The sequence below is a fragment of the Streptomyces sp. WM6386 genome (assembly GCF_000972385.1).
Taxonomy (GTDB): Bacteria; Actinomycetota; Actinomycetes; order Streptomycetales; family Streptomycetaceae; genus Streptomyces.
The window spans coordinates 56,620-112,758 of record NZ_JXTE01000020.1 but is presented as its reverse complement, the minus strand read 5'-3'; the positions used below and the strand labels follow the sequence as shown (position 1 = coordinate 112,758).

The window sequence follows — 56,139 nt, the reverse complement described above, 5'->3', positions numbered from 1 at the left end:
GCCGCTCGGTGCGCAATGTCGTGCACGCCTCCATAGGCGGTACGAGTGCCCGCATCACGCTCTCCAACCTCTACGGCCAGTCGCCGCTGACCATCACCCACGCGTCGATCGCCGTCGCCGCGGGCAGCGACACGGCCGCCGCGACCGTGCAGACGATGCGGCGCCTGACCTTCGGCGGCAACACCACGGTCGTCGTCCCGGCCGGCGGCCAGGTCATGAGCGACGCGGTCCGCATCGCCATCGCGTACGGCAGTGACGTCCTGGTCACCACGTACTCCCCCACGCGGTCCGGGCCGGTCACCTACCACCCGCACGCCCGCCAGATCTCCTACGTCGCCGCCGGCGACCTCACCGAGGACGTGACGGGGGCGGCGTACACCGAACAGACCCCGTACTGGCGCTACCTGACCGCGCTGGACGTGCTGAGCAACGAGTCCGACGGCACGGTCGTCGTCCTCGGCGACTCGCTGACCGACGGCATCACCTCCACCGAGGGCGCCAACCACCGCTGGACCGACGTCCTTTCGGACCGGCTGCGCACCGCGATCGAGGCCGGCCGCGACCTGCCCCGCTACAGCGTCGTCAACCAGGGCATCAGCGGCAACCAGGTCCTCGCCAACGGCCTCGGCCGCCCCGCCGACAACCAGAGCGGTCTGGGCCGCTTCGGCCGGGACGTGCTCGGCCGGACGAACGTGAAGGTCGTCGTCATCGACCTCGGCGTCAACGACATCCTCCGCAACCCGAACCTCGCCGACCCCGACAAGATCCTCGACGGCCTGCGCACGATGGTCCGCCAGGCCCACGCCCGCGGCATCAAGGTCGTCGGCGCGACCCTGATGCCCTTCCAGGGCCACCGGGGATACACGGGTGCCAGGGAGGACGTCCGGCAGCGGATCAACGCCGCGATCCGCGACGGCAAGGTCTACGACGCGGTCGTGGACTTCGACGAGGCGCTCAGGGACCCGTACAACCCCAGGAGACTGCGGTCCGACTACGACTCGGGGGACCGTCTCCACCCGAGCGACAAGGGGTACGCGCGGATGGCGGAGACCTTCGACCTGGAGGACCTGAAGGGCTCGCCGCCGGCGGAGCTGTAGGGCAGGGCAGGGCTGGGCGTCAGCCTCGTACCGCCGGCCTGCCCGTCAGTCCTCGTACCGCCGCCGGTCCCGCCTCTCCCGGCGCAGCTCTCGGTGCTCTCGGTGCTCCTCCATCGCCTCGCGGACCTGATCCATGGCGTCACGGTGGACATCGTGCAGGTCGAGCGGATCATGGCGGGAAGAGCCCAGCTCCCGGCGCGCGTTCTTCCGCTCCAGCCGCTCCTGCCGCCGCTCCTCCTTCAGCCGCTGCCGCTCCGCCCTCGGCAGCTTCCGGTACACCTCGACGCCACCCATCAGCGCGAGCCCGGTGACGATCACCCGCGGGGCCTGCGGATCGTCCGGCTCGTCGTGCGCGCGCTCGTCGAAACCGCCCATGATCCCGAGCCCGCGCACGACGACCTCGACACCCGGCGGCACGATCACCTCGATACCGCCCATGATCGCCACGCAGTTGATCTCGACCTCGCGGTCCGCGAAGTTCGCCTCCCGCAGATCGATCTCGCCACCGCCCCAGAAGGCGAAGCCGGTGAACCGCTTCGGCACGGTCCAGCGCCCCTTGCGCTGGAACCCGGCCATGACCGCGACCCCCCACGTCGACGAGCCCTCGCCGCCCGTGATCCTCGACGCCCAACTCCCGTCCGCGACCGGCTCCTTGAGCAGGCTCACCGCCGGGCCCGACGCGGTCGGCAGATCCCGGGTGATCGGCGTCAGCTCACCGTAGGTCCGCGCCTTGAACGTCGCGTCCAGCCGCTCCTCGAACTCCTCCATGTCGAGCCGGCCCTCCGCGAGGGCGTCCCGCAGGATCTCGGCCACTCGCTCACGGTCGGCGTCGGCTGCGCGAAGGTCCGGGAGTTCGTCGTCCGTCATGCACAGAAGCCTACGAGTTCGAACGTCCCCGCACTATGCGGTCGCCCGCTCGGGCGGGGGTTTGGGGGTTTCCCCCAATGAATGCAGCATCTTGGCGATGACCGCTTCGATGTCCGGCTCCCGCACCGACAGATCCACCAGCGGATACTCCGCCGCGATCCGCGCCACCAACGGCGCCGCCGACTCCCCCGCCGGGAACGCCAGCCACTGCCGCGGCCCCTCCACCTTCACCACCCGGGCGGGCGCCGCCTCGATCGGCGGCAGCTCCCGCTCCAGGTCCACCACCAGGATCCGCTCGCTCTCCCCCGCCTCGTGCAGACCGGCGAGCGGGCCGTCGTACACCAGACGACCGTGGTCGATCACCATCACCCGTGAGCAGAGCTGCTCGATGTCCTGGAGATCATGCGTGGTCAGCAGGACGGTCGTGCCGTTCTCGGAGTTCAACTCCCGCAGAAAACCACGCACCTTGGCCTTGGAGATGACATCGAGGCCGATCGTCGGCTCGTCCAGGTACAGCACCTCGGGGTCGTGCAGCAGCGCCGCCGCGATGTCGCCGCGCATCCGCTGGCCCAGCGAGAGCTGGCGCACGGGTACGTCCAACAGATCGGCCAGTTCGAGGAGTTCGACACAGCGGTCGAGGTTCTCGCGGTACCGGGCGTCCGGGATCCGGTACATGCGGTGCATCAGCTTGTACGAGTCGATCAGCGGCAGATCCCACCACAGCGTCGTCCGCTGCCCGAACACCACCCCGATCCGGTGCGCGAGCCGCGACCGCTCCCGGGACGGGTCGATGCCCGCCACCCGCAGCCGGCCCCCGCTCGGCGTCAGGATGCCCGTCAGCATCTTGATCGTGGTCGACTTCCCGGCGCCGTTCGGCCCGATGTACCCGACCATCTCGCCCCGCGCCACCCGGAAGGAGATCGAGTCGACGGCCCGCACCTCACGCCGCTCCCGCTTCAGGAACCCGGTCTTCTTACGCACGTCGAAGACCTTCTCGACGCGGTCCAACTCGATGAAAGCCTCATCCACGACCTCGACCATGACCCCTCAGTTCCCTGTGCTCTGATACGTCCGCAACCCGGCCCGCCACGCCAGCCCCGCCAGCGCACAACACGCCACCGCCACCATCGGCGACAGGAACGCCACCCACTGGGGCAGCCCGAGCGGCAGCGGCACGCCCAGCACATACGTCGCCGGCAGCCAGTTGACGAAGGCCAGCGGGAACACGAACGTCACCCCGCGCACCAGCTCCGTCGCGAACACCGTCGGCGGGTACTGCAGCATCGTCGTACCGCCGTACGTGAACGCGTTCTGCACCTCGGAGGCGTCCTTCGCCACGAACTGGAAGGCCGCGCCCGCGACGAACACCGCACCGAAGATCCCGGCGCCGCTCAGGATCATCACCGGCATCAGCAGCAGCTTCAGCGGCGTCCAGTCGATGTCGACGGTGGCCAGCCCGTAGACCAGCACCATCACACCCTGGGTGATCCGGCCCAGGCGCCGCAGCCCGAACTGGTCCGCCGCCATCTGCGCGAGCACCGGCGCCGGACGCACCAGCAGCGTGTCCAGCGTGCCGTCACGCACCCGCCGGCCCAGCTTCTCCATCGAGCCGAGCAGCAGATCGGCGAGACCGAACGCGGTACTGGACAGCCCGTACAGGAAGGCGACTTGGGGCAGCGCATAACCGCCGAGCGCGTCGACACGGGAGAACATCAGCATGATCGCGACGAAGTCGAGCGCGGTCGCCGTGAAGTTCCCCAACGTGGTCATGAGGAAGGAGGCCCGGTAGGCCATCGTGGAGCGGATCCACATCGCGGAGATCATCCGATAGGCACGCAGCCCGTCGACAACCCTGCCGCTCCCGGCGACCCTGCCGCTCCCGGTCGCCCTCCCGCTCCCGACGCTCTCGGCCACCCTGCCGGTGTCAACCACCCTGCACCACCACCCGCCGCGTCGCCGCCCCCTGCACCATCCGCCCGGCCGCCAGCAGCACCACCGCCCACATCGCCTGGAAGGCATAGGTCCCCAGCGGATCGGCGTGCCCCATCAGCACATCCGCGGGCGCCTGGAGCAGCGACGACCACGGCAGGGCCCGTACGACCTCGCCGAGCGTGCCCGGGAAGACGTTCAGCGGCAGGATCATCCCCGAGCAGAACCACCCGACGAACATCACCATCTGCGCCACCCCGGTGCCGTCGAGCAGCCAGAACGCGCTCAACGCCACCAGATACCGGATCCCGAAACTGACCAGCATCGCCAGCAGCACCGCCCCGAAGAACGCCACCCACGAGGACACGTCCGTCGGCAGCGCGAGGTCGAAGACCAGTGCACCGAACACGAAGGGGATCACCCCGCGCCCCAGCAGCTCGAACCCCGCCCGGCCCAAGTCGGCGGCCAGCCACCACAGTTGGAGATCAGCCGGACGGTACAGATCGATCGCGATGTCACCCGTACGGATACGCTCCATGAACTCGCTCTCGACGCCCCCGCCACCGTTGGCGAGCGTCTTGAACAGCGACTGGCCGATCCACACATAGGTGACGGCCTGCGCCAGGTCGTACCCGCCCAGGTGCGGCTTCTCGTCCCACAGCGCGGTGTAGGTGTACACGAGAATCAACCCGAACACCGTGTTGGTGAACACCCCGGCCGCGGTGGCCGCCCGATAGGTCGCGTACCGTCTGAATCCGCCCGCCGCGACGGCCAGGTACAACCGTCCCGAACCCATCAGTCCCAGCCCTCCTCGGCCCGCCCGGACACCGAAGCGCAGGAGCCTAGCCCGCTGATGGTGACGCATGCCACCCATTTTCCGGGCGGACGCGCGCCGCTCATCGGGAACGGAACGCATGGTGCGACAGTCTTCATCCGGGGGCGCAGAAGACGTACGAGGGCGTACGGCGACGTACGACGTAAAAGCGTGAAACAGGAGTCCGTGCACGACATGAGCGACGAGCCGCAGCAGCCGAACCAGGGCTGGGCACCCAGAGAACCTCAGGCGGCTGAAGAGCCCGGCGGGAAGAAGCCGAAGCGGCCCAAGCGGACCGGATGGCGACGGATCATCCCCACCTGGCGCATGGTGCTCGGCACCTTCGTCGTCGGGATACTGCTGCTGATCGGCCTGTTCTTCCTCGGCTACTCGCTGGTGAAGATCCCGCCCGCCAACGCCCTCGCCACCAAGCAGTCCAACGTCTACCTCTACGCGGACGGCAGCCAACTCGCCCGCGACGGCGAGGTCAACCGCGAGAACGTCAGCCTCTCCCAGGTCTCCAAAGCCGCCCAGCACGCCGTACTCGCCGCCGAGGACCGCGACTTCTACTCCGAGTCGGCGATCGACCCCAAGGCGATGGTGCGCGCCGGCTGGAACACCGCCACCGGCAAGGGCACCCAGTCCGGCTCCACGATCACCCAGCAGTACGTGAAGAACTACTACCTGGCGCAGGAGCAGACCGTCACCCGCAAGGTGAAGGAGTTCTTCATCTCGATCAAGCTGGACCGGGAGAAGTCCAAGGCCGAGATCCTCGAGGGCTACCTCAACACCAGCTACTTCGGCCGCAATTCCTACGGCATCCAGGCCGCCGCCCAGGCCTATTACGGCAAGGACGCCACCGACCTCTCCGCGGCCGAGGGCGCCTATCTCGCCGCCCTGCTCAACGCGCCCAGCGAGTACGACGTCGTCGCCCACCCCCAGAACAAGTCGGCCGCAGTGGCCCGCTGGAACTACGTCCTCGACGGCATGGTCAAGGAGGGCTGGCTGGAGCAGTCCGAGCGCACCGGCCTGAAGTTCCCGATGCCGAAGGAGGCCACCGTCTCCACCGGCATGTCCGGGCAGCGCGGCTACCTCGTCAACGCCGTCAACGACTACCTGAGCGAAAACAAGATCCTCACCGCCGACGAGCTCGACGCCGGCGGATACCGCATCACCACCACCTTCCAGAAGAGCAAGCAGGACGCCTTCGTCGACGCCGTCAACGACAAGCTGATGGACAAGCTCGACAAGAAGAACCGCAAGGTCGACACCTACGTCCGAGCGGGCGGCGCAGCCGTCGACCCCAAGACCGGGCAGGTCGTCGCCATGTACGGCGGCATCGACTACGTCAAGCAGTACACGAACAACGCCACCCGCCGGGACTTCCAGGTCGGCTCGACCTTCAAGCCCTTCGTGTTCACCTCGGCCGTACAGAACGAGTCCACCACGCAGGACGGCCGCACCATCACCCCGAACACCCTCTACGACGGCACCAACAAGCGCCCCGTCCAGGGCTGGACCGGCGGCAGCTACGACCCGGCCAACGAGGACGACGTGTCGTACGGCGACATCACCGTGCGCACCGCCACCGACAAGTCGGTGAACTCGGTGTACGCACAGATGGCCGTGGACGTGGGCTCCGACAAGGTCAAGGACACCGCGGTCGCCCTCGGCATCCCCTCCAACACCCCCGACCTGAACGCCTCGCCCTCCATCGCGCTCGGCGTGAACACCGCCAGCGTCCTCGACATGGCCGAGTCGTACGCCACACTCGCCAACCACGGCAAGCACGGCACGTACACGTTGATCAAGACCATCACCAGGGACGGCAAGGACGTCGTGGAGCTGCCGGAGCACAAGAGCTCCCAGGTCGTCACCCGCCAGGCCGCCGACACCACGACGTCGATCCTCCAGAGCGTCGTGGAGAACGGCACCGCCACCGCCGCCCAGGCCGCGGGCCGCCCGGCGGCCGGCAAGACCGGCACGGCCGAGGAGGACCAGGCCGCCTGGTTCGCCGGCTACACCCCCGACCTCGCCACCGTCGTCGCGGTGATGGGCCAGGACCCGGTCACCGCCAAGCACAAGTCCCTCTACAACGTGATGGGCCTGCCGCGCATCAACGGCGGCGGGGCGCCCACCGAGATCTGGGCCCAGTTCACCGAGGCCGCCCTGAAGGGCAAGCCCGCCGGCGAGTTCGACCTCGAACTCCAGGAGGGCGCCGACGTGGTCGAGACGCCGACGCAGGAGCCGAGCTTCGTCCCCCCGGAGGACACCGAGGGCGAGGACAACGGCGGCACGACCGACGGTGGCCAGGACACCGGCGGTGAGACCGACGGCGGCACGACGGGTGACACCACGACGACCGGCGGCACGACGGGCGACACCACCACGGGCGGTACGACGGGAGACACGACCACCACGGGCGGGACGACCGGCGACACCACCACGACGGGCGGCACCACAGGGGACACGACCACGACGGGCGGCACCACGGGAGACACGACCACAGGCGGCACGACGACCGGCACGACAGGCGGCACGACGGCCGGCGGAGGCCCACCGACGACTCAGTGACCCGAGGTCGCCTTCAGCCCCACGACGGCGACGAGCAGCAGGCACACGAAGAAGATCCGGGCGGCGGTCGCCGGCTCCCCCAGCACCACCATGCCGAGCACCGCCGCCCCGGCGGCCCCGATTCCCACCCACACGCCATAGGCGGTACCGATGGGAAGGGTCTTGGCGGCGTGAGACAGCAGCACCATGCTCGCGACGATCCCGGCACCCGTGAGCAGACTGGGGACCAGCCGGGTGAAACCGTCGGTGTACTTCATGCCGATGGACCAGCCGACCTCGAGCAGACCGGCGACGACGAGCAGAACCCAGGCCATGACAGGCACCTCCGAGACGCGGATTTCTTCACGGGGTGCGTCGTCTTTGCCTTACAGCCCGGTACGGCGCGTCTCGTCGGGTCGTCCTTCAAAGGTAGCAAAAGGGCAGCGAAAAGGGGCCGGTGGCGATGGTCACCGGCCCCTTTCGGCTTCGATCTACAGGTACAGCCCGGTCGAGTCCTCGGACCCCTCGAACCGGTCCGCGGCCACCGCGTGCAGATCACGCTCGCGCATGAGCACATAGGCGACACCGCGCACCTCGACCTCGGCACGGTCCTCGGGGTCGTACAGAACCCGGTCCCCCGGCTCGACGGTCCGTACGTTCTGCCCGACCGCGACGACATCCGCCCACGCCAGCCGCCGGCCCACGGCCGCGGTGGCGGGGATGAGGATGCCGCCCCCGGAACGCCGCTCGCCCTCACCGGCGTCCTGCCGCACGAGTACACGGTCGTGCAGCATCCGGATGGGCAGCTTGTCGTGCGGGGTGTTGTCTCTGTTGGCGCTCACGGCTGAGAACCTACCTGCCTGAAGGGGTTACGTCCGCGCCCGGGTCGGCCCTTACGCCCTACGACGCCGGGTGCCCAGGGCGAGCAGCCCCACGAGTCCGACGGCGACGAGCGCGACGGGAACGATGCGCTCCAGGCGCGGGGCGCCGTCACCGTCGACGAACTGGGCCTTGGTATTGCTGACGGCTCGATTGACGCCGACGTAGGCCCGCCCGAGCGTGTGGTCGATGTTCGACACGACCTTGGCCTTGGCGTCGCCGACGATCGTCTTCGGGTGCACCCGCACCCCGATCTCGTCGAGCGTCTCGGCCAGGTTCTCGCGGCGGCGCTTGATGTCCGCCTCGATCTGCGCCGGGGATCTGGTGTCCGACGTGTCCGCCACCGTACGGCCTCCGAGGTGTCTGCTGATGCTGTTCTGGACAGTCTGTCAGTTCGCCGGGCAGCCGCACTGTCAGCACCCCCGGTTAGGCTGGTCCGATGAGCGAGCGACTCCAGCCCGGGGACGTGGCCCCCGCCTTCACCCTCCCCGACGCCGACGGCAATGACGTGTCCCTCTCGGACCACAAAGGCCGCAAGGTCATCGTCTACTTCTACCCCGCGGCCCTGACCCCCGGCTGCACGAAGCAGGCCTGCGACTTCACGGACAACCTGGAGGTGCTGGCCGGCGCGGGTTACGACGTCATCGGCATCTCCCCGGACAAGCCGGAGAAGCTGGCGAAGTTCCGCGAGAAGGAGTCCCTCAAGGTCACCTTGCTGGCGGACGAGGACAAGCAGACCCTGGACGCCTACGCCGCCTTCGGCGAGAAGAAGAACTACGGCAAGACCTACATGGGCGTCATCCGCTCCACGATCGTGGTGGACGAGGAGGGCAAGGTCGAACACGCCTTCTACAACGTCCGGGCGACGGGCCATGTGGCGAAGATCATCAAGGACCTGGGTATCTGACACCCCACTTCCGTAGACCGAGCGGCCCGCACCGGGATGACCTGGTGCGGGCCGGTTTTCTCGTCGGGCGTGACTGTCTGATTAGCGGTTCGTTACTCCGTACGAGCCACGAACGGGTGGCCGGGAACGGAGGGGAACGGTATGGGGGTCAGCGCGTATCCGAGGGAGCGGCTTGAGGAGGCGGCTCGGGGGGCTCGGACGTTGACGGAGGCGTGTGTGTGGTTGGGGGTGGACCCGAAGAGCTCAGCACGGCACTACATCCGGGAGCGGATGAAGAAGCTAGGAGTGGATGTCTCGCACTTCGAACGGGAGGGGGGCCGGTGGACGAGGGAGGTCCTCGAAGCTGCGGTTTCGGCTTCGACGAACATGTGCGAGGTTCTGCGTCGCCTCGGGGTTGAGGTCGTCGGAGGGCAGCACACTCACATCAGCCGCCGGATCAAGGCGTACGGCCTCGACACCTCGCACTTCCAGGTGCCGACCCAACGAGGCGAGGCGCTGCGCCGCCGAACGCCAGACGAGCTACTCGTCGAGCAGCCCGTGGAGAACGCCCGGCGTATCCAGAGTGATCGCCTCAGACGGGCGATGATGAGCGTAGGCGTAAGCGAGCGGTGCGCACTGTGCGGAATCGAAGCAATCTGGCGGGGGTATCCGCTGCCTCTCGAAGTCGACCACGTCGACGGCAACTGGCGTGACAATCGCATCGAGAACTTGCGACTCCTCTGCCCCAACTGCCACTCGATGACGGACAGTTACCGGGGGCGCGGCAAGGGCAGGGCTTCATGAGCAGCAGCGTGCAGTACACGCAGGAGCGGTTGAACGAAGCCGCCACAAGCTGTTCCAACGTCGACGAGGTCATCGACTTCTTCGGCACTCAGCCATATGCCACGCTACGGCGCTACCTCATCCGACGGTTCGCCCACTTCGGCATCGACATCTCGCACTTCAACCCCTACGGCAGGCGACAACGCCCCGCCCACGATGAGCTGCGTGCTGCGGTCGCCAGATCGGCATCCATTGCAGAGACGCTGCGACGCCTGGAACGCCCGGACAACGGCAGGCAGCGCGCATTCCTGCGTCAGTGGGTCGCCGAGGAGGGGCTCGACACTGCGCACTTCTTGGGACAGGCCCATCAGCGAGGGAAGCGTCGGCCTGACATCCTCAAGCGGCCGGAGGCTGTCCTGGTGCAGCACGACGGCAAACGCCGTACTAGGACCTATCTGCTACGCCGCGCTCTGGGCGAAGTCGGTGTACCCGAAGCATGCGCAGACTGCGGGGTCGGCCCCGAGTGGCTCGGTAAGCCCATGACACTTGAGGTCGATCACATCAACGGGGACTGGAGCGACGACCGGCGGGAGAACCTGCGGTTGCTCTGCCCTAACTGCCACGCGATCACCAGCACCTGGTGCCGAGGGGGGCAGAGACGGCATACTCTCTCGGTAGAGTAAGAACAGCTGGGCGCCCGTACGCCAACGGCTGAGCGGCGATTTTTAGGGAATCGTGTCTGTCGGTTCGAATCCGACCGGGCGTACATGAGATCGAGCCCCGCACCTGCAATTCAAAGGTGCGGGGCTCTTCCATAAGCTCAGCCCAACAGCTCCCGCACCACCGGCACCAACGCCCGGAACGCCTGCCCCCGATGGCTGATCGCGTTCTTCTCCTCCGCCGTCAGCTCGGCGCAGGTCCGCGACTCCCCCTCCGGCTGGAGGATCGGGTCGTAGCCGAAGCCGTTCGTGCCCACGGGAGCGTGCCGCAGTACGCCCCTCAGTCGGCCCTCGACCACCCTCTCCGTGCCGTCCGGCAATGCCAGGGCTGCCGCGCAGGCGAAGTGGGCGCCGCGGTGTTCGTCCGCGATGTCCGAGAGCTGGGCCAGGAGGAGGTTCAGGTTCGCGCGATCATCCCCATGGCTGCCCGCCCAGCGGGCCGAGAAGATGCCCGGGGCGCCGTTCAGTACGTCTACGCACAGGCCCGAGTCGTCGGCGATCGCCGGCAATCCCGTTGCCTGGGCCAGGGCGTGGGCCTTCAGTAGGGCGTTTTCCGCGAACGTCACCCCCGTCTCCTTGACGTCGGGTACGTCCGGGTACGCGTCCGCGCCGACCAGGTCGTGGGGCAGGCCTGCGTCGGCGAGGATGGCGCGGAGTTCGGTGATTTTTCCGGCGTTGCGTGTGGCGAGGATCAGGCGGGTCATGGGGTCCAGTATCCCGGCCTCAGCGACCGCTGACCTACGACGTGCAGACCTTCGTCAACTCGCCCGCCGCGTCCGTGATGGGGCTGAGGTCGGGCGTCTCGTCGCCGTTCTTCACCGCCGTACGGACGTTGTTGACGGCCTCGTTGAGGTTGTCGACGGCGGTGTTGACGTCGGCGTTGTCGGTCTTGTCGCCGATGTCGTCGAGGTTCTGGTCGATGGAGGCGAGGGCCTCGTCGATCTGGGTGGGGTCGTTGGACGCGTTCTCGACGGCCTGCTGGAGGTCGGTCACGCTGTCGGCGACGGCCTCGGCGGTCTGGACACAGTCCAGGGCCTTGTTGACCGCGTCGCAGCCGGTCGTGAGTCCCACCGTCAATCCAACGGCCGCCACTACTGCGGCGATGGCGGTACCTCGACGGCGTCGGCTCTCGGCCATGGTGATGGTCCTCCCTTGCTCAGCCCCAAGGGCCCCCGTGTACTGGCCGGGCGTACGGTGGTGTGCCGTACGCCCGTACCCGTAGTGACGCGAGCGCGGTCGGGCGGGTTGCCCGTTCTGCCCGCTTTTCTTGGCGCGACCTTTACTTTTCGAGGACGGTATCAAGCGCCTTGAGCTGGAGGACAGTGAGTTCCGTGCAGCCCGAAACCGCCAGGTCCAGAAGGGAGTTCAGCTCGTCGCGGGCGAAGGGCTCGGCCTCCGCGGTGCCCTGGACCTCGACGAAGCGGCCGTCGCCGGTGCAGACGACGTTCATGTCGGTCTCGGCGCGGACGTCTTCCTCGTAGCAGAGGTCCAGGAGCGGGACTCCGCCGACGATGCCTACGGAGACCGCTGAGACGGTTCCCGTCAGGGGCTGGCGGCCGGCTTTGATCAGCTTCTTGCCCTGGGCCCATGAGATCGCGTCCGCCAGTGCCACGTAGGCGCCGGTGATGGCGGCGGTGCGGGTACCGCCGTCGGCCTGAAGGACGTCGCAGTCGAGGACGATGGTGTTCTCGCCGAGCGCCTTGTAGTCGATGACCGCGCGCAGGGAGCGGCCGATGAGGCGGGAGATCTCGTGGGTGCGGCCGCCGATCTTGCCGCGGACGGATTCGCGGTCGCCGCGGGTGTTGGTGGCGCGGGGGAGCATGGAGTATTCGCCGGTCACCCAGCCCTCGCCGCTGCCTTTGCGCCAGCGGGGGACGCCTTCGGTGACGGAGGCGGTGCAGAAGACCTTCGTGTCGCCGAAGGAGACGAGGACGGAGCCCTCGGCGTGCTTGCTCCAGCCACGTTCGATGGTGACGGGGCGGAGCTGTTCGGGGGTGCGGCCGTCGATTCGAGACATGGCGCTGAGCCTAGCGGCACATACGGAAGGGGCTCCTCCCCCGGTGGGTGGAGCCCCTTTCGGGGTGGGCTCAGGGGTTCACATCATGTCTTCGATCTCGGCGGCGATGGGGTCGGCGTCGGTGCCGATGACGACCTGGATCGCGGTGCCCATCTTGACGACTCCATGGGCGCCGGCGGCCTTGAGGGCGGCTTCGTCGACGAGTGTTGCGTTGTGGACCTCGGTGCGGAGGCGGGTGATGCAGCCCTCGACCTCTTCGATGTTGTCGATGCCGCCGAGTCCGGCAACGATTTTCTCAGCTTTGGTGGCCATGTCGGTCTCCTCATGCACAGTTGGCCCAACTTCGCGAGCGATTGCGCTGTATGTACCGAAAGATGACGTCACAGCAACCAATCGTCCGTAACTGGTCTACACCACCTGACAGGCGGTCGCCAACTCATGAGTTCCGAGACCGAGATCTCTCCCGCACGCCGGCGGTGGCAGTCGGTGTTCCAGGGCCTGCAGAAGATGGGCCGCAGTCTTCAGCTCCCCATCGCCGTCCTGCCGGCCGCGGGCATCCTCAACCGGCTCGGACAGCCGGACGTGTTCGGGGACGACGGGCTGGGGTGGACGAACGTCGCCAAGGTGATGGCGGGTGCGGGCGGCGCGCTGCTCGACGGCCAGCTGGGGCTGCCGCTGCTGTTCTGCATCGGCGTGGCGATCGGGATGGCTAAGAAGTCGGACGGTTCGACGGCGCTGGCGGCGGTGACGGGCTTCCTCGTCTACTACTCGGTGCTGCGCCAGTTCCCGGAGGACTGTCCCGACGGGGCGAAGGCGGTGACCGGCATCGGTTGCCAGGCGTCGGCGGACGGCACGGTGGTGGCGTTCACGTTCCAGAATCCGGGTGTCTTCGGCGGCATCGTGATGGGTCTGCTGGCGGCGTTCTTCTGGGCGCGTTATCACCGTACGAAGCTGGTGGACTGGCTCGGCTTCTTCAACGGGCGCCGGCTTGTCCCGATCATCATGGCGTTCGTGGCGATCGTGTTCGCGGCGCTGTGTCTGTGGATCTGGCCGCCGATCGGTGACGGCCTTGAGAGCTTCAGTGACTGGCTGACCGACGCGGGCGCCTGGGGTGCGGGCATCTTCGGTATCGCGAACCGGGCTTTGCTGGTGATCGGGTTGCACCAGTTCCTCAACGTGCCCATCTGGTTCCAGTTCGGCACGTACACCAAGCCGGACGGCAGCGAGGTGCACGGTGACATCAGCATGTTCCTGGCGGGCGACCCGAACGCGGGTCAGTTCACGTCCGGGTTCTTCCCCATCATGATGTTCGCCCTTCCGGCCGCGGCCCTGGCGATCACGCACTGCGCCAAGCCGAGCCGCCGCAAGGAGGTCGGCGGTCTCATGCTGTCCGTCGCGCTGACCTCGTTCGTCACGGGGATCACCGAGCCGATCGAGTACTCGTTCCTCTTCATCGCGCCGCTGCTGTACGCGGTCCACGCGCTGCTGACGGGTGTGTCGATGGCGGTGACGTGGGGGCTCGGGGTGCACGACGGGTTCAGTTTCTCGGCCGGGTTGATCGACTACATCATCAACTGGAATCTGGCGACGAGACCGTGGGCGATCATTCCGATCGGCTTGTGCTTCGCGGTCGTCTATTACGTGATCTTCCGTTTCGCGATCACGAAGTTCGATCTGAAGACTCCGGGTAGGGAGCCGGAGGAAGAGGTCGAGGACGTCACCAAGGTCTGACCGTACGTAGCCCTCCGGTTGCGGAATTGACGGGTTCCTTATATCGGCCTCCATCGTGTACAACAGGTCTACACCACTGAGTGGTGTAGACCACCACCCGATGGAGGACGTATGAGCACCGCCACCGACACGGCGGCCCCCGCGAAGAAGCGGGGATCCGGTCTTTTCCAGGGCCTGCAGAAGGTCGGCCGCAGTTTGCAGCTGCCCATCGCGGTGTTGCCGGCGGCGGGCATCCTGCTCCGTCTCGGCCAGCCCGATGTCTTCGGCAAGGACGGTCTGGGCTGGGGCAAGGTGGCGGATGTGTTCGCCACCGCCGGCGACGCCGTGTTCGCCAACCTCCCCCTGCTGTTCTGCGTGGGCATCGCCATCGGCTTCGCCAAGAAGGCCGACGGCTCGACCGCACTCGCCGCGCTGGTGGGCTTCCTCGTCTACAAGAACGTCCTCACCGCGTTCCCGATCACCGACGCCAAGGTCACCAAGGGTGCCGACGTCGCCGCCACATACAACGACCCCAAGGTCTTCGGCGGCATCATCATGGGCCTGATAGCCGCCGTCACCTGGCAGCGCTTCCACCGCACCAAGCTCCCCGACTGGCTGGGCTTCTTCAACGGCCGCCGTCTGGTGCCGATCCTGATGGCTTTCATCGGCACCGCCGTCGGCGTCTTCTTCGGCCTGGTCTGGGAGCCCATCGGTGATGTGATCACCAACTTCGGCGAGTGGATGACCGGCCTCGGCGCCGTCGGCGCGGGCATCTTCGGCGCGATCAACCGCGCCCTTCTCCCCGTCGGCATGCACCAGTTCGTCAACACGGTGGCCTGGCAGGAGATCGGCTCCTTCAAGGACTCCACCGGTGCCGTCTGGCACGGCGACCTGCCCCGCTTCTTCCACGGCGACCCGACCGCCGGCCAGTTCATGACCGGCTTCTTCCCGATCATGATGTTCGCCCTCCCGGCGGCCGCCCTGGCGATCACGCACACCGCCCGTCCCGAGCGCCGCAAGGCCGTCGGCGGCATGATGCTCTCGCTCGCGCTGACCTCGTTCGTCACCGGCATCACCGAGCCGATCGAGTTCGCGTTCATGTTCATCGCGCCGGTGCTCTACGTCATCCACGCGGTCCTGACCGCCGTCTCCATGGCCGTCACCTGGGGCCTGGGCGTCCACCACGGCTTCAGTTTCTCGGCCGGCGCGATCGACTACTTCCTCAACTGGAACCTGGCCACCAAGCCCTGGATGATCATCCCGATCGGTCTGGTCTTCGCGGCGATCTACTACTTCACGTTCCGCTTCGCCATCATCAGGTTCAACATCGCCACCCCGGGCCGCGAGCCCGAGGAGGAGGTCGAGGACCTCACGAAGGCGTGAGTTCCGACCGCCGTACGGCATGACGAAGGCCCCGGGACCGGGAAGGTTCCGGGGCCTTCGTGTGCGTACGGGGACTCAGATGTCGTACGACACCCTCGGCGTCGCCAGCTCCACCGGGCCGTCGTAGACCGCGCGGGCGTCGGTGAGGTTGGCCTGCGGGTCGGTCCACGGGGGGATGTGGGTGAGGAGCAGGCGGCGGGCGCCTGCCCGGGCCGCCGTCTCACCCGCCTCGCGGCCGTTGAGATGCAGGTCGGGGATGTCTTCCTTGCCGTGCGTGAAGGCGGCCTCGCACAGGAACAGGTCGGTGTCCCGGGCGAGTTCGTCCAGCGCCGGGGTGATACCGGTGTCGCCGGAGTACGTGAGCGACTTGCCGCCGTGTTCGACGCGGATGCCGTACGCCTCGACCGGGTGCGCCACGCGCTCGGTGTGGACGGTGAAGGGGCCGACCTCGAAGGTGGACGGCTTGACCGTGTGGAAGTCGAAGACCTCGCTCATGGAGGAGGCGGTCGGGGTGTCCGCGTAGGCGGTGGTCAGCCGGTGTTCCGTGCCCTCGGGTCCGTAGACCGGGATCGGATCGCAGCGGCCGCCGTCATGGCGGTAGTAGCGTGCGACGAAGTACGCGCACATGTCGATGCAGTGGTCGGCGTGCAGATGGCTGAGGAAGATCGCGTCGAGGTCGTAGAGACCGCAGTGGCGCTGCAGCTCGCCAAGGGCACCGTTGCCCATGTCGAGAAGCAGCCGGAAGCCGTCGGCCTCTACGAGGTAGCTCGAGCAGGCCGATTCCGCGGACGGGAACGACCCCGAGCAGCCGACGACGGTGAGCTTCATAAAGCAGAAACCTCCGCTGGCGGTAATCCAGGAGATCCAGGAATCCAGAAGATCGGGAGAGGGGACTCGAGGGTCTTGCGGTCCGTCGAGCGTAAGGCGCAAAACCCCTTGTCGCTCCTCCGCCAAGGGCCGTTGTGGGCGAACTCACCTGTGCTGTCACCGGTTCGGCTGGACCAGGGGCGCGTAAGCCCGCGGCGGAGCCGCTTATTGGTACAGCGCAGAAGGCGCGCGATGCGGATCGCGCGCCGGTAACGTCGTCCGTATGGACACGTCCTGGTGGCTGGCGCTCGCGGCGGTGGTACTGCTCGCGCTGGTCGCCACGCTCGTGGACGGGTGGGGACGGGGGCGCAGACCGGAGGGTCGCAGGACGCGGCCGCCGGGGCGTCCCGGGCCGCGGACCGGCGCAGCGCGTCCGCAGCCCGCGGAGATCTGGTGGGCGAACGTGCCCTTCGAGGACGGGCCGGGGGCGAAGGACCGGCCGTGTCTGGTGCTCGCGGTGCGCGGCAGGCGCGCGGTCGTCGCGAAGATCACCAGCAAGTACCACGACGAGCGGGCCGGAGTGATCCCGTTGCCGCCGGGTTCGGTGGGCGATGCCCACGGCCGCGCGAGCTTCCTGGAGACGGACGAGTTGCGCGAGGTGCCGGTGTGGGACTTCCGGCGCAGGGTGGGGGTGGTGGACCCGGTCCTGTGGGACCAGGTCCGTCACCTGGCGACGTAAGGCCTCGAAGAGGGTGACGAGGGCTTACGCCCAGAGCTGGCCCTGCAGCGTCTCGATCGCTTCCTCCGTCGTCGCCGCCGTGTAGACCCCCGTCGACAGGTACTTCCAGCCGCCGTCCGCGACGACGAACACGATGTCCGCGCTCTCCCCCGCCTTCAGCGCCTTGTGGCCGACGCCGATCGCGGCGTGCAGGGCGGCGCCCGTGGAGACGCCCGCGAAGATGCCCTCCTGCTGGAGGAGTTCGCGGGTGCGGGTGACCGCGTCCGCGGAGCCGACCGAGAAGCGGGTCGTCAGGACCGAGGCGTCGTAGAGCTCGGGCACGAAGCCCTCGTCGAGGTTGCGCAGGCCGTACACGAGGTCGTCGTAGCGCGGCTCGGCGGCGACGATCTTGACGTCCGGCTTGTGTTCGCGCAGGTAGCGGCCGACGCCCATCAGGGTGCCGGTGGTGCCGAGGCCGGCCACGAAGTGGGTGATGGAGGGGAGGTCGGTGAGGATCTCCGGGCCGGTCGTGGCGTAGTGGGCGCCCGCGTTGTCCGGGTTGCCGTACTGGTAGAGCATCACCCAGTCGGGGTGCTCGGCGGACAGTTCCTTGGCGACGCGTACGGCCGTGTTGGAGCCGCCCGCGGCGGGCGACGGGATGATCTCCGCGCCCCACATGCCGAGCAGCTCCCGGCGCTCCTGCGAGGTGTTCTCGGGCATCACGCAGACCATGCGGTAGCCCTTGAGCTTGGCGGCCATGGCGAGGGAGATGCCCGTGTTGCCGCTGGTGGGCTCCAGGATGGTGCAGCCCGGGGTGAGGCGGCCGTCCTTCTCCGCCTGCTCGATCATGTGCAGGGCCGGGCGGTCCTTGACCGAGCCGGTGGGGTTGCGGTCCTCCAGCTTGGCCCAGATGCGGACGTCGTCGGACGGCGACAGCCGCGGCAGGCGCACCAGAGGGGTGTTGCCCACCGCGGCCAGCGGGGAGTCGTAGCGCATCGGGATCAGGCCATGCCGCCGGCGACGGCCGGCAGGATCGTGACGTTGTCGCCGTCCGACAGCTTCGTGGTGATGCCGTCGAGGAAGCGGACGTCCTCGTCGTTGAGGTAGACGTTGACGAAGCGGCGCAGCTCGCCGCCGTCCACGATGCGGGCGAGGATGCCCGTGTGCCGGGTCTCGAGGTCGGTGAAGAGCTCGGCGAGGGTGTCCCCGTTGCCCTCCACAGCCTTCTGGCCGTCGGTGTAGGTGCGGAGGATGGTGGGGATGCGGACCTCGATGGCCATGGTTGCGGGCTCCTGTCGGAAGTGTCTGGTCGGTGGGCGCGCGGCGGCGCGTTTTCGCAGATCGTGCATGTGAGACGCCGCGGCTCACGGCCGTACGGCGGCAGGGGCAGCGTCAACAGATGGCGCTGGCGAGCCTGCACAGGTCGACGTGCAGCCGCGCCACGAGCAGCATGCCCGGCGTCTTTTCGCTCACGTCGTCAAAAACCATGGGCTCATCGTATCGATTCCCGTCCCGGGTCCCGGAATGTGATCCCACATTCCGGACGGATTGCGGCCGGGGAGTGAGACCGTACTGTTCGGACACACGCTTCAGACGCGCCCTTGAGACCGCACTGCTCAGGCGGACGCGCGCAGAACGAGTCGGGTGGGGACGACGACCGACGTGAGGTCCGAGGGGTGGTCGAAGAGCAGCCTGGCCAGCAGGCGCCCCATCTCCCCCACGTCCTGGTGGACCGTGGTCAGCGGCGGGTCGGTCGCCTCGGCGATCTCGGCGAGGTCGTCGAACCCCACGACGGCCACGTCCTCGGGGGTGCGGCGTCCGCGTGCGCGCAGTGCCTCCAGGGCTCCCTGGGCCATCAGGTCGGAGGCGACGAAGACGGCGTCCAGGTCGGGGCACCGGTCGAGCAGGGCGGCCATGGCGTCGGCGCCGCCCTGGCGGGTGTAGTCGGCGCGTTCGACCAGCTCCGGCGGGGCGTCGGGGAGGACGTCCCGGTAGCCGGCGAGGCGCTCGGCGGCGGAGTGTTCCTGGTCGTGGGGGCCGGTGACGGTGGCGATGCGACGGCGGCCCAGGGAGACCAGGTGTCGGGCGGCCTGCCGGGCTCCGCCGCGGTTGTCGCCGTCGACATAGGCGTGGGCGCGCACGGTGTCGCCGTCGTGCAGGAGGGGGCGGCCGCCGAAGACCGCGGGGATGTCGAGGCGGCTGATCATCTCGTGCAGCCGGCCGCCTGGGTGCAGGGAGAAGAGGATCGCGCCGTCGACGTGACCACCGCCCAGATAGTCGGCCACGCGCGCGTGGTCGTCCGGCTCGTCCAGGAAGAGCAGGACGGCCTGGGCGCCGTGGAGTGCGAGCTCCCTGCGGATGCCGCGCAGGAGGCGGTCGAAGTAGGGGTCGAGGAAGAGCCGGTTGTCCGGCTGGTCCGCGACGACGGCGACGGCGTTCGTGCGGTGGGTGACCAGTTGCCGGGCGGCCTGGTTGGGGACGTAGCCCAGCTCGGCGATGACCTGCCGGACCTGTTCGACGACCTCGGCGCGCACCTTGGGCTCGCCGTTGAGCACCCGCGAGACCGTGGATCTCGACACCCCCGACCGACGTGCGACGTCCTCGATCGTGGGGCGCTGTCCGTGTGGCCGTCGGGTCAACACCGTCTCCGATAGGGCGAGTTGGTCGGGCGTACGGTGATCAGTATGCCTCGACGACCGTGACCTCTTCCTCCGTGATCTCGCCGTCCATGATCCGGAACGAGCGGAACTGGAAGTCGCCGAGGCCGTCGGTGTCCGCGGTGGAGACGAGGACGTAGTGCGCTCCGGGCTCGTTGGCGTAGCTCACGTCGGTGCGGGACGGGTAGGCCTCGGTGGCGGTGTGGGAGTGGTAGATGACCACCGGCTCCTCGTCGCGGTCGTCCATCTCGCGGTAGAGCTTGAGGAGGTCGCCTGAGTCGAACTCGTAGAACGTGGGCGACATGGCCGCGTTCAGCATCGGGATGAAGCGCTCGGGTCGGTCCGAGCCGGCCGGCCCCGCGACGACGCCGCACGCCTCGTCGGGGTGGTCCTTGCGCGCGTGCGCGACGATCTGGTCGACGAGGACCTGGGTGATGGTCAGCATGCTGGCCAGGATAAGCAGACGGGCCGCCCCGTACCGACAGGTGGTACGGGGCGGCCCATATGCCGGACGCCTGAGCGGCGGGGCAGGGAGTACCACGAGAACTCCCTGCCCTGGACGTCCCTAAGGGGCGCGGGGCTGTATCGATTTGCGGCTGCCGCCGCGTGGGCGCGATCAGCCACAGCGAGCCGCAGACGAACGACAGTCTCCCTGCCGTGGATCTAACCGACCTTCTCGAACTCCGGCTCGCGGCGTTCCGCAATCTCCGGGTTACGACTCTTGAGCACGGCCCAGCCGATCCCGAGCGCGGCGGCCCAGCCCGCCATCACGTACAGACACACCCGGGACTCGGAGTCGTACGCGATCAGTCCGGTCACGAAGAGCAGGAACACGATGGCGACGTAGGAGCCCTTCGAGCCGCCCGGTGCCGGGAAGGAGGACGCCGGCAGGCGCCCCGCCTCGACCGCGCGGCGGTACCGCACGTGGCTGATCAGGATCATCAGCCAGGTCCAGATGCCCGCCGCGGTGGCGACGGAGACGACGTAGCCGAAGGCCTTCTCCGGGACGATGTAGTTCAGGACCACGCCGATGCCCATGAAGAGCACCGACACCGTGATGGCCAGCGCCGGCGTCTTGGTCGCCGACAGCTTGTTGAAGGCCTTGGGGGCCTCGCCGCTGTCCGCGAGGGTGCGCAGCATGCGTCCCGTGGAGTACATGCCGGAGTTGCAGGAGGACAGGGCCGCGGTCAGCACGACGAAGTTGACGATGCCCGCGCCCGCCGGGATGCCGATCATCGCGAAGGCCTTCACGAAGGGGCTGACGCCGGGCGCGAACTCGGTCCACTTGACGACGCAGAGGATGACGGTGAGGGCACCGACGTAGAAGAGGCCGATGCGCCAGGGCAGCGTGTTGATCGCCTTGGGGAGGGTCTTCTCCGGGTTCTCCGACTCACCGGCGGTGACGCCGACCAGTTCGACGGCGAGGTAGGCGAACATGACGCCCTGGAGGGTCATCAGGGACGAGCCGATGCCCTTGGGGAAGAAGCCGTCGAAGGCCCAGAGGTTGGAGACGGCGGCCGTGTCGCCGGCGGCGCTGAAGCCGAAGGTGAGGACGCCGAGGCCGATCACGATCATGCCGATGAGGGCGGTGACCTTGATCATCGAGAACCAGAACTCGATCTCGCCGAACAGCTTCACCGAGATCAGGTTGGCCACGAACAGCACGACCAGGAAGCCGAGCGCCGAGGCCCACTGCGGGACGTCCGGGAACCAGTAGTGGATGTAGATCGCGGCGGCGGTCAGTTCCGCCATGCCGGTGACGACCCACAGCAGCCAGTACGTCCAGCCGGTGAAGTAGCCGAAGAACGGGCCGAGGAACTCGCGGGAGTACTCGGCGAACGAGCCCGAGACGGGGCGGTAGAGCAGGAGTTCGCCGAGCGCGCGCATGATGAAGAAGATGATGACGCCGGCGACGGCGTACATCAGGATGAGGCTGGGGCCCGCCTTGGCGATGTTCGCCCCGGCGTTGAGGAAGAGACCGACGCCGATGGCGCCGCCGATCGCGATCATCTGGACCTGGCGACTGCCGAGGCCACGCTCGTAACCCTCTTCCGACTCGTTCGGGGCGGTCTCCGAGCCCTTGTCGACCTGAGCGGAGGTCATATGTGTGGTGCGCCTTTCTCCATACCGAACCGGGCCTCTCGTCGGCCTCGGATCGGTTCTCGATCCCCCCGGATACTGGAGCTTTGTGCCTGGCCGGTGGTTACCGGCTCGGTGGCGCACCCGACCGAACATACGGGTGGTGTTCGTCGGGCGGTCGTGAAGATCTATCACGGCCGCAATATTGATCACCTGTGCGAGATGTGGCGCAGGGCACAGGAAGAAGCGGACAAACAAATACCGGAGTGGGCATACGTCATCAGCACGGTGACGCGATCGTTATCCGGATTTGAGCGTCCGCTGAGCGAACACAAAAAGGTCACAAACTACGGCAGAAGTTACGGAAGTAGCGTCGTTACGAGGGTTTCCTGGAGCCCGCCCAGCCACAGATACGCCATCACCATCGGCTTACGGGGGTCCTCGTCCGGCAGCCGGTAGAGGAGGTCGGTGTCCTCCTCGTCGGCGATCTCCAGCCGGGAGCCGATCGCGAGGCGCAGGTCGTTGAGGGCGCCGAGCCACTGGCGCGAGTCCTCCGGCGACAGCTTGAGCACCGCCCCGCCGTCGTCCACCGGACTCAGCGCGTCCAGGGAGCGGATCACCGCGAGGGCGCTGTCCCGCTTGCCGGCCCGCAGGTCGTTCTCGGTGTAGCGGCGGAACTCCGAGGAGTACGCCTTCTGCTCCTCGGCCGCCTCGGGGCCGGGCGTGCCCTCGGGGTCGCTGTAGGCGTCCGGGAACAGTCGCTTGAGCACCGGGTCGGAGGGCGGCTCGCTCGGGCCCTCGGCGAACAGCTCGGCGAGCGGGTCGTCGGAGGCGTCCTCGGCGGGCCCGGGACCGATGAGTTCCAGGAGCTGGACGGCCAGCGAGCGGATGATGGAGATCTCGACGTCGTCGAGCGCGACGGCCGCGCCGCCGCCGGGGAGCGGTTCGAAGTGTCCAGGCATGAAGGTCAGTTCAGCTACTTCCGGTCCTGCTGCAGGGTGGCCCACAGACCGTAGCCGTGCATCGCCTGCACGTCGCGCTCCATCTCCTCGCGACTACCGCTGGAGACGACCGCCCGGCCTTTGTGGTGGACGTCCATCATGAGCTTGGTGGCCTTGTCCTTCGTGTACCCGAAGTACGTCTGGAACACATAGGTCACGTAGCTCATGAGGTTGACCGGGTCGTTGTGGACGATGGTGACCCAGGGGACGTCCGGCTCGGGGACGGCGAAGACCTCTTCCGCCGACTCGGTGCGTTCGATCTCTACGGGAGCGGGTGACGTCACATGGCCCATGCTGCCACGCATCACAGAAATCGTCACACCGACGAGAAGGGAGTACTATCTGTCGTCATGCCGCATATACCGGGGGACAACCCCCGGACCCCCGGCCGACCTGGGGGACCCGGAGATTCACGGCGAGGAGAGCTTTCGTGGATGTAGCGGACCTTGGGCTGCCGGTGGACGTTCCCTCGACGGCGCTCTTCACGGATCAGTACGAGTTCACGATGTTGCAGGCCGCGCTGAAGGCCGGTACCGCCGAGCGGCACTGCGTCTTCGAGGTCTTCACCCGGCGGCTGCCGGACGGGCGTCGCTACGGCGTCGTCGCGGGCACCGGGCGGGTCCTGGACGCCGTGGAGAACTTCCGATTCGACGCGGACGTCCTGCGCTTCCTGGGTGAACGGAACATCGTCGACGCGGAGACCCTGGACTGGCTCGCCTCGTACCGGTTCTCCGGTGACATCTGGGGCTATCCGGAAGGCGAGGTCTACTTCCCGGGCTCACCGATCATGCGGGTCGAGGGCTCCTTCGCCGAGTGCGTGCTCCTGGAGACCGTGATCCTCTCGATCCTCAACCACGACTCCGCGATCGCCGCGGCCGCCTCCCGGATGTCCTCGGCCGCCGGGGGCCGCCCGCTGATCGAGATGGGCGCCCGCCGCACCCACGAACTCGCCGCCGTCGCCGCCTCCCGCGCCGCCTACCTCGGCGGCTTCGCCTCCACCTCCGACCTCGCGGCCGGCTTCCGCTACAACATCCCGACCGTCGGCACCTCCGCCCACGCCTTCACCCTCCTGCACGACCAGGAGCGCGACGCCTTCCAGGCCCAGGTGAACTCGCTGGGCCGGGGCACCACGCTGCTCGTGGACACGTACGACGTGGCGGAAGCCGTCCGTGCGGCGGTGGAGGTGGCCGGACCGGAGCTGGGCGCGGTCCGTATCGACTCGGGCGACCTGCTGCTCGTGGCCCACCGGGTGCGGCAGCAGCTGGACGAGCTGGGCGCCCGGGACACGAAGATCATCGTGACCTCGGACCTCGACGAGTACGCCATCGCCTCGCTCGCGGCAGCGCCCGTGGACGCCTACGGCGTCGGCACGCAGCTGGTGACCGGCTCCGGGCACCCGACCTGCTCGATGGTCTACAAGCTGGTCGCCCGCGCCGAGTCCGCCGACGTGAAGGCGCCGCTGGTGCCGGTCGCGAAGAAGTCCTCGGGCGGCAAGACCTCCATCGGCGGCCGCAAGTGGGCGGCCCGGCGGCTGGACGCGGACGGGATCGCGGAGGCCGAGGTCGTCGGCACCGGGGCCGTCCCGGCCGACCTCGTGGACCGGCAGCTCCTCGTCGAACTGGTCAAGAGCGGCGACGTCGTGGCGCGCGAGCCACTGGACGTCGTACGGGAGAGGCACACGGCCGCGCGCGACGGGCTGCCGCTGTCGGCGACCCAGCTGTCGCGCGGGGAACCCGTCATTCCGACGGAGTACGTACACGGGCGCTCGGGTAGCCAGTAGGGGGCTGAACCAGGCTCCAGCGCGGGTGCGCCCTCCCGCAGCGCCGTCGAAGTCTCTAGGCTCGTAAGTTCACTCTTAGTCGAAGGACACCCACCATGCGCCGCGCCTTGATCGTCGTCGACGTACAGAACGACTTCTGCGAGGGGGGCAGTCTCGCGGTGGCCGGGGGCGCCGATGTGGCCGCCGCCGTCACCGAGCTGATCGGACAGGCGGCCGGCGGTTCCGGCTACCAGCATGTGGTGGCCACCCGCGACCACCACATCGCGCCCGGCGGCCACTTCGCCGACAACCCCGACTACGCCCACTCCTGGCCCGCACACTGCGTCGCCGGTACCGAGGGGGTCGGCTTCCACCCGAACTTCGCCCCCGCCGTCGCCTCCGGCGCGATCGACGCCGTCTTCGACAAGGGGGCGTACTCGGCGGCCTACAGCGGTTTCGAGGGCCACGACGAGAACGGAATCCCGCTGGCCGACTGGCTGCGGGCGCGGGAGGTCGTCGAGGTGGACGTGGTGGGCATCGCCACGGACCACTGTGTACGGGCCACCGCGCTGGACGCCGTGCGGGAAGGTTTCCGTACGCAGGTGCTCCTGGACCTCACCGCGGGGGTGGCCGCGGAGACCACGGACCGGGCACTGGAGGAGCTGCGCCAGGCCGGGGTGGAACTCTCCGGGAAGCCGGTCGTCGCGTAGGCGTCCGGCGCCTAGGCCGGTGCCGCCGGCCTTCTGATCAGGGCCCTGATCGGGTGCCACAGCTCCTGGGCCAGTTCTGGTCCCGGCACCGCCGCGACAGCGTTGTCAGGGGCCGTGCGCCATATCAGGCCGTCCGGATGATGGAGGACGGCCGTCACCTCGTCCGGGGTCGGCGGGGCCGCGTTGCCACGCAGGTAGACCGCCCGCAGGCCCAGGTTGCGCAGCCTGGTCAGGGCTCGTGCGCGGTTGCGGGCGTGGACGAGGACACGGACGCAGCCCGTGCCGTCGGTGGCGGGTCTGGGCAGGTTCAGCGCCACCACCACGCTGCCTGTCGGCAGCTTGCAGAAACCTCCTGCGGCCATGCAGTCACACCCCCGTGTGCGCCGGTGTCAATAAGAAAGCCATCAGGACGCACCTAAACACGATCGGCGGCGACCCGCCAGGGGTCACCGCCGATTCGCTTCTGACCTGCGCAAATGTCGACTACTTCACCGCGCGGCCAACCTCGAGCGAGATCGTCGAGCCGTTCAGGGCCTCCTGGACAATCTTGATCTTGGTGTTGGTGTCAGTGAGCTTCACGCCCGCGAACGGGGTCGTCGCGTCGTAGTACGTGCTGGTGTGATCGTTGAAGACCGACACCCCCTTCGACGACGGGATCCTCTTCGCGACGTCCGCGTTGTGCAGCGTGATGCCGTCCGTGCGGAACAGGCTGAAGGGCGAGTCGTACGCCTGGATGCGGCTGCGCATCGCGGTGCCGTCGGACCACTTCAGCGCCGTCGGGTGCGAGTCGACCGGCAGCAGCAGACCGACGCCGGGGTGCTCGCTGGTGTTGTTGTCGACCTGGGAGGTGTCCCACTTCCAGATCAACAGACCGTTCTGGTACGGGAAGTGCTCCACCCAGCTCGGACGGGTCGTGGAGAAGCCGAAGTTGTACGGGCCGACCTTCAACGTCCGGTCGTACGACACGTACTGGCGGTTCTCGGCGATGTAGTACTGCGCGTAGTCCTTGCTGAAGGACGCGCCGACGCGGGAGAAGCCCTTCGTCGTCCAGGCCGCGTCCGCGGTCTCGGCGTCGTCCGCGAACAGGGCGGCGCCGTCGGCCGTGACGGAGATCCGGTCGGCCGCGAAGCCCTTCCCAGCCACACCGCCGTCGGAGGAGTAGCGGAAGCGCAGGTCGATCTTCTGGCCGGCGTAGGCGTCCAGCGGGAACGACAGCTTCTTGTACGTCTCCGAGGAACCGGTCAGCACGGGCTGGCCGCTGGCGTCACGCGCGAGGGCCGCGCCGTCCGCGGTGCCGTCGATCGGCTTGAAGCTGGTGCCGCCGTCGGTGGAAACCTCGGTGTAGACGTTGTCGTACGCAGCCTCGGTGTCCCACCAGCCGTCCAGGGTCAGCGTCGCCGCCGACCTGCCGGTGAGGTCCACCGAACGGGACAGCGTGTTGTTGAGGCTGTTGCCGCTGCCGCTCCACCACTGTGTGGCGCCCTGGGCCGGGGCCACGATCTCGGTGGTGACCGCCTTCTTGGGCAGTTCGACGACCAGACCCTGCTTGTTCTTGGTGTTGTACTCGGCGACACCCAGCTTGTGCTTCGACCTGGTCGCGGCCTTCGCCACGTCGTAGTCCAGCCAGCCCAGTTGCAGCTTGTCCCAGGCGGTCATGTCGCCCGGCAGATCACCGATGGTGTCCCTGCCCGTGCCGAGCCAGGAACCGGAGGACATCAGGGTCCAGAAACCGGTGGAGTTCTCACCGCCGCCGGAGGTGTCGTAGTGGTCCGGCAGACCGAGGTCGTGGCCGTACTCGTGGGCGAAGACGCCGAGTCCGCCGTTCTCCGGCTGGATGGTGTAGTCGCCGACCCAGATGCCGGTGTCGCCGATCTGGGTGCCGCCGAGCAGGTTGCCCGAAGGGCCGGTGGCGCCGGAGCCGGTGCCGAACGCGTACCAGCGGTGGGCCCAGATGGCGTCCTCGCCCTGCGCGCCGCCACCCGCGGACTCGTCCTCGCCGGCGTGCACGATCTGGAAGTGGTCGATGTAGCCGTCGGACTCGTTGAAGTCGCCGTCGCCGTCGAAGTCGTAGCGGTCCCACTGGTCGAACTCGGCGAGGTCCGCCTTGATCTCGGCCTCGGTGCGCCCCGCCGCCTTCTGCTGGGCGACCCATGCCGTGACGCCGTCCTGGACCGCGTTCCACGCGCAGGTGTCACAGGAGTTGGAGCCGTAACGGGCCTCGTTGTAGGGGACCTTGACCCAGTCGGTGACCTCGCCCTCGACCGAGTAGCGGCCCGAGGACTGCTTCTCGTAGTAGGTCTTCATCGACGCGGTGCCGTCGCCGAAGTAGAGGTCCTCGAAGTGGGCCTTGTTGTAATCCGCCTGCCAGGCCGTGCTGTTGTCCTGGGCACGGTCCGGCTCGGCTATCTCGTTGTGCGCGGGGCCGGGCGTGCCGCCGTAGCGGGGGTCGGTCTGGTCGCCGAACTCGACGAGGATCGTGAAGATCTTGTCGGTCTGCTCGCGGCCCAGCTCGACGTACTTGCTGTCGCCCTTGCGGCTCTTGAGCTCGACGACCTTGGAGCCGTCACGGTTCTTGACCGTGGCGGCGCCGGATATGACCTGCTTCAGCGCCTCTTCGCGCTGCGCCTCCTGGGTCCGGGAGAGCGGGCCGTCGAAGTCGTGCTCCTGCGTGGTCTTCGCCGGCTGCGGATCGGTGCGGTTCGCCGCGGGCGGCGCCGCGGTGGTGTCGGCCTGCGCCACGGCGAAGGTCGAGATGGTCGCCGTCGCGGCGGCCAGTGCGACGGTGGTCGCGGCGGCTCTGAACGTCCAGGGTCTGCTGGGCACCTGAGTCTTCCTCCCCTAGTCAAGTGACGGCATTTGACTAGAGGTTCAGAAGAAAAGACAGACCTTGACTTGGACAGGACAACTGCACTATGCGGATCTGACGTCCGCTTTACGAACATCTTGAGAAGATCTTGAGCCGCCCTCGACCGGCGCTCGCGCGTGTCCACTTCGTGGACGGTATGACTCCGTGCGCCCCCCATGCACCGGTACTGTTGGTTAGGTCACGCTTACCGTTCGTTCCGCTCGGGCATGCACGCGATTAGAGTCATTCGGCGGAACGCCCCAAAACGGCGGAAAGCCAGGCCGACACCCCCGTGGACCCCCACTTCCGAGGACACGATTGCCATGCCTCGTCCGACTGCCGCACAGCTCGCCTACGGTTCCTTCACCGTGATCTTCTCGACGCTCGCCATGCTGCTGCTGTCACAGACGAGTTCGGGTCTGGGGATCGCGGTCATCGCCGTCGCGGCGCTCGCCCTCGGGCTGCTCGTCGCCATGACGGTCCCCATGCCCAAGGCCCGCGTGGTCGCGGTGCGCAAGCCCGCCACCGGGAAAGCGGAGACGGCACAGACGCCCGTACCGGCGTCGGTCACCGTACTGGCGACCGAGCCGGTGCACGAGCGCGCCGCCTCCTGATGAACTGACGGTGCCCGGTGGTCAGTTGAGGCTGACCACCACCGTCTTCGCCGCCTTGTCGTGCAGGCCCTGCTTGTAGGGCTTGTCGAAGAAGCTCCAGCCGCCCGAGATCGCGGTCCAGACACAGGCGCAGCAGAACGCGAACGGGATCCACAACACCGCCGCACGCGTCAGCGAGGTCTGCACGGAGGGCGTGGAGCCGTTCTCGAGGTTCGCCACCCGCATCCCGAGCCACTTCTTGCCGAGCGTCTGCCCGGAGCGGCTGATCATGACGGTGTCGTACGCGATGTAGAGCACGGCCGTGATGAGCGACTGCGTGAAGGACTTGCCGTACTCGACCTTGTCGGGGTCCACGTCGTACTCGTTGACGCCGAAGCCCCAGGTGAGCAGCCAGACGACGATCGCGACGAGGATCATGTCGATGATCCGGGCGAGCGTGCGCTTGCCGCTACCGGCGAGCGGGGGCATGCCGGCGAGCGGGTCGTTCGGGTACGAGCCGCCGCCGTACGGGTCGCCGCCGTAGGGGTCGCCGCCGCCGTAGGGACTGCCGCCTCCGTACGGCGAGCCCGCGTCCCCTGGGGGCGGGGGCTGACTGCCGTACGGGGAACCCTCGCCGCCCGGCGGTGGGGGCTGCTTCCTGAACGGGTCGTCTTCCGGCGGCTGCTGGCCGGAGCCGGGGGGCGGTTCGCTGCTCATGGCCCGAGTCGACCGCGATCCCCACGGCTCCGCATCCGGCGAGCGGCCGTCCGGGGTACGGAATCCGGTGGCCCTTGCGCCGTATGCGGCTATCCCGCTACGAACGTATGTGCGGCCTTGTCGTGCCAGCACTGGTGCCACGGCTTGTCGAACAGGCCCCATACGACGCCCACGACACCGATCGCGAGCAGGCCGGGGACGCTGTAGACGAGCCAGCGGCGCAGGGCCGCGCCGAACGTCGGGGGCTCGCCGCCCTCGATGTCCCGCACCTCCAGTCCGAGCAGCTTCTTGCCCAGGGTGCGGCCCCACTTGGCGGTGGGCAGCGCCTCGTAGAGGACGCCGAAGACGAGGAGGACGGCGAGGACGATGCCGAGGTAGGCGGTGGTCGTGCCGTCCAGGAGCCAGACGGTGACGGTCTCGCCGGAGAGCTTGGCCGCGTCGATCTTCTCGTTGACGTGGTCCAGCGCCCTGGTGCCGAGCGGGACGGCGGCCGCGGCGGTGACGCCGACGAGGACGACGGTGTCCAGCAGCCGGGCGGTCAGCCGCTTGCCGAGGCCCGCGGGGCGGGCGGAGGCCTGACGCCGGGCGGCGGCCTGGAAGACGTCCTCCACGGGCGGCTTCCAGGGCGTGACGGGCTGGTCCTCGCCGGGGGTGGCGGCGAGGCGGTGCACCTGCTGGGCCCAGGAGGACTGACCGCCACCGGCGCCACTGGCCATGGGGGTGGACTGCTGGGGGACGGACGCGGGCGGGGTCTGCGCAGTCGCCTGCTGCGGGCCGGAGGGACCGGCGGGCGCGGCCTGTCCGACGACGCCCTGGACACCGGCCGGCGCGGAGGCGGCACGCTCGGCGGCGGCCTTGCCCGCGCCGAAGCCGGGGGTGGCCGCGGGCTGGGCGCCGAAGCCGCCCGCCGCCGCACCGTCGGACCGTGCGCCGCCCGTGCCTCCGCCCTGCGCCCCACCCTGCTGGGCCGTGCGCGGGGAGAGCGCCCGGAAGGTCATGGTGCCCTCGTCGGTGACGGGGCCACCGGGGGCGGGAATGCCGGGAGTTGCGGCACCGGCGGAGCCCGCGGCACCGAAGGCGGGGCCGCCGGAAGCACCGGGCCCGGAGGCGGAGGGGCCGTGGGTGCGTGCCGCACCGCCGCCCGAACCGGGACCGCTGAAGGCCGGGCCGCCGGAATCACCGGCACCGGAGGGGCTGTGGGAGCCCGCCGCACCCGAGCTCCCTGAGCCGGGGCCACCGAAAGCCGGGCCGCCGGAAACACCCGCACCGGAGGCGGAAGGACCACTGGAGCCCCCCGCACCCGAGCCGCCCGAGCCGGGGCTGCCGAACGCCGGGCCGCCGGAGGCGCCTGTCCCGCTGCCGGGCTGCGGTGCCGTGCCCGGGGCTGATGGTGGGGCTCCCCCGGCTGTCGGCCTGCGGAACACGAAGGTGTTGCCCGAGTCCGCCCGGTCGGACTCCGCGGGCGGGATCGTCGCCGTGCCGTCGCCGCTCGTCGTGTCCGACGGGACGCGGGGGTCGGTGCCCGCCGCCGCGCCCCAGGAGACCCGGCGGTCCTGGTCGCCGCCGAAGCCGGACTGACGGGAGCGGTCGGCGCCCCAGGCGGACGCGGGTTCGGGACGGCTGCCGTGCTGGGCGTCGGACGGGTTGGGCGCGGGCTGCGGGTCCTCGTCGAAGAAGTGCGGGCCCGTCTCCTCCACCGACGAGGCGGCCGGCGCCGCCGGGGCCTCGCCGTCCGACGGGGCCGGCCGGCTCGTGCCCGGTACCCAGGCAGCACCGTTCCAGTACCGGACATATCCAGGAATGGACGGGTCCGGGTAATACCCTTCGCGGGGCCTGTCGTCACCGGGGGCCGGGGTTGGGGCGCTCATGTCCGTCGTCCCGTATCTGCTCGGGGGTGAATATGGGGGGCTCCACATCTATCAGACCGGCGCAACCCCCACCGCCAGTCCCACCGGACCCACTCCTTTTGGGCAACGTCGTGAACCCCCGGGAAAAAAGTTTCCCGAACCCGCGTAATGGTTCCGGCCGCACCGCCTCTCTCCACTCGTACGAGACAGACACGAGAGAGGAACACCCGACATGCACACCGTGGTAGAGCGCGAGCTCGAGCTCAAACTCATCCTGTCGCCCGAGCGCAGCATCCCGGTCCCGGCCCGGCTCAGCTATCGCTCCGACGACCCGTACGCCGTCCACGTCGCCTTCCACATCGGCTCCGACCACCCGGTGGACTGGACGTTCGCCCGCGAGCTTCTGGTGGAGGGGGTGTTCCGGCCGTGCGGGCACGGGGACGTGCGGGTGTGGCCGACGAAGGTGGACGGCCGCAGCGTCGTCCTGATGGCGCTGAGTTCGCCCGACGGGGACGCCCTCCTGGAGGCGCCCGCGGCCCAGGTGTCGGCCTGGCTGGAGCGGACGCTGCGGGTGGTGCCCCCGGGGTCCGAGGGCGAGCAGCTCGGTATCGACGAGGCTTTGGCGGACCTGCTCGCCCCGACGCCCGCCGACGATCTGTGGCTGCGCGACCCGTGGCCGAGCGACGAGTCGAAGGACGGGGAGTGATCGCGTACGGGTGTCAGAAGAGCTTGCCCGGGTTCAGAATCCCCAGCGGGTCGAAGACCTGCTTGATCTGCCGCTGCATCTCCACCCCCACCGGGCCGATCTCGCGCGCCAGCCACTCCTTCTTCAGTACGCCCACGCCGTGCTCGCCGGTGATCGTGCCGCCGAGCTCCAGGCCGAGGGCCATGATCTCGTCGAAGGACTCGCGGGCGCGCCGGGACTCGTCGGGGTCGGCCGCGTCGAAGCAGACGGTGGGGTGGGTGTTGCCGTCGCCGGCGTGCGCGACGACGCCGATGGTGAGCTGGTACTTCTCGGCGATCCGCTCGGTCCCTTCGAGCATCTCGCCGAGCCGGGAGCGGGGCACGCACACGTCGTCGATCATCGTGGTGCCCTTGACGGCTTCCAGAGCGGTGAGTGACAGCCGGCGGGCCTGGAGGAGGAGTTCGGACTCGGCGACGTCGTCGGCGGGCACGACCTGTGTGGCACCGGCCGCCTCGCACAGCGCGCCGAGGGCGGCGAGGTCGGCGGCCGGGTCGGTGGTGTCGAAGGCGGCGAGCAGCAGGGCCTCGGTGGTCTCCGGGAGTCCCATCCGGGCGAGGTCGTTGACGGCCTTGACCGTCGTACGGTCCATCAGTTCGAGGAGGGACGGCACATGCCCGCCCTCCATGATCCGGCACACCGCGTCGCAGGCGGCCGCGCCGGACGCGAACTCGGCGGCCAGCACCAGCTGCTCGGGCGGCTGCGGGCGCAGGGCCAGGGTCGCCTGGACGACGATGCCGAGGGAGCCTTCCGAGCCGACGAACAGGCGGGTCAGGTCGTATCCGGCGACGCCCTTCGCGGTCCGCCGGCCGGTGGACATCAGGCGGCCGTCCGCCAGGACCACGTCCAGTCCGAGGACGTACTCCGCCGTCACCCCGTACTTCACACAGCACAGCCCGCCGGAGGCGGTGCCGATGTTGCCGCCGATGGTGCACATCTCCCAGCTGGAGGGGTCCGGCGGGTAGTAGAGGCCGTGCTCGTTGACCGCGCGGGAGAGGGTGGCGTTGATGACGCCGGGCTCGACCACCGCGATGCGGTCGACGGGGTTGATCTCGAGGATGCGGTCCATCTTCGTCAGGGACAGCACGATGCAGCCGTCGGAGGCGTTGGCGCCGCCGGACAGGCCCGTGCGGGCGCCCTGTGGGACGACGGGGACGCGCAGTTCGGTGGCGGTGCGCATGACGTGCTGGACCTGCTCGACGGTGCGGGGCAGGACGACCACGGCGGGGGCGCCGGCCGGGCAGAAGCTGGCCATGTCGTTGGCGTAGGAGGCCGTGACGTCCGGGTCGGTCAGGACGGCCTCGGTGGGCAGACCGCTCAGGAGACGGTCGGCCAGGTTCCCTGTCTGTTCGTCGCGAGGCGCTTCGATACGGCTCATGATCACAGCGTCGCACCTGGGTCCATCGGTGTGAACCCCGTCTGCGGCAACCGTCGCCTGCCCGGGTGTGGTCGTCGTATTGACGCACAGTGATCGCCATGGAGAACCATGAGGAGGCGGCCTCCCGGCGTTCGCGCATCGCACGGCGGGCTCTGATCGCGGCCGTCACCGGGTGTCTGGTGCTCGGCGGGACGCTGATGGCGCTGCCCTGGCAGCCACCGGACACGGAGGCGCCCGCGCCGCCGGCCCCGGGGGCACAGGCACGGGCGGCGGTCACCGCGGGGGTGGCGGCCGCGCTGCCGGACCTGGCGGCGCTGATCGATGAGCGGGAGACGCATCTGCGAAGGCATCCGCGGGACGCCGGGTCGTGGGCGGTGCTCGGGGCGGCGTATGTGGAGCAGGGGCGGCGGACGGCGGAGCCGGCGTACTACCCGAGGGCCGACCACGCGTTGCGTACGTCGCTGAGGGTGCGGGCCAGAGGGAACGCCGAGGCGCTCGCCGGGCTCGCCGCGCTGGCCAACGCGCGGCGGGACTTCCGGGCGGCGAAGAGGTGGGGCGAGGCCGCACTGAAGCTGGATCCGAAGCGCTGGACGACGTATCCGCCGCTGATCGACGCCTACACCGGCCTCGGCGACTGGAAGGCGACGGAGCGGACTCTCGAGCGGCTGCAAGGGCTGCGCGGCGGGCCGGCCGTGATGGCGCGCGCCGGGGCCGTGTTCCGGGACCGGGGCTGGCGCGAGGACGCGATGGCGCAGCTCTCCGACGCGGCGGCGGGCGCGCGGGCGCCCGCCGAACGGGCCGCGTATCTGGAGCGGGTGGGGCAACTGGCCTGGGAGCGCGGCGATCGTGAGCCGGCGCTGCGGCACTTCGAGGAGGCGGTGCGCATCGACCCCGACCAGCGGGCCGCGCAGGCCGGGCAGGGGCGGGTGCTGGCGGCGCTGGGGCGGACCTCGGAGGCGCTGAGCGCGTACCGGATGGCGCTGGCCAAGCAGCCGCATCCGCAGTACGCCCTGGAACTGGGCGAGTTGTACGAGTCGCTGGGGCTGCGGCAGGCGGCCCAGGTCCAGTACGACCTGTTGCGGGCGCGGGTGCGCGGTGCCGCGGCGGGCGGGGCCGACGAGGAGTTGGTGCTCGGGGTGTTCGAGGCGGACCACGGCGATCCGCACGCGGCGGTACGGCGGCTGCGGGCGGAGTGGCGACGCCAGCCCGGGATCGCGGTGGCCGACGCGCTGGGGTGGGCGCTGCACCGGGCCGGTCAGGACGAGGAGGCGCTGCGGTACGCGGTGCGGGCGACGGACAAGGTGCACGGGGGCGGGGTGCGCAGCGCGCTGCACGCGTATCACCGGGGCATGATCGAGCGGGAGTTGGGGAAGGACGGGCCGGCCCGGCGCCACCTCCAGGAGGCGTTGCGGATCAACCCGTACTTCTCGCCGCTTCAGGTGCGGACGGCTCGCGAGGCGTTGACGGCGTTGGATGAGCCGTCGGTGGAGGAGCTGCCGGTGCCGGACGCGAAGGCGGAGACGGAGACGGAGACGGAGTCCTAGATCGCGGCGGTGCCGATCAGTGCGTTGCGTGTGACCAGCGCCGCCAGTTCGTCCTCCCCCTGTCCTGCGGTCCCCTCGGGCCTGCGGGGCAGCACCATGTAGCGCGACTCGGCGCTGGAGTCCCACACCGTGATGTCCATGGCGGCGGGCAGTTCGAGCCCGAACTCCCGCAGCACCTCGCGGGGTTCACGGACCACGCGGGAGCGGTAGGCCTCGGACTTGTACCAGCTCGGGGACGGGCCGAGGAGGCGCAGCGGGTAGCAGGAGCAGAGGGTGCAGACGATGACGTTGTGGTTCGTCGCCGTGTTCTCGACGACGCGCAGGCGCTGGTAGGAGCCGTCCATGTAGCCCAACTCCTGCACGGCGGCGGTCCCGTCGGCCAGCAGCCGCGCCTTGTACGCCTCGTCGGTCCAGGCGCGGGCGACGACCTTCGCCCCGTTCGCCGGCGACGACGCGGCGAGGAAGGCGTCGATCGCCTCGTCCACCTTCTCGCCGGTGATCACGCCCCTCTCCTCCAGCAGGGTCTCCAGCCGGCGGACCCGGCGGGCGATCGTCGCATCGGCGTGGTGGTCACCGCTCATCGGCACGGTCCTCTTCCAGATAGCTTTCCCACAGATCCAGTACGACGTGATGGTCGCCCTCGCCCCACAGGTCACGGGCGTCGAAGCGGACCGCGTAGATCTGCTCGACCGGCGCGTCCCCGCGCCCCTGTGCGCTGATGTCGGGCAGTTCGTCCGGGCCCTCCGGCTCGACGATCACGCCCCGCTTGCCGCGCGCGTACCGGGGCAGCCGGGTGTGGTGCGGCGGGTCGTGCGGGAAGGTGCGCACCCGGGTGCCGGGCGGGAAACGGTCAGTCATCCAGCTCACCCGGCCCGATCACGCCCTTGCGTTCGAGCAGCGCGCAGATCGCGGTGAACCAGCGCTCGTAGTACGACGCCGCCAGGTACTCGGCCGGCGGCATCGACTCGATCGCGTCGCGGAACTCGTTGGTGTTGAAGAGCCCTTGACCGCGCAGGGTGTTGAAGAGGCCGACGACCCGCGCCTCCCAGTCCGCGTGGAAGGGCTCGGTGTCGTCGGTGGTGTCGATGGCGCCGAAGCCCTGGGTGCCGCCGACGTCGTTGATCCTGGCCATGCGGCCAGCCTACGTTCGCCCTACTGTTTCGGCTTGTAATAGAGGGAGAACCTGCGTTCCCCGGCCGCCCCGGAGGCGAGGCCCAGATACAGGCGCGTGCCGCCCTTGCGGCGGACGGCGAGGCCCTCCGGCTCGCGGTGGGTGAGGGAGCGGCCGGCCTCGGTGCGCAGCCGCTGGACCAGCTCGCCGGTGGTGATGTCGACGCTGGAGAGGTAGGCGTTGCCGTGCGCGGCGGGCGGGTTGGTCTCGGCGTCGTAGGCCGTCCCGGCGAGCTGGTAGAGGTGGTTGTGGTGCAGGGCGAAGCCCTGGAAGGGGATCTTCTTGTCGGGGTGCGCGGCGGGCTGGGCGATGTCGGCGACGGGGTGGTCGTACTCGCGGGCGACGAAGGCGTCGAGGTCCCAGATCCGGTAGCGCGGCTTGCCCTTGAGGCGGTAGCGGACGGCGATGCGCTGGGAGGCCATGCAGACCGAGGGCTGGTTGTTGGTGGACCCCGGTATCGGCTTGCGTATCTTGACGTCCTCGCCGGTTCGGGTGGCGCCGTTCTTGAACTGGAAGCGGGTGACGCCCTGGCCGTAGCCGCGCTTGGCGTCGGCCTCGGTCCAGATCCAGACCTTGCCGTCGGCGGCGTTCTGCACACCGACGCTGACGCCGTGCCCGAAGCCCTGGAGGTGCATGTGGCCGAGCAACTCGCCGTCGTGGTCGAGCTTGTTGAGGCACAGGTTGCCGGCGCCGATGCCACCGCGGCGGACCTGGAGGACGTAGAGATGCTGGTGCACCTCGTCGAAGGCGAAGGACTGCAGGACCGTGCCCTCGTGGAGGGCCTTCTCCTTCAGCCAGCGTGTCGCCGGTACGTCGAGGTCGATGCGGTCGGTCACGGTCGGTGTCCCCAGGGTCCTGTGGACGCCCGGATGACGTCCACAGGACCAGAGAGTGTCAACTCCCGTTCACTGGTTTCAAGGTTCTGCGAAAGCGCTTGTGGATTTACCTGACATTCACAGGTTTCCGCGCCGCTCCTGCTCCCGCTCGATCGCCTCGAAGAGGGCCTTGAAGTTGCCCTTGCCGAAGCCCATCGAGCCGTGCCGCTCGATGAGTTCGAAGAACACGGTCGGCTTGTCCTGGACCGGCTTGGTGAAGATCTGCAGCAGATAGCCGTCCTCGTCGCGGTCGGCGAGGATCTTCAGCTCGCGCAGGGTGTCGACGGGCACGCGGGTGTCGCCGACCCACTCGCCGAGGGTGTCGTAGTAGGAGTCCGGGGTGTCGAGGAACCGGACTCCGGCCGCGCGCATGGTCCGTACGGTCTCGACGATGTCGTTGGTGTTGAGCGCGATGTGCTGGACGCCCGCGCCGCCGTAGAACTCCAGGTACTCGTCGATCTGGGACTTCTTCTTGGCGATGGCGGGCTCGTTGATCGGGAACTTGACCTTGAGCGTGCCGTCGGCGACGACCTTCGACATCAGGGCGCTGTACTCGGTGGCGATGTCGTCGCCCACGAACTCCTTCATGTTCGTGAAGCCCATGACCTTGTTGTAGAAGCCGACCCACTCGTTCATCCGGCCGAGCTCGACGTTGCCGACGCAGTGGTCGATGGCCTGGAAGGTGCGGTGGGCGGGCGGCTGGACGAGCGGGGCCACCGCGGTGAAGCCGGGGAGGTAGGGGCCGTCGTAGCCGGAGCGGTCGACGAGGGTGTGGCGGGTCTCGCCGTAGGTGGCGATCGCGGCGAGTACGACGGTGCCGTGCTCGTCCTTCAGCTCGTACGGCTCGGCGAGGGAGCGGGCGCCGTGCTCCAGGGCGTAGGCGTACGCGGCGCGGGCGTCCGGGACCTCGATGGCGAGGTCGATCACGCCGTCGCCGTGCTCGGCCACGTGCTGGGCGAGGAAGTGGCCCCAGGTGGTGGCGGGCTTGATCACCGAGGTGAGGACGAAGCGGGCGGAGCCGTTCTCCAGGACGTAGCTGGCGGTCTCGCGGCTGCCGTTCTCCGGTCCGGAGTAGGCGACCAGCTTCATGCCGAAGGCGGTGGAGTAGTAGTGCGCCGCCTGCTTGGCGTTGCCCACGGCGAAGACGACCGCGTCCATTCCCTTGACCGGGAAGGGGTCGGCCTGCCGGGCGGTTTCGGGTGTGTGGTGAGTGTTCGCAGAAGTCGCAGCCATGCTCGCAGCCTTCTCCGCGGGCGCAAGGTGCGCAATAGTTTGCGTTTCTGGTGTGCAATATGACCAGTGCTGGGCCCGCTCTTACGGGCTCTCTGTACAGGATGACCACCGGGGAAGGGCGGCTCTCGTGGGGATCGACGGACTGGACGGGCGGATCATCGTGCTGCTGGCGCGGGAGCCGCGGATCGGGGTGCTGGAGATGTCCCGGCGGCTGGGGGTGGCGCGCGGGACCGTGCAGGCGCGTCTGGACCGGCTTCAGTCGAATGGCGTCATCCGGGGATTCGGGCCGCAGGTGGATCCGGCCGCGCTCGGCTATCCGGTGACCGCGTTCGCCACGCTGGAGATCCGGCAGGGGCAAGGGGCGGACGTACGGGCGCACTTGGCGACCGTGCCGGAGGTCCTGGAGCTGCACACCACGACCGGAAGCGGGGACATGCTGTGCCGGCTCGTGGCCAGGTCGAACGCCGATCTCCAGCGGGTGATCGACCTGGTTGTCGGTTTTGATGGCATTGTCCGGGCCGCCACGGCGATCGTGATGGAGAACCCCGTTCCGCTGCGGATCATCCCGCTGGTGGAGCAGGCGGCGCGGGACGAGGACAGGACCTAGCTGCCGTGGGGTGACCGCGCGTGAACTTCTGGGAGTACCTGGGCAACCGCCATCAGCAGCTGCTCTCGGATGCCTACCAACACGCGAGCGCCGTCTTCCAGTGCATGGTCGTGGCGACGGTGATCGGGGTCCTGATCGGTGTGGTCACCTATCGCAGCGACTGGGCCGGCAACCTCGCCACGACGGCCACCTCGACCATCCTGACCATCCCGTCGCTCGCCATGATCGGTCTGCTCATCCCGATCGTCGGGCTCGGCGTGCCGCCCACGGTGATCGCGCTGACCCTGTACGGCCTGCTGCCGATCGTGCGCAATTCGATCGTCGGTCTGCGCGGCGTCGATCCGTCGCTGGTGGACGCGGCGAAGGGCATCGGGATGTCCCGGCTGATGCGGCTCGTGCGGGTCGAGCTGCCGCTGGCCTGGCCGCCGATCCTGACCGGCATCCGGGTCTCCACACAGATGCTGATGGGCATCGCCGCCATCGCCGCCTACGCCTCCGGGCCCGGCCTCGGCAACGAGATCTTCCGCGGCATCGCCTCCCTGGGCAGCAAGAACGCCCTCAACCAGGTGCTCGCGGGCACGCTCGGGATCATCGTCCTGGCCCTGCTGTTCGACGCCGCGTACGTCCTGATCGGACGGCTGACCATCCCCAGGGGGATCCGTGTCTGAAGCCTCCGGCGCCTCCATCGAGTTGGAGAACCTGACCAAGAGGTATCCCGGTAATCCACAGCCTTCCGTCGACAACGTCAACATGGAGATCAAGGCGGGCGAGATCGTCATCTTCGTCGGCCCTTCCGGCTGCGGTAAGTCGACCACGCTCAAGATGATCAACCGGCTGATCGAGCCGACCGGCGGCCGGATCCGCATCGGCGGCGAGGACGTCACCGACATCGATCCGGTGAAGCTGCGCCGCAAGGTGGGCTACGCGATCCAGTCGGCCGGTCTCTTCCCGCACATGACGGTCGCCCAGAACATCGCGCTGGTGCCGAAGATGGTCGGCTGGGGCAAGAGCCGGATCAAGGACCGGGTGGAGGAGCTGCTGGACCTGGTGGGCCTGGATCCCGGTGAGTTCCACGGCCGCTATCCCCGTCAGCTCTCCGGCGGTCAGCAGCAACGCGTGGGCGTCGCACGGGCGTTGGCGGCGGACCCGCCCGTCCTGCTGATGGACGAGCCGTTCGGCGCGGTCGACCCGATCACCCGTGACCATCTCCAGGACGAGCTGATCAGACTCCAGCACGAGCTGCACAAGACGATCGTCTTCGTCACGCACGACTTCGACGAGGCGATCAAGCTGGGTGACCGGATCGCTGTGTTGCGCGAACGCTCGCACATCGCACAGTTCGACACCCCGGAGGCGATCCTCACCAACCCGGCGGACGACTTCGTGTCCGGGTTCGTCGGGGCCGGGGCGGCTCTCAAGCGGCTCAACCTCACCCGCGTACGGGACGTGGAGATCACCGACTATCCGACGGTCACCGTCGACGACCCGCTCCAGGACATCTTCAACAGGCTCCGGGGCAGCGGTACCAACGAGATCCTGCTGCTCGACAAGCGGGGGCGGCCCTACAAGTGGCTCAGGCGCGGGGACCTGATGCGGGCGAAAGGCTCACTGGCCCGGGCCGGGACGTTGGTGCACGACACGGTGACCCGGGACGCGACCCTGCGGGACGCCCTAGAAGCCGTGCTCACCGACAACGCGGGGCGGGTCGCGGTCACCGGGCGGCGCGGTGAGTACATCGGCGTCGTGGACATGGAGACGCTCATGAACTCCGTGCACGAGCTGCTGGAGGCCGACCGGCTGGACGCCGTGGAGCACCAGCACGAGCTGGAGGAGACGCGCGCCCACCAGACGCACGCCGAGCAGGAGGGCGACGGAGGGGAGAAGAAGGCGTGAGCATCCCCGAGCTGGAGGAGGACGAGCCGGCGCAGCAGGAGGCGCCGCCGCCGCCGGTCACCGCCCGGCGGCGGGTCACCTGGCAGAAGCTGACCTTTCTGCCCGCCGTGTTGGTGGCGGTGCTGCTGGCGACCTGGCTGTGGTTCCAGCAGGCGGACCTGGACTCGATCTCCGAGAACGCCCTGTCGAACGGGCAGGTCTCGAAGGCCCTTTGGCAGCATGTGAAGCTGACGGTGATCTCGACGTTCTTCGTGCTGATCATCGCGATCCCGCTGGGCATCCTGCTGACCCGCAGGATGTTCCGCCCGGCGACCCCGGTGGCGATGGCGTTCGCCAACATGGGGCAGGCGACACCGGCGATCGGGCTGCTGGCCCTGCTGGTGATCTGGCTGGGCACGGGCATGAAGGCGGCGCTGATCGGCATCATCATCTACGCCGTGCTGCCCGTGCTCGCGAACACCGTCGCGGGCCTGAAGGCCAACGACCCGACCCTGCTGGAGGCGGCCCGGGGTATCGGCATGTCCCCGTCGGGGGTGCTCGCCCGCGTCGAACTGCCGTTGGCGGTCCCGCTGATCCTGGCGGGCGTCCGGACGGCGCTGGTGCTGAACGTCGGCACGGCGACGCTGGCGACCTTCGGCGGCGGCGGGGGTCTGGGCGTCCTGATCACGACCGGCATCACCAACCAGCGCATGCCGGTGCTGATGCTGGGCTCGATCCTCACGGTCGCCCTCGCGCTGCTGGTGGACTGGCTGGCGTCGCTGGCCGAACTGTTCCTCAGACCACGGGGGTTGGAGGTGGGGACGTGAGGCGCGCAGGTGTACTGGTGACGGCGGGTGTGCTGGTCCTGGCCTCTGCCTGCGGCCTCACCAGCGGTTCGCCGATGGTCGACGACGTCACACCCGGCTCCATCGGCAGGGGTCTGCCCCTCAAGGGAGCCGACCTCACCGTCACGTCCAAGGAGTTCACCGAGCAGCTGATCCTCGGCGCGATCATGGGGATCGCCTTCCAGGCGGCCGGGGCCGACGTCCTGGACCGGACGGGCATCCAGGGCTCGATCGGGTCCCGGGAAGCGGTCAAGTCCGGTGATGCGGACGGGATGTACGAGTACACGGGCACCGCCTGGATCACGTACCAGGGCAACAGCGAGCCGATCGCCGACCCGCGGGAGCAGTGGGAGGCGGTACGGAAGGCCGACCTGAGGAACGGGCTGACGTGGCTGGCGCCCGCGTCCCTCAACAACACGTACGCGCTCGCGATGAACCAGGCCAACTTCGAGAAGTACGGCACGAAGACGCTGTCGGACGTGGCGGCGCTGTCGAAGTCGGACCCCGGGGCGGTGACCCTGTGTGTGGAGAGCGAGTTCGCCAACCGCGCGGACGGACTGCCGGGTATGGAGAAGGCGTACGGGATGCGCGTCCCGGCGAAGAACATCACCCAGATGGACACCGGGATCATCTACACCCAGGTGAAGAAGGGCAGTTGCACCTACGGCGAGGTCTTCACCACCGACGGCCGCATCAAGTCCATGAACCTCGTGGTGATGGCCGACGACAAGAAGTTCTTCCCCAACTACAACGCGGCGCCCGCGATCAACTCCAAGGCGCTGAAGAAGTGGCCGGCGATCGCGGAGGTCCTCGACCCGGTCACGAAGAAGCTCGACAACACGGTCGCGCGGGAGCTCAACGCCAAGGTGGACGTGGACGGGCAGGATCCGCACCAGGTCGCGCTGGACTGGATGAAGAAGGAGGGGTTCGTGAAGGAGAAGTAGTGCCGCCGGACCGGCCTGAGCGGGCCGGGTGGAGTCCACTGCGGTTCGGCAGCGCCCAAAAGGGCGCGGGGCCGTATCAATATGCGGCTCCGCCGCGGGGCGCGACCAGCCGCGACGGCGCCGCAGACGGACAACATCCCGTCCACCGCACTTCCAGCGGAGCGCTCAGCAGCTCGGGACGGAGCCCTTCCCCGTCTCCAGCGCCACCAGCGCACTCACCGCGCCCTTCAGCGTGGTCACCGGTACGAGCCGCAGCCCCTTCGGCAGCTCCGCCTCCGCGTCCGAGCACTCGTCCTTCGGGACCAGGAACACCGTCGCCCCGTCCCGCTTCGCGGCCTGCGTCTTCAGGGGCACTCCCCCGACCGCGCCCACCGTGCCGTCGGCGTCGATCGTGCCGGTCCCGGCGATGGTGCGGCCGCCGGTGAGGTCGCCGCCGCTGCCGTCGCCGTCCAGCTTGTCGACGATGCCCAGGGAGAACAGCAGGCCCGCGCTGGGGCCGCCGACGTCCGCCAGCTTGAGCGAGACCTTGATGTCGTCGTCCTTGAGGTCCAGGTGGTTCAGCGCCGCCTGCGTCGCCGCGTCCTGGGACTCCTTCATCTGCGCGGTGTTGTGCCGCTCGATCTCCTTGGTGGACTGACCGCTCGGATAGACCGAGTCGCGCGGCATGACCGCCCGGTCCGTGTCGAACCACGCGTCGAGCACATCGCCGAGCGAGATCCGGGTGTCCGGATTCGTCGCCTCGATGGTCGTCATCCGGAGCTGTCCGCTGGTGTCCCGGGTCGGCGCGCCCGAGATCGTGATCACCGGGGTGCCCTTGTTCTCACCGAGGACGTTCGCCGTCATACCGGGCTGTGCCAGCGAGAACGGCAGCGGTGCGAAGGCCGCCGTGGCGAGCAGGGCCACGACGGGCAGGGCACAGACGGCTACGGCCTGGGGGCGTGTGAGGCGAGAGAGCACGGGATCAATCTAACGCGACGACCACTTCCGGCCGGGGCCCGGTCAGCCGGCATGCGGATCCTCCCGGCGGCGGGCGAAGCGCCGCGGCGCCTCCGGGAGCGGCTCGACGCCGATACCGGCCGCGACGCGGACGCCGGTGCCGGGGGTGGCGCCCACGCCGAACAGCGTGAGCCGGCCCACCCCCATGGTCCGCGCCGCGACGCGGACGCCGATGCCGATGCCGAGGGTGGCGCCCACGCCGATCAGCGTGAGCCGGCCCACCCCCGTGGTCCCGCCCTGCCGTCATGGCTCGCGGATCCGGCGAACGGTCAGCGCAATGCCTCCGCGACCTCCTTCGCCGCGTCCACGACCCGTGGCCCCACGCGTTCCGGCACCGCGTCGGCCAGCATCACGACTCCGACGCTGCCCTCGACGCCCGTGACGCCGAGCAGCGGTGCGGCGGCGCCGCTCGCGCCCGCCTCCAGCTCCCCGTGCGTCAGGGTGTACCCGGGGTCCCGGAGCGGCTGGGTGCGGGCGGAGAGGATCGCTCGGCCTGCGGCCCCGCGGTCCAGTGGGTGACGGAATCCGGCCCGGTACGCCACGTGGTAGTCCGTCCACGTCGGCTCGACCACGGCGACGGCGAGCGCCTCCGCCCCGTCGACCAGGGTGAGATGGGCGGTGGCTCCTATGTCCTCGGCCAGTGAGCGCAGGGCCGGCAGTGCCGCCTCGCGCACCAGAGGGTGCACCTGGCGGCCAAGGCGCAGCACCCCGAGCCCGACCCGGGCACGTCCGCCCAGGTCACGCCGTACGAGGGCATGTTGTTCCAGCGTGGCGAGCAACCGGTACACCACGGTCCGGTTGACGCCCAGTTTGTTGGATAGCTCGGTGACGGTCAGCCCGTGGTCCGTATCGGCCAGCAGCTTGAGGACACGTAGTCCTCGGTCGAGCGTCTGAGAGGTCTCCGCGGTCACGACGCCCACTCCTCCAGTGGTGAGGTCGGCGGCCCTGTCGCGGGGATGCGTCATCGAGTCCCGTCGGTGACGCGCTTCAGAGGCCGCCGATCGGCCGGCGGCCCGGAGCGGTTTCCGGGCCGCGTCGCTTCACGGCTGCGCTCCGCGGCGGCGCTGCCACGGGGCGTGTGCGTAGCGGGACTGTAGCGATGCCGGTTCGCTGAGCGGAAGGCTCCGTCCAGAATCCGGGCAGTGGCCGGTACGGAGCACTCCGATTTGTCCTGATATGTACGGCGCTCGGTGATCGAAGCGCGCCCCACCGCGCCCGGGGACACCCCACCGAGCCCGGAGTCACCCCACCAAGCCCGAGGTCACTTCATCCGGGTCGCCCACTCCTGCACCTTGGCGATCCGCTGCCGCAGCTGCCCGGCCGTCGCCTCGGCGCTCGGCGGTCCCCCGCACACCCGCCGCAGCTCGGTGTGGATGACGCCGTGCGGCTTGCCGCTCTGGTGGACGTACGCGCTGACCGTGGTGTTGAGCTGCTTGCGGAGCTCCATCATCTCCTTGTGCGAGACGACGGGCCGCCGCTCGGCGGGCAGTTCGAGGAGGTCCGCCTCGGAGTCCGGCTTCTTGCGGCTGTGCGCGATCTGCCGGGCCTGCCGCTTCTGGAGCAGCAGCTGCACCTGGTCGGGTTCGAGGAGCCCTGGGATACCGAGGTAGTCCTGCTCCTCCTCGCTCCCGGGGTGGGCCTGCATGCCGAACTCGGCGCCGTCGTACAGCACCCGGTCGAAGACGGCCTCGGACTCGAGCGCCTCGAAGGAGAACTGCTCCTGCTCGCCGGTGTCCTCGTCCTCCTCCTTGTTCGCCTCCTCCATCTCCCTCTCGGACTCGGCGTACGGGTCCTCCTCGCCCTCCTTCTTCGGCTTGTCGAGGGCGTGGTCCCGTTCCACCTCCATCTCGTTGGCGAAGGTGAGCAGGTCGGGGATGGTCGGCAGGAAGACGGAGGCGGTCTCGCCGCGGCGCCGGGAACGCACGAAACGGCCGACGGCCTGGGCGAAGAAGAGGGGCGTGGAGATGGTGGTGGCGTAGACGCCCACCGCCAGCCGCGGGACGTCGACGCCTTCGGACACCATGCGGACGGCGACCATCCAGCGGTCGTTGCTCGCGCTGAAGTCGTCGATGCGCTTGGACGCGGCGGCTTCGTCGGAGAGCACGAGGGTCGCCTTGCTCCCCGTGATCTCACGGATCAGCTTGGCGTAGGCGCGGGCGGAGTCCTGGTCGGAGGCGATGACGAGGGCACCGGCGTCCGGGATGGCCTTGCGGACCTCGGTGAGCCGCTGGTCGGCGGCGCGCAGCACGCTCGGCATCCACTCGCCGCGCGGATCCAGCGCCGTACGCCAGGCCTGGCTGATCGCGTCCTTGGTCATGGGCTCGCCGAGCCGGGCGGCGATCTCGTCGCCCGCCTTGGTGCGCCAGCGCATCTGACCGCTGTAGCTCAGGAAGATGACCGGCCGCACGACATGGTCGGCGAGCGCGTTGCCGTAGCCGTAGGTGTAGTCGGCGGCGGACCGACGGATGCCGGCGTTGTCCTCCTCGTACGTCACGAAGGGGATGGGGTTGGTGTCGGACCGGAACGGCGTACCGGTCAGGGCGAGTCGGCGGGTGGCCGGCTCGAAGGCCTCCAGGCACGCCTCGCCCCAGGACTTGGAGTCACCGGCGTGGTGGATCTCGTCGAGGATGACGAGCGTCTTGCGCTGCTCGACACGGTTGCGGTGCAGCATGGGGCGCACGCCGACACCGGCGTACGTCACGGCGACCCCGTGGTAGTCCTTGCCGAGCGGACCCGCGCTGTACTCCGGGTCCAGCTTGATCCCTATCCGCGCGGCCGCTTCCGCCCACTGCTTCTTCAGATGCTCGGTCGGCGCGACCACGGTCACCTGCTGCACGACGTGGTGGTGCAGCAGCCAGGAAGCGAGGGTCAGCGCGAAGGTGGTCTTGCCGGCGCCGGGGGTGGCGACGGCGAGGAAGTCGCGCGGCTGCTCCTGGACGTACTTCTCCATCGCACCCTGCTGCCAGGCACGCAGCTTGCTGGCGGTGCCCCAGGGGGCGCGGCCGGGGAAGGCGGGAGAGAGGTGGTGGGAGGAGGCGGCGGTGGTAGTCACGGTCTCCGTAAAGGGGTCGAGCGGCTCGGCTGGGCTGTGCGGACGGGTCGGCTACGTATGACAACCGGGCCACCCTACCGGCGGCCCGGCGGGGTCAACGTGCGGACAGGCCCGGGTCCCCCGTGGGTGGGATCGAGGTCACACGGCCACCGCGCCTACCGTCACCCGCCGTCGTCCTCCAGCAACCCCGACGTGGCCACCAGGTAGCCGAGCTGGGCCCTGCTCCCGCTGCCCAGCCGTAGCGACACCTTCCTGATGTGCTCCGCCACGCTTCTGCGGCTCATGCCGAGGCGGCGGGCTATGGAGTCGTCTGTCTCGCCGGCGACGACCGCGCGCAGGATCGTCTGCTGGAGGTCGGAGGTGACGGCGGGGTTGCGGCGCTCGGCGGGGTCCGCCGGGTGCACGGGAGTGGAGCGTTCCCAGGTCTGCTCGAAGACGCGGGCCAGGAAGCGGACCAGAGCGGGGTCCCGGATCTGCAGGGCACCGTCCGCGCTGTCCTGCGACAGCGACACGAAGGCGACCGAGCGGTCACAGACGATCAGCCGTTCGACGACCTCGGCCAGGGTGCGCACCTCGGCCCCCGCCTCGGTGACCCGCTCGATGTACGCCATGGTGGGCCGGTGCGCGTGCACGGTGTGCTGGTACAGGGTGCGCTGGCGGACCCCGCGCCGCAGCGCCCGCAGATCGCGGCCGAGCGCCTCGCGCAGCGTCGCCTCCGCGCGGCCGCCGCCCGGCTGGGCCGTGAGCAGTTCGTGCCGGCAGTCCCCCACCGCCGCCTCCAGGGCCGCGCTGATCACCGCCTTCTCGGTCAGCCGGACCAGGGCGGGCAGGGCCGAGCGCTGCTCGCGCGCGTACAGCGACTCGAAGGCGGTGAGCCGTGCGGACGCCGACCGCAGGGCCCGGCGCTGCTCGGCCAGCCGGTCCTCCATCGTGGACAGCACGGCGAAGCGCGCGGCGTCCGGCGCCACCGGCAGACACCAGCCGGGCGGGTCCGTGTCGGCGACGACGAGTCCGAGTTCCGTCAGACAGCGCGGCACCTCGGCGGCCGGCACCCGTCCCTCGCGCAGCGCGGTGCGGTACACCGCCAGCGCTCGCGGGCAGGGGCGGGTCGGACGCGTTTCATGGCAATCACACGTGCGTGGGTCGAAATGATCACGCTTCACAAGTGTGCAGATTACATTCATGCGCCCGCGTCCCCCGGGCCGAACTCCGCACCGCCTGACTAGTGTTCGACAGGTTCTGTTCGACGGGTTCCGCCCCTGGGGCAACCCTGCCCGCACCTCGCCCTGTTGCCGTCCGCGAAGGAAGTCGAGCATGCCGGAACCCGTCACGGCCTCGGTGCGGGAACGCCGGTACCGCATCCTGGTCGCGGGCTACGCCCTGTCGTCGTACGGCAGTTATCTCAACGTCGTCGCGCTCAATCTGTACGTCTACGCCGTCACCGACCGCGCGCTCGCCGTCGGCGCCTTCATGGCCGTACGTCTCGCCGCGGGGATCGTCGCGGGGCTGCTGGCCGCGCCGATCCTGGCCCGGTGGTCGGCGCGGTCCGTCATGTTCTGGGTGAACGTGGTGCAGGCGGCGGTGCTGGCGGTCCTGGTCGCGGCGCCCGACACGCTGCGCACGCCCGTGCTGTTCGTGGTCTCGGCGGTGGGCGGGATCACCGGCACGGTCTTCCTGGTCGCGCTGCGCAGCTCGGTCATCCCGGAGATGGTGGCCGAGGACCGCCGCACCTGGGCCAACTCGCTGATGGTGAGCGGCCGTTCGCTGGCGATGGTGGCCGGGTTCGCGTCGGCCGGTGTGGTCGTCTCCCTGCTCGGCTACACGGCGGCCTTCCTGCTGGACATGGCCACGTTCCTGGTGTGCGCGGTGGCGGTGGCCCAACTGCCCGTCACCCGGCGGCCGAAGCCGGACCCAGCGGAGGACGCGCCGGAGGCGGCGAGTCCGGCCGGGGCCGGGCAGAAGCGCCGCCGGCTGCCCGCCGCGGTGACGGTCCTGGCCGGCGCGCCCGTGCTCGGCCTGATGGTGCTGCTGCGGGGCGTCGACGCGCTCGGCTCGTCCTCGCACAACGCTGCGCTGCCCGTGTACTCGACCGAGCTGGACACCGACAGCCCGGCCACGTTCGTCAGCGTGTTCTGGTGCGTGTGGGCGTTCGGCAACATCGTGGCCCAGCAAGTCATCCAGCGACTGCCGCGGCGCTCGGAACAAGCCCTGGGCGCCCTGGGGTTCGGGCTCGGCACCATCGTGATGTCCGGCGCCTTCATCCTGGCCTTCGCCGGGCTGCCCTGGACCGCGACCGTGCTGATCGCGCTGGTCGCGGGGGCGGCCGACGGGCTGACCGAGGTGTCCTACACCCAGCATCTGCAGACCCTGCCGGACCGTCTGCGCACCCATGCCTTCGGGCTGTCGGCGACCGTGGAGAGCTTCGGCTTCGGCGCCGGGATGATCGCGGTCGGCGCCGCGCTCGACGTGTTCTCACCGCTGTCGGTCGTCGCGGTCGCGCACGGTGTGGCCATCGTGATCGCCGTGCTCTTCGTGGCCCTGGTGCTGCGCCGCCGTTCGACAGCGCCGGCCGGCACGGACGCGGAGGGCAAGGGCACGGGCACGGGGGCGGAGGCGCGCGCGGAGGTGTGAGGCGGCCCCGGACGTCGAACCGTCGAGGTCGAACCATCGAGCCGGAGCAGAAGGGGGAGAAGGGGTGCCGGACGACCGACGCGTGGCGGTCATCGGGATGGCGCTGAGGTTCCCGGGAGCGGGGACCACCGAGCAGTACTGGCGTGACATCGAGGCGGGCGTCTCACACGTACGACGGTTCACCCGGGCCGAGTTACGGTCCGCGGGAGCCTCCGAGGACCTCCTCGACGACCCGGACCTCGTCGGCGCCAGTGCGCTGCTGGACGGGGTCGACGGCTTCGACGCCGCGTTCTTCGGGATGACCGGGCGCGAGGCGGAGGTGACCGATCCGCAGCAGCGGCTGCTCCTGGAGTGCTGCCACCACGCCCTGGAGGACGGCGGCTACGCCGGCTCCGACGCCCGTATCGGGGTGTACGGCAGCGTCGGATACCGGCTGTACTCGCTGCACAGCTATCTCGCCAACAACCTCGCGGACGCGCCGGGCGACGACTGGCTCGCCCAGAAGCAGGCCCAGGTCGGCAACTATCCCGACTTCGCCGCCAACCGGGCCGCCTTCCGGCTCGGACTGCGCGGCCCGGCGGTCAATGTCGCCACCGCCTGCTCCAGCGCCCTCGTCTCGGTCCATCTGGCCTGCCAGGCGCTCCTGGCGGGCGATGCCGAGCTGATGCTGGTGGGCTCGGCGGCCCTGCACCTCCCCCAGATCACCGGGCACCGGCACGTCAAGGGCTCCACGATCTCCCGGAGCGGCACGGTACGGGCCTTCGACGCGGACGCCGACGGCACGGTCGGCGGCAACGGGGTCGCGGCGGTCCTGCTGAAGCCGCTGGCCCGGGCACTGGCCGACGGCGACACCGTGCACGCCGTCATCCTCGGCTCGGCTGTCACCAACGACGGTGACGACAAAGGGGGGTTCGCCGCGCCCGGCGTCGCGGGCCAGCGGGACGCGGTACTCGGCGCGCTGTCACGGGCGGGCGTTCCGGCCGACTCCCTCGGCTATCTGGAGGCACACGGCACCGGCACGTTCAAGGGCGACCCGATCGAGTTCGCCGCGCTCACCGAGGCGTTCAGAGCGCACACGGACGGCACGGCCTTCTGCGCGCTGGGCTCCACCAAACCCGCGATCGGCCACCTGGACAGCGCGGCGGGTCTGGCGGGGCTGATCAAGACGATCCTGGTGTTACGGCACGGGGTGATACCGCCGCTGGTGAACTTCACCCGCGCCAATCCCCTCCTCGCGTTGGAGACCAGCCCGTTCGTCGTACCGACCCGGGCGACACCGTGGCCGGGCTCCGGGGTCCGGCGGGCGGGGGTGCACTCCATCGGGATGGGCGGGACGAATGCGCACGTGATCGTGGAAGAGGCGCCGGGGAGGGTTGCCGAGGCGGTACGTGGTGAGCGGGCCGGGCCCGTGCTGTTGCCGCTGTCGGCGCGGACGCCGGGGGCGCTGACGGCGTATGCCCGGGCCTTCCGGGACGAGTTGGTCCGGCGCCCGGATCTCGCCCCCGCCGATCTGCTGACGACGACCGCGCTCGGCCGGCGCCATCTGCCCCACCGGCTGGTCGTCACCGCGCCCTTCGTCGAGGGGCTGGACGCGTTCCTCGCCGGCACGCCGGGCGCCCTGACCGGGACGGCCGACCGGACCGTCGCCCCCGCCGTCCTCGCCGACGTGCCGGGCGCCTTCACCGGAACGGCCGACCTGCCCGTCTCCCCCGCCTTCCTCTTCAGCGGCCAGGGCACCGGCGGCCCCGGTATGGCCGCGGCGCTCGCCGCCCGCTTCCCGGTCGTCGCCGAGGTGCTGCGGGAGTGCGCGCGGGTCTACGAGCAGGAGACGGGCGAGAAGGACTTCCTCGCCCGGATCATCGGCGCGGGAAGGCCGTCGGGCGGGCGCGAGGACGACCCTGCCCGGGCCGCCGACGGGTCGCGTAGCACCCGCGGACCGGTCAGCTCAGACCCACTGGGCACCTCCGACCGACCGATCGTCTCCGCCGGGCCGAGGAACTTCGGCGGGCCGAGCACCGCCGACCGGCCGGACACCTCCGACGAGCCCGGCGCCTCCGCCAGATCGAGGCGCCCCGTCGGATCAGGCCAAGGCGGTCCCAGCGACCCGGGCGCGGAAGAGGCGCGGCGTCCCGGTCATCCCGGCCCGGTCGCCGAAGACCCTCACCGGGCCGCCCGAACCCTCGGTCCGGTCTCCGCACCCCCCACCCCCTGGGACACCGCCTTCGCGCAACCCGCGATCTTCGCCCTGCAAGTCGCCCAGCTCCGGTTGTGGCGGAGTTGGGGAGTGCGGCCCGGGTCGGTCGCCGGGCACAGTGTCGGGGAGTTCGCGGCGCTGTGTGCCGCCGGGGCGCTGTCGCTGGCGGACGGCATGCGGCTGCTGTGCCGGCGGGGGCGGCTGATGCAGGACACGGCGCCCGGCGCGATGCTCGCCGTCTTCGCGGGTCGGGACCGGGTCCGGGAACTCGCCGCCGAGGTCGGGCGCGTGGAGCTCGCCGTGTCCAACGGGCCCGGACACCAGGTGCTGGCCGGGCCGCCCGACGCCATCGCCGAAGCGCACCGCCGACTGACCGAGCAGGGCATGACCGGCGTACCGCTGCCGGTGGACCGTGCCTTCCACAGCGCGCTCCTCGACCCGGTCCTCGACGAACTGCGCGCGGCCGTCGAGAAGGCCGAACTGCGGCCTGTCGAGATCGAGTTCGTCAGTGGTCTGGACGGTGTCGCCCATCCCCCGGGCTGGCTGCCCGACGCCGGCCACCTCGTCCGCCAGGCCCGGCACACCGCCGACTTCCACGCCGTACTGCGCACCCTGGCCCCCGTGGACGCCCTGCTGGAACTCGGCCCGGACGCCACCCTGACCCGGCTTGCCCGGCGGGCGGTCCCGGACACCCTCTGCGTGCCCACGGGCGGCACCCCGGACGAGGTGTGGCGGGCCGCGGCCCGGCTGCACTGCGCCGGGACGCCCCTCGACTGGGCCGCCCTGCTCGAAGGATGCGGAGGCCGGCGTATCCCGCTGCCCACCTACCCCTTCGAGCACCGGTCGTACTGGATCGGCCCACCACTGCCACCCACCACGGCCGTACCCGCGCACGAACCCGCGAGAGAACCCGATGGGGAGAACGACGTGACCGACCAGGCAGTACTCAAGCGTGTACTCGAACTGACCGCACAGCATCTGGGATACGACCAGGACGGGCTGCGCGCCGGGGAGACCTACGTGGGGCTGGGCGCGGACTCCCTGCAACTGATCGGCATGCTGCGGCAGTTGGAGGGCGAGTTCGGGGTACGGCTGGCCGTGCGGGAACTGCTGGAGGACGCGGGGTCACCGGAGTTGACAGCACGGCTCATCACGGAGCGCGCGGCACGGCCGGCACCGGAGCCACGGGCCGAGATCATCGACGTACGGCAGATACCGGAGCCGCGAAAGGCGGCACCCCAGGCACTCGAGACACCCGAGACACCCCAAACACCCGAGGCACTCGAGGCACCCGGGCAGGCGGCGTATGCCAGCCGCAGCGAAGTCGCCGAGCTGCGGCGCCAGATCGACGTGCTGGCCGAGACGCAGGCCTCGTTGATCACCCAGCTCTCCGACGCCGTCGCCCTGCTCACCGCCGAGCGGGCCGCCCGGTGAGCCCGGGCACGGCGGCGGACCGGGCCGCGGCGCTGTCCCGCCGACTGGACGAGCAGCTGGCGCGGGCACGGCAGGGCGCGGCGGATCCCGCACCCCCGGCACCCGCCGTCCACGGCCCCCGCGTCACCCTCCCCCACGACTCCGGCATGGCCGGCGCCGACGCCACCGACACCCAGCGCACGCACGCCGCCGACCTCGCCCGGCGGCTCACGGAACGCACCCGGACCTCCAAGGAGCTGGCGCAGTCGCGGCGTTCGGTGCTCGCGGACAGCCGGGCCGTGGTCGGGTTCCGGCGTTCGACGAAGGAGACGCTGTATCCGCTCGCGGCCCGTGGCGCACGCGGCGCGCACCTGACGGACATCGACGGGAACACGTACACCGACATCACGATGGGCTTCGGGTCCCTGCTCCTCGGCCATGAGCCGCAGTGCGTGACCGAGGCCGTGCGCGCACACCTGGACGGCGGGCTGCGGTTCGGGCCGCGCCCGGTCGAGGCGGGTGAGGTCGCCGAACTGCTCGCCGGGTTCACCGGCATGGAACGCGTCGCGTTCGCGGCCTCCGGCACCGAGGCCAACTCCGCCGCGATCCGGCTCGCCCGCGCCGCCACCGGACGCGACCGGATCGTCATGTTCCGCGGCTCCTACCACGGTCACATCGACACGGTGCTCGGCCGCCCCGGACCGGGCGACGGCGCCGTCCCCGTCTCCCGTGGCATCCCCGACAGCGCCGTCGCGGAGCTGATCGTCCTGGAGTACGGCAGCCAGGAGGCCCTCACCACCATCGACGCCCTCGGCGACCGCATCGCCGCCGTCCTCGTCGAACCCGTGCAGTGCCGCAACCCCGCCCTGCGCCCGGTCGCCTTCCTGCGCGAACTGCGCGAACTGACCCGGCGACGCGGCATCGTGCTGCTCTTCGACGAGATGCTCACCGGACTGCGCCCACATCCGCGCGGCGCCCAGCACCACTTCGGTGTCGCGCCCGACCTGGCCACCTACGGCAAGGCGCTCGGCAGCGGCTTCCCCGTGGGGGCGATCGCGGGCCGGGCCGACATCATGGACGGCGTCGACGGCGGATTCTGGCGGTACGGCGACGAGAGCCGCCCCACCGCCGAGACCACCTTCTTCGGCGGGACCTACCTTCAGCACCCGCTGTCCATGGCGGCGGCCAAGGCGGTCCTCACCCATCTCGCCGCCGAGGGACCCGGGCTCCAGAAGCGGCTCAACGCCCGCACGGACGCCCTCGCCGACGACCTCAACCGGTTCTTCACCGACGAGGAGTTCCCCCTGGAACTGGCCCACTTCGGGTCGATGTTCCGCTTCGTCCACCGCGCGGACATGGAACTGCTCTACCAACACCTGCTGTTGCGTGGCATCTACGTCTGGGAGTGGCGCAGCTTCTATCTCTCCACCGCTCACACCGACGCCGACACCGAGCGGATCGCGGACGCGGTGAAGGGGTCCCTGCGGGAACTGCGGGAGGCGGGCTTCTTTCCGACGACCCGGCCCACCGTCGGGCGAGCGCAGCCCGAACCCCGCACGAAACAGCCCGACTTCGGGGTGTACTTCTTCGGCGACTACCCCGACGCCGACAGCACCTCCGCCTACGACCGGCTCGTCGACACCGCCCGCTTCGCCGACGAGCGCGGCTTCAGCTCCCTGTGGCTGCCCGAGCGGCACTTCCACTCCTTCGGCGGACTCTTCCCCAACCCTGCGGTCCTGGCCGCCTCGTTGGCCCGCGAGACCAGCCGGATCCGGCTCAACGCCGGGTCCGTGGTGCTGCCGCTGCACGATCCGGTGCGGGTCGCGGAGGAGTGGTCGGTCGTCGACAACCTCTCCGGCGGCCGGGTCGGCCTCGGCTGCGCCACCGGCTGGCACGCCCAGGACTTCGCGCTCCATCCGGACCGTTTCGAGCGCCGCAAGGAGATCGCTTTCGCCCACCTCGACGACGTGACGACGCTGTGGCGCGGCGGCGCGGTACGGCGCACCACCGGCGAGGGCCGGCCCGTCGACGTGACGATCCACCCACGTCCGGTGCAGGAGCTGCCTCCGATGTTCCTCGCCACCTCCGGGCGGCGTGCCTCTTACGAGGAGGCGGGGCGGCGCGGACTCGGGATCGTCACCAACCTGATGGGGCAGACCGTCGCCGAACTCGCCGACAACATCCGCCACTTCCGCAAGGCCCGCGAACAGCACGGCCTCGACCCCGACACCGGCCGGGTCACCGTCCTGCTCCACACCTACCTCGGCACGGACCACGCCACGGCCCGCGCGGAGGCGCTGGAGCCGATGAGCCGCTATCTGCGTTCCTCCCTCCAGATGCGGTCGGCGGCGAGCGCGGTGGGCGCCGGGCCCGAGGACGTGGCGACGGCGAGCGAGGACGACCTCGACTACCTCTTCCGCCGCGCCTACGACCGCTACTGCGACGAACGCGCCCTCATCGGCACGCCCGCCGGCTGCGCCCCCCTGGTGGAGACACTGCGCGAGGCCGGCGTCGACGAGATCGCCGCCCTGGTGGACTTCGGAATGCCGGCAGAGCGGATGCGGGCGGGCCTGGAACACCTGGACACGCTACGGCGCCGCACGCAGGAGGCGGTGCCGGTGGGCGTGGGCGCGATGGAGGCTGCGCTGCCGGGCGGGAGCACGGGGAAGGCGGTGCCGCCAGGTGGGCGCACGATGGGAGTGGTCGGCTTCGACTCCGCGGGTGCGCGCCGCCGGGTCGTCGGGCGCCGGGGGTCCGCGGAAGGTCTTGGTGGGCCCGCGACCGGCGGCCCGATGGAGACGGTCCGCCGTGGGCCCGCGACCGACGCCCAGCGTCGGCTCTGGCTCGCCGCGCGGTTGATCGCCGATCCGGCCGCGTACAACGAGATCCAGTCCGTACGGCTGCGCGGCCCCCTCTCCGAGCGGGCGTTGCGCGCGGCCGTCGCGGGACTCGTCGAGCGGCACGCGGGCCTGCGGACGGTCTTCCGCGCGGCGGGCGACACGGTCGAGCAAGTCGTACGACCCGACCTGCGGCCGGAGTTGACGGTGACCGACGTCGACGGGACGGGGGCGGTGGCCGCCGTCCTGCGCGAGGAGAGCGGACGGCCGTACGACCTCGCCGAGGGCCCCCTGTTCACACCCCGGCTGCTGCGCCTCGCCGCGGACGACCATGTACTGGTCCTCGGCCTGCACCACATCATCACGGACGCCCACTCGGCGGGGCTGCTCGCCGCGGACCTGGAGGAGCTGTACCGGGCGTCGGTGGAGGACCGG

The 56,139-nt window shown here is 69.9% G+C and carries 56 protein-coding genes, 1 tRNA gene and 1 riboswitch (2 of these 58 cut by a window edge); of the genes, 22 read left to right on the top strand and 35 right to left on the bottom strand.

Going from position 1 to position 56,139, the window contains the following annotated elements; translation table 11 throughout:
* On the top strand, positions 1-1,097 hold the 3' portion of the coding sequence (locus tag TN53_RS15305) for an SGNH/GDSL hydrolase family protein (RefSeq protein ID WP_046259022.1). Its footprint begins 241 nt before the window's first position; the window shows 1,097 of its 1,338 coding nt (coding positions 242-1,338); the start codon falls outside the window, past its left edge; it ends in the stop codon at positions 1,095-1,097.
* 45 nt (positions 1,098-1,142) lie between these two features.
* Here TN53_RS15305 and TN53_RS15300 read toward each other — a convergent pair whose 3' ends face one another.
* Genes TN53_RS15300 through TN53_RS15285 form a run of 4 tightly spaced genes read right to left on the bottom strand, consistent with a single transcriptional unit; the run spans position 1,143 to position 4,689 of the window.
* Complete coding sequence (locus TN53_RS15300) at positions 1,143-1,964, bottom strand: DUF1707 SHOCT-like domain-containing protein (protein ID WP_046259007.1); 822 nt, start codon at positions 1,962-1,964, stop codon at positions 1,143-1,145.
* A gap of 33 nt (positions 1,965-1,997) precedes the next feature.
* A complete protein-coding gene (locus TN53_RS15295) occupies positions 1,998-3,005 on the bottom strand; it encodes an ABC transporter ATP-binding protein (protein ID WP_046259006.1) in 1,008 nt (335 codons plus the stop codon).
* Between the two features lie 6 nt (positions 3,006-3,011).
* Positions 3,012-3,878: an ABC transporter permease gene (locus TN53_RS15290; RefSeq protein ID WP_234441597.1), complete on the bottom strand. Its 867-nt coding sequence runs from the start codon at positions 3,876-3,878 to the stop codon at positions 3,012-3,014.
* A gap of 10 nt (positions 3,879-3,888) precedes the next feature.
* On the bottom strand, positions 3,889-4,689 hold the full coding sequence (locus TN53_RS15285) for an ABC transporter permease (protein ID WP_046259005.1): 801 nt from the start codon (positions 4,687-4,689) through the stop codon (positions 3,889-3,891).
* Between the two features lie 213 nt (positions 4,690-4,902).
* Here TN53_RS15285 and TN53_RS15280 point away from each other — a divergent pair, with 213 nt between their 5' ends.
* The gene (locus tag TN53_RS15280) at positions 4,903-7,281 is read left to right on the top strand and encodes a transglycosylase domain-containing protein (RefSeq protein ID WP_046259020.1); all 2,379 of its coding nucleotides are present in this window, start codon (positions 4,903-4,905) and stop codon (positions 7,279-7,281) included.
* On the opposite strand, the gene TN53_RS15275 is transcribed toward TN53_RS15280, so the two are convergent.
* The 3 genes from TN53_RS15275 to TN53_RS15265 form a co-directional block, all read right to left on the bottom strand.
* Complete coding sequence (locus TN53_RS15275; protein ID WP_046259004.1) at positions 7,275-7,595, bottom strand: DMT family transporter; 321 nt, start codon at positions 7,593-7,595, stop codon at positions 7,275-7,277. The genes TN53_RS15280 and TN53_RS15275 overlap by 7 nt on opposite strands.
* Before the next feature lie 34 nt (positions 7,596-7,629).
* A riboswitch (guanidine-III (ykkC-III) riboswitch) is annotated at positions 7,630-7,705 on the bottom strand.
* A gap of 46 nt (positions 7,706-7,751) precedes the next feature.
* A complete protein-coding gene (locus TN53_RS15270; protein ID WP_266899574.1) occupies positions 7,752-8,054 on the bottom strand; it encodes a GroES family chaperonin in 303 nt (100 codons plus the stop codon).
* 99 nt (positions 8,055-8,153) lie between these two features.
* Positions 8,154-8,483: a DUF3618 domain-containing protein gene (locus tag TN53_RS15265; protein WP_046259002.1), complete on the bottom strand. Its 330-nt coding sequence runs from the start codon at positions 8,481-8,483 to the stop codon at positions 8,154-8,156.
* A gap of 95 nt (positions 8,484-8,578) precedes the next feature.
* Between TN53_RS15265 and bcp the strand changes: the two genes are divergently transcribed.
* The 4 genes from bcp to TN53_RS15245 all read left to right on the top strand — a co-directional run bounded on the left by bcp (position 8,579) and on the right by TN53_RS15245 (position 10,574).
* Positions 8,579-9,046, top strand: a complete 468-nt coding sequence (gene bcp, locus TN53_RS15260; RefSeq protein ID WP_046259001.1) for a thioredoxin-dependent thiol peroxidase — start codon at positions 8,579-8,581, stop codon at positions 9,044-9,046.
* A gap of 141 nt (positions 9,047-9,187) precedes the next feature.
* Positions 9,188-9,829, top strand: coding sequence for an HNH endonuclease signature motif containing protein (locus tag TN53_RS15255; protein ID WP_046259000.1), 642 nt, complete (start codon positions 9,188-9,190; stop codon positions 9,827-9,829).
* Entirely contained in the window at positions 9,826-10,491 is a 666-nt protein-coding gene (locus TN53_RS15250; RefSeq protein ID WP_046258999.1) for an HNH endonuclease, read from the top strand. The genes TN53_RS15255 and TN53_RS15250 overlap by 4 nt, the downstream gene beginning before the upstream one ends.
* A gap of 10 nt (positions 10,492-10,501) precedes the next feature.
* Positions 10,502-10,574, top strand: a tRNA-Leu gene (locus TN53_RS15245).
* 54 nt (positions 10,575-10,628) lie between these two features.
* Here TN53_RS15245 and rdgB read toward each other — a convergent pair.
* The 4 genes from rdgB to TN53_RS15225 form a co-directional block, all read right to left on the bottom strand.
* Positions 10,629-11,231: an RdgB/HAM1 family non-canonical purine NTP pyrophosphatase gene (gene rdgB, locus TN53_RS15240; protein ID WP_046258998.1), complete on the bottom strand. Its 603-nt coding sequence runs from the start codon at positions 11,229-11,231 to the stop codon at positions 10,629-10,631.
* A 34-nt stretch (positions 11,232-11,265) separates the two neighbouring features.
* Positions 11,266-11,664: a hypothetical protein gene (locus TN53_RS15235; protein WP_046258997.1), complete on the bottom strand. Its 399-nt coding sequence runs from the start codon at positions 11,662-11,664 to the stop codon at positions 11,266-11,268.
* Positions 11,665-11,806: 142 nt separating this feature from the next.
* Entirely contained in the window at positions 11,807-12,544 is a 738-nt protein-coding gene (gene rph, locus TN53_RS15230) for a ribonuclease PH (RefSeq protein ID WP_046258996.1), read from the bottom strand.
* Between the two features lie 78 nt (positions 12,545-12,622).
* Entirely contained in the window at positions 12,623-12,856 is a 234-nt protein-coding gene (locus TN53_RS15225; RefSeq protein WP_046258995.1) for a glucose PTS transporter subunit EIIB, read from the bottom strand.
* Between the two features lie 126 nt (positions 12,857-12,982).
* Between TN53_RS15225 and TN53_RS15220 the strand changes: the two genes are divergently transcribed.
* Positions 12,983-14,275: a PTS transporter subunit EIIC gene (locus TN53_RS15220; RefSeq protein ID WP_046258994.1), complete on the top strand. Its 1,293-nt coding sequence runs from the start codon at positions 12,983-12,985 to the stop codon at positions 14,273-14,275.
* 111 nt (positions 14,276-14,386) lie between these two features.
* Complete coding sequence (locus TN53_RS15215) at positions 14,387-15,637, top strand: PTS transporter subunit EIIC (protein WP_046258993.1); 1,251 nt, start codon at positions 14,387-14,389, stop codon at positions 15,635-15,637.
* 75 nt (positions 15,638-15,712) lie between these two features.
* Here the strand turns inward: TN53_RS15215 and TN53_RS15210 are convergent, their stop codons facing one another.
* A complete protein-coding gene (locus tag TN53_RS15210) occupies positions 15,713-16,465 on the bottom strand; it encodes an MBL fold metallo-hydrolase (protein WP_046258992.1) in 753 nt (250 codons plus the stop codon).
* Positions 16,466-16,727: 262 nt separating this feature from the next.
* Here TN53_RS15210 and TN53_RS15205 point away from each other — a divergent pair, with 262 nt between their 5' ends.
* Positions 16,728-17,183 (top strand): type II toxin-antitoxin system PemK/MazF family toxin, encoded by a 456-nt coding sequence (locus tag TN53_RS15205; protein ID WP_046258991.1) that lies wholly within the window; start codon positions 16,728-16,730, stop codon positions 17,181-17,183.
* A gap of 24 nt (positions 17,184-17,207) precedes the next feature.
* On the opposite strand, the gene TN53_RS15200 is transcribed toward TN53_RS15205, so the two are convergent.
* From TN53_RS15200 to clpS, 8 genes are all read right to left on the bottom strand, one after another.
* Positions 17,208-18,158, bottom strand: a complete 951-nt coding sequence (locus tag TN53_RS15200; protein WP_046258990.1) for a PLP-dependent cysteine synthase family protein — start codon at positions 18,156-18,158, stop codon at positions 17,208-17,210.
* Positions 18,159-18,163: 5 nt separating this feature from the next.
* Positions 18,164-18,442: a MoaD/ThiS family protein gene (locus TN53_RS15195; protein WP_046258989.1), complete on the bottom strand. Its 279-nt coding sequence runs from the start codon at positions 18,440-18,442 to the stop codon at positions 18,164-18,166.
* A 112-nt stretch (positions 18,443-18,554) separates the two neighbouring features.
* Positions 18,555-18,650, bottom strand: a complete 96-nt coding sequence (locus TN53_RS49310; RefSeq protein WP_310736469.1) for a putative leader peptide — start codon at positions 18,648-18,650, stop codon at positions 18,555-18,557.
* A gap of 128 nt (positions 18,651-18,778) precedes the next feature.
* The gene (locus tag TN53_RS15190) at positions 18,779-19,801 is read right to left on the bottom strand and encodes a LacI family DNA-binding transcriptional regulator (RefSeq protein WP_046258988.1); all 1,023 of its coding nucleotides are present in this window, start codon (positions 19,799-19,801) and stop codon (positions 18,779-18,781) included.
* Between the two features lie 40 nt (positions 19,802-19,841).
* Positions 19,842-20,264 carry a Mov34/MPN/PAD-1 family protein gene (locus tag TN53_RS15185; RefSeq protein ID WP_046258987.1) on the bottom strand — a complete coding sequence of 141 codons (423 nt, stop codon included), beginning with the start codon at positions 20,262-20,264 and terminating at the stop codon, positions 19,842-19,844.
* A gap of 218 nt (positions 20,265-20,482) precedes the next feature.
* Positions 20,483-21,922, bottom strand: a complete 1,440-nt coding sequence (locus TN53_RS15180) for an amino acid permease (protein ID WP_046258986.1) — start codon at positions 21,920-21,922, stop codon at positions 20,483-20,485.
* A 335-nt stretch (positions 21,923-22,257) separates the two neighbouring features.
* Positions 22,258-22,860 (bottom strand): DUF2017 domain-containing protein, encoded by a 603-nt coding sequence (locus tag TN53_RS15175; RefSeq protein WP_046258985.1) that lies wholly within the window; start codon positions 22,858-22,860, stop codon positions 22,258-22,260.
* Positions 22,861-22,874: 14 nt separating this feature from the next.
* On the bottom strand, positions 22,875-23,192 hold the full coding sequence (clpS, locus tag TN53_RS15170) for an ATP-dependent Clp protease adapter ClpS (RefSeq protein ID WP_046259019.1): 318 nt from the start codon (positions 23,190-23,192) through the stop codon (positions 22,875-22,877).
* A gap of 137 nt (positions 23,193-23,329) precedes the next feature.
* Between clpS and TN53_RS15165 the strand changes: the two genes are divergently transcribed.
* Together TN53_RS15165 and TN53_RS15160 are read left to right on the top strand one after the other, a co-directional pair.
* A complete protein-coding gene (locus TN53_RS15165) occupies positions 23,330-24,679 on the top strand; it encodes a nicotinate phosphoribosyltransferase (protein ID WP_046258984.1) in 1,350 nt (449 codons plus the stop codon).
* 95 nt (positions 24,680-24,774) lie between these two features.
* A complete protein-coding gene (locus TN53_RS15160; RefSeq protein ID WP_046258983.1) occupies positions 24,775-25,368 on the top strand; it encodes an isochorismatase family protein in 594 nt (197 codons plus the stop codon).
* Positions 25,369-25,379: 11 nt separating this feature from the next.
* On the opposite strand, the gene TN53_RS15155 is transcribed toward TN53_RS15160, so the two are convergent.
* Both TN53_RS15155 and TN53_RS15150 read right to left on the bottom strand, forming a co-directional pair.
* Positions 25,380-25,730 carry a hypothetical protein gene (locus tag TN53_RS15155; protein ID WP_046258982.1) on the bottom strand — a complete coding sequence of 117 codons (351 nt, stop codon included), beginning with the start codon at positions 25,728-25,730 and terminating at the stop codon, positions 25,380-25,382.
* A 121-nt stretch (positions 25,731-25,851) separates the two neighbouring features.
* The gene (locus TN53_RS15150; protein ID WP_046258981.1) at positions 25,852-28,191 is read right to left on the bottom strand and encodes an immune inhibitor A domain-containing protein; all 2,340 of its coding nucleotides are present in this window, start codon (positions 28,189-28,191) and stop codon (positions 25,852-25,854) included.
* Between the two features lie 345 nt (positions 28,192-28,536).
* Here TN53_RS15150 and TN53_RS15145 point away from each other — a divergent pair, with 345 nt between their 5' ends.
* Positions 28,537-28,827, top strand: a complete 291-nt coding sequence (locus TN53_RS15145) for a hypothetical protein (protein ID WP_046258980.1) — start codon at positions 28,537-28,539, stop codon at positions 28,825-28,827.
* A gap of 21 nt (positions 28,828-28,848) precedes the next feature.
* Here TN53_RS15145 and TN53_RS15140 read toward each other — a convergent pair whose 3' ends face one another.
* Both TN53_RS15140 and TN53_RS15135 read right to left on the bottom strand, forming a co-directional pair.
* Entirely contained in the window at positions 28,849-29,523 is a 675-nt protein-coding gene (locus TN53_RS15140) for an RDD family protein (RefSeq protein WP_046258979.1), read from the bottom strand.
* Between the two features lie 89 nt (positions 29,524-29,612).
* Positions 29,613-31,391, bottom strand: a complete 1,779-nt coding sequence (locus TN53_RS15135) for an RDD family protein (protein WP_095046499.1) — start codon at positions 31,389-31,391, stop codon at positions 29,613-29,615.
* Positions 31,392-31,602: 211 nt separating this feature from the next.
* Here TN53_RS15135 and TN53_RS15130 point away from each other — a divergent pair, with 211 nt between their 5' ends.
* Entirely contained in the window at positions 31,603-32,076 is a 474-nt protein-coding gene (locus TN53_RS15130) for an SsgA family sporulation/cell division regulator (protein ID WP_046258978.1), read from the top strand.
* Positions 32,077-32,089: 13 nt separating this feature from the next.
* Here TN53_RS15130 and TN53_RS15125 read toward each other — a convergent pair whose 3' ends face one another.
* Positions 32,090-33,496 (bottom strand): FAD-binding oxidoreductase, encoded by a 1,407-nt coding sequence (locus TN53_RS15125; RefSeq protein WP_046258977.1) that lies wholly within the window; start codon positions 33,494-33,496, stop codon positions 32,090-32,092.
* A 92-nt stretch (positions 33,497-33,588) separates the two neighbouring features.
* Between TN53_RS15125 and TN53_RS15120 the strand changes: the two genes are divergently transcribed.
* The gene (locus TN53_RS15120; protein WP_046259017.1) at positions 33,589-35,034 is read left to right on the top strand and encodes a tetratricopeptide repeat protein; all 1,446 of its coding nucleotides are present in this window, start codon (positions 33,589-33,591) and stop codon (positions 35,032-35,034) included.
* On the opposite strand, the gene nthA is transcribed toward TN53_RS15120, so the two are convergent.
* The 5 genes from nthA to hppD all read right to left on the bottom strand — a co-directional run bounded on the left by nthA (position 35,031) and on the right by hppD (position 38,313).
* A complete protein-coding gene (gene nthA / locus TN53_RS15115) occupies positions 35,031-35,615 on the bottom strand; it encodes a nitrile hydratase subunit alpha (protein WP_046258976.1) in 585 nt (194 codons plus the stop codon). The two genes, TN53_RS15120 and nthA, sit on opposite strands and share 4 nt — an antisense overlap.
* Positions 35,605-35,892, bottom strand: coding sequence for an SH3-like domain-containing protein (locus TN53_RS49150; protein ID WP_046258975.1), 288 nt, complete (start codon positions 35,890-35,892; stop codon positions 35,605-35,607). Before TN53_RS49150 ends, nthA begins: the two co-directional genes overlap by 11 nt.
* Complete coding sequence (locus TN53_RS49145; protein WP_046258974.1) at positions 35,885-36,166, bottom strand: SH3-like domain-containing protein; 282 nt, start codon at positions 36,164-36,166, stop codon at positions 35,885-35,887. The genes TN53_RS49150 and TN53_RS49145 overlap by 8 nt, the downstream gene beginning before the upstream one ends.
* 20 nt (positions 36,167-36,186) lie before the next feature.
* Entirely contained in the window at positions 36,187-37,041 is an 855-nt protein-coding gene (locus tag TN53_RS15100) for a hypothetical protein (protein ID WP_046258973.1), read from the bottom strand.
* A gap of 117 nt (positions 37,042-37,158) precedes the next feature.
* A complete protein-coding gene (gene hppD, locus TN53_RS15095) occupies positions 37,159-38,313 on the bottom strand; it encodes a 4-hydroxyphenylpyruvate dioxygenase (protein ID WP_046258972.1) in 1,155 nt (384 codons plus the stop codon).
* A gap of 127 nt (positions 38,314-38,440) precedes the next feature.
* Between hppD and TN53_RS15090 the strand changes: the two genes are divergently transcribed.
* From TN53_RS15090 to TN53_RS15070, 5 genes are all read left to right on the top strand, one after another.
* Entirely contained in the window at positions 38,441-38,920 is a 480-nt protein-coding gene (locus TN53_RS15090; protein WP_046258971.1) for an Lrp/AsnC family transcriptional regulator, read from the top strand.
* Positions 38,921-38,940: 20 nt separating this feature from the next.
* The gene (locus tag TN53_RS15085) at positions 38,941-39,588 is read left to right on the top strand and encodes an ABC transporter permease (RefSeq protein ID WP_046258970.1); all 648 of its coding nucleotides are present in this window, start codon (positions 38,941-38,943) and stop codon (positions 39,586-39,588) included.
* Positions 39,581-40,813, top strand: coding sequence for a betaine/proline/choline family ABC transporter ATP-binding protein (locus TN53_RS15080; RefSeq protein WP_046258969.1), 1,233 nt, complete (start codon positions 39,581-39,583; stop codon positions 40,811-40,813). Before TN53_RS15085 ends, TN53_RS15080 begins: the two co-directional genes overlap by 8 nt.
* Positions 40,810-41,619 (top strand): ABC transporter permease, encoded by an 810-nt coding sequence (locus TN53_RS15075; RefSeq protein ID WP_046258968.1) that lies wholly within the window; start codon positions 40,810-40,812, stop codon positions 41,617-41,619. The genes TN53_RS15080 and TN53_RS15075 overlap by 4 nt, the downstream gene beginning before the upstream one ends.
* 74 nt (positions 41,620-41,693) lie before the next feature.
* Positions 41,694-42,581 carry a glycine betaine ABC transporter substrate-binding protein gene (locus TN53_RS15070; protein ID WP_420719101.1) on the top strand — a complete coding sequence of 296 codons (888 nt, stop codon included), beginning with the start codon at positions 41,694-41,696 and terminating at the stop codon, positions 42,579-42,581.
* Between the two features lie 165 nt (positions 42,582-42,746).
* Here the strand turns inward: TN53_RS15070 and TN53_RS15065 are convergent, their stop codons facing one another.
* From TN53_RS15065 to TN53_RS15045, 5 genes are all read right to left on the bottom strand, one after another.
* Positions 42,747-43,538: a PDZ domain-containing protein gene (locus tag TN53_RS15065; RefSeq protein ID WP_046258966.1), complete on the bottom strand. Its 792-nt coding sequence runs from the start codon at positions 43,536-43,538 to the stop codon at positions 42,747-42,749.
* 42 nt (positions 43,539-43,580) lie between these two features.
* Positions 43,581-43,775: a hypothetical protein gene (locus TN53_RS15060; protein ID WP_159038131.1), complete on the bottom strand. Its 195-nt coding sequence runs from the start codon at positions 43,773-43,775 to the stop codon at positions 43,581-43,583.
* A 71-nt stretch (positions 43,776-43,846) separates the two neighbouring features.
* The gene (locus TN53_RS15055) at positions 43,847-44,488 is read right to left on the bottom strand and encodes an IclR family transcriptional regulator (protein ID WP_046259016.1); all 642 of its coding nucleotides are present in this window, start codon (positions 44,486-44,488) and stop codon (positions 43,847-43,849) included.
* Between the two features lie 350 nt (positions 44,489-44,838).
* The gene (locus TN53_RS15050; protein ID WP_046258964.1) at positions 44,839-46,629 is read right to left on the bottom strand and encodes a DEAD/DEAH box helicase; all 1,791 of its coding nucleotides are present in this window, start codon (positions 46,627-46,629) and stop codon (positions 44,839-44,841) included.
* A gap of 161 nt (positions 46,630-46,790) precedes the next feature.
* Positions 46,791-47,711 (bottom strand): LuxR C-terminal-related transcriptional regulator, encoded by a 921-nt coding sequence (locus TN53_RS15045; protein WP_234441596.1) that lies wholly within the window; start codon positions 47,709-47,711, stop codon positions 46,791-46,793.
* A gap of 232 nt (positions 47,712-47,943) precedes the next feature.
* Here TN53_RS15045 and TN53_RS15040 point away from each other — a divergent pair, with 232 nt between their 5' ends.
* From TN53_RS15040 to TN53_RS45080, 3 genes are all read left to right on the top strand, one after another.
* Positions 47,944-49,260 (top strand): MFS transporter, encoded by a 1,317-nt coding sequence (locus tag TN53_RS15040; protein ID WP_046258962.1) that lies wholly within the window; start codon positions 47,944-47,946, stop codon positions 49,258-49,260.
* Between the two features lie 64 nt (positions 49,261-49,324).
* Positions 49,325-52,888 carry a type I polyketide synthase gene (locus TN53_RS45085; protein ID WP_095046497.1) on the top strand — a complete coding sequence of 1,188 codons (3,564 nt, stop codon included), beginning with the start codon at positions 49,325-49,327 and terminating at the stop codon, positions 52,886-52,888.
* Positions 52,885-56,139, top strand: the 5' portion of a protein-coding gene (locus TN53_RS45080; protein ID WP_052745205.1) for a MupA/Atu3671 family FMN-dependent luciferase-like monooxygenase. The gene runs 2,661 nt beyond the window's last position; only the first 3,255 of its 5,916 coding nucleotides appear in the window; its start codon is at positions 52,885-52,887; its stop codon lies off the right edge, out of view. Before TN53_RS45085 ends, TN53_RS45080 begins: the two co-directional genes overlap by 4 nt.

Bases quoted from the DNA above. Each gene is read 5' to 3' on its own strand.
- TN53_RS15300 (WP_046259007.1), bottom strand. From the start codon at position 1,964: ATGACGGACGACGAACTCCCGGACCTTCGCGCAGCCGACGCCGACCGT.
- TN53_RS15295 (WP_046259006.1), bottom strand. From the start codon at position 3,005: ATGGTCGAGGTCGTGGATGAGGCTTTCATCGAGTTGGACCGCGTCGAG.
- TN53_RS15285 (WP_046259005.1), bottom strand. From the start codon at position 4,689: ATGGGTTCGGGACGGTTGTACCTGGCCGTCGCGGCGGGCGGATTCAGA.
- TN53_RS15280 (WP_046259020.1), top strand. From the start codon at position 4,903: ATGAGCGACGAGCCGCAGCAGCCGAACCAGGGCTGGGCACCCAGAGAA.
- TN53_RS15275 (WP_046259004.1), bottom strand. From the start codon at position 7,595: ATGGCCTGGGTTCTGCTCGTCGTCGCCGGTCTGCTCGAGGTCGGCTGG.
- TN53_RS15270 (WP_266899574.1), bottom strand. From the start codon at position 8,054: ATGCTGCACGACCGTGTACTCGTGCGGCAGGACGCCGGTGAGGGCGAG.
- bcp (WP_046259001.1), top strand. From the start codon at position 8,579: ATGAGCGAGCGACTCCAGCCCGGGGACGTGGCCCCCGCCTTCACCCTC.
- TN53_RS15255 (WP_046259000.1), top strand. From the start codon at position 9,188: ATGGGGGTCAGCGCGTATCCGAGGGAGCGGCTTGAGGAGGCGGCTCGG.
- TN53_RS15250 (WP_046258999.1), top strand. From the start codon at position 9,826: ATGAGCAGCAGCGTGCAGTACACGCAGGAGCGGTTGAACGAAGCCGCC.
- rdgB (WP_046258998.1), bottom strand. From the start codon at position 11,231: ATGACCCGCCTGATCCTCGCCACACGCAACGCCGGAAAAATCACCGAA.
- TN53_RS15235 (WP_046258997.1), bottom strand. From the start codon at position 11,664: ATGGCCGAGAGCCGACGCCGTCGAGGTACCGCCATCGCCGCAGTAGTG.
- rph (WP_046258996.1), bottom strand. From the start codon at position 12,544: ATGTCTCGAATCGACGGCCGCACCCCCGAACAGCTCCGCCCCGTCACC.
- TN53_RS15225 (WP_046258995.1), bottom strand. From the start codon at position 12,856: ATGGCCACCAAAGCTGAGAAAATCGTTGCCGGACTCGGCGGCATCGAC.
- TN53_RS15220 (WP_046258994.1), top strand. From the start codon at position 12,983: ATGAGTTCCGAGACCGAGATCTCTCCCGCACGCCGGCGGTGGCAGTCG.
- TN53_RS15215 (WP_046258993.1), top strand. From the start codon at position 14,387: ATGAGCACCGCCACCGACACGGCGGCCCCCGCGAAGAAGCGGGGATCC.
- TN53_RS15210 (WP_046258992.1), bottom strand. From the start codon at position 16,465: ATGAAGCTCACCGTCGTCGGCTGCTCGGGGTCGTTCCCGTCCGCGGAA.
- TN53_RS15205 (WP_046258991.1), top strand. From the start codon at position 16,728: ATGGACACGTCCTGGTGGCTGGCGCTCGCGGCGGTGGTACTGCTCGCG.
- TN53_RS15200 (WP_046258990.1), bottom strand. From the start codon at position 18,158: ATGCGCTACGACTCCCCGCTGGCCGCGGTGGGCAACACCCCTCTGGTG.
- TN53_RS15195 (WP_046258989.1), bottom strand. From the start codon at position 18,442: ATGGCCATCGAGGTCCGCATCCCCACCATCCTCCGCACCTACACCGAC.
- TN53_RS49310 (WP_310736469.1), bottom strand. From the start codon at position 18,650: ATGGTTTTTGACGACGTGAGCGAAAAGACGCCGGGCATGCTGCTCGTG.
- TN53_RS15185 (WP_046258987.1), bottom strand. From the start codon at position 20,264: ATGCTGACCATCACCCAGGTCCTCGTCGACCAGATCGTCGCGCACGCG.
- TN53_RS15180 (WP_046258986.1), bottom strand. From the start codon at position 21,922: ATGACCTCCGCTCAGGTCGACAAGGGCTCGGAGACCGCCCCGAACGAG.
- TN53_RS15175 (WP_046258985.1), bottom strand. From the start codon at position 22,860: ATGCCTGGACACTTCGAACCGCTCCCCGGCGGCGGCGCGGCCGTCGCG.
- clpS (WP_046259019.1), bottom strand. From the start codon at position 23,192: ATGGGCCATGTGACGTCACCCGCTCCCGTAGAGATCGAACGCACCGAG.
- TN53_RS15160 (WP_046258983.1), top strand. From the start codon at position 24,775: ATGCGCCGCGCCTTGATCGTCGTCGACGTACAGAACGACTTCTGCGAG.
- TN53_RS15155 (WP_046258982.1), bottom strand. From the start codon at position 25,730: ATGGCCGCAGGAGGTTTCTGCAAGCTGCCGACAGGCAGCGTGGTGGTG.
- TN53_RS15145 (WP_046258980.1), top strand. From the start codon at position 28,537: ATGCCTCGTCCGACTGCCGCACAGCTCGCCTACGGTTCCTTCACCGTG.
- TN53_RS15140 (WP_046258979.1), bottom strand. From the start codon at position 29,523: ATGAGCAGCGAACCGCCCCCCGGCTCCGGCCAGCAGCCGCCGGAAGAC.
- TN53_RS15135 (WP_095046499.1), bottom strand. From the start codon at position 31,391: ATGAGCGCCCCAACCCCGGCCCCCGGTGACGACAGGCCCCGCGAAGGG.
- TN53_RS15130 (WP_046258978.1), top strand. From the start codon at position 31,603: ATGCACACCGTGGTAGAGCGCGAGCTCGAGCTCAAACTCATCCTGTCG.
- TN53_RS15120 (WP_046259017.1), top strand. From the start codon at position 33,589: ATGGAGAACCATGAGGAGGCGGCCTCCCGGCGTTCGCGCATCGCACGG.
- nthA (WP_046258976.1), bottom strand. From the start codon at position 35,615: ATGAGCGGTGACCACCACGCCGATGCGACGATCGCCCGCCGGGTCCGC.
- TN53_RS49150 (WP_046258975.1), bottom strand. From the start codon at position 35,892: ATGACTGACCGTTTCCCGCCCGGCACCCGGGTGCGCACCTTCCCGCAC.
- TN53_RS49145 (WP_046258974.1), bottom strand. From the start codon at position 36,166: ATGGCCAGGATCAACGACGTCGGCGGCACCCAGGGCTTCGGCGCCATC.
- hppD (WP_046258972.1), bottom strand. From the start codon at position 38,313: ATGGCTGCGACTTCTGCGAACACTCACCACACACCCGAAACCGCCCGG.
- TN53_RS15070 (WP_420719101.1), top strand. From the start codon at position 41,694: ATGGTCGACGACGTCACACCCGGCTCCATCGGCAGGGGTCTGCCCCTC.
- TN53_RS15040 (WP_046258962.1), top strand. From the start codon at position 47,944: ATGCCGGAACCCGTCACGGCCTCGGTGCGGGAACGCCGGTACCGCATC.